37 protein-coding genes and 1 pseudogene are annotated in these 46,180 nt (G+C 45.2%); 16 read left to right on the top strand and 22 right to left on the bottom strand.

Features of this window, described 5'->3' with window-relative positions:
- Positions 1–114: 114 nt before the first annotated feature.
- Together cysK and QUA57_RS19995 are read right to left on the bottom strand one after the other, a co-directional pair.
- The gene (gene cysK / locus QUA57_RS20000; protein WP_333063193.1) at positions 115–1,095 is read right to left on the bottom strand and encodes a cysteine synthase A; all 981 of its coding nucleotides are present in this window, start codon (positions 1,093–1,095) and stop codon (positions 115–117) included.
- A gap of 18 nt (positions 1,096–1,113) precedes the next feature.
- Entirely contained in the window at positions 1,114–1,551 is a 438-nt protein-coding gene (locus QUA57_RS19995) for an Rrf2 family transcriptional regulator (RefSeq protein WP_333063195.1), read from the bottom strand.
- A 107-nt stretch (positions 1,552–1,658) separates the two neighbouring features.
- On the opposite strand from QUA57_RS19995, the gene QUA57_RS19990 reads away from it, so the two are divergent.
- Complete coding sequence (locus QUA57_RS19990) at positions 1,659–1,892, top strand: hypothetical protein (protein WP_333063196.1); 234 nt, start codon at positions 1,659–1,661, stop codon at positions 1,890–1,892.
- Positions 1,893–2,233: 341 nt separating this feature from the next.
- On the opposite strand, the gene QUA57_RS19985 is transcribed toward QUA57_RS19990, so the two are convergent.
- The 4 genes from QUA57_RS19985 to QUA57_RS19970 form a co-directional block, all read right to left on the bottom strand.
- Positions 2,234–2,818 (bottom strand): Crp/Fnr family transcriptional regulator, encoded by a 585-nt coding sequence (locus QUA57_RS19985; protein ID WP_333063198.1) that lies wholly within the window; start codon positions 2,816–2,818, stop codon positions 2,234–2,236.
- An 87-nt stretch (positions 2,819–2,905) separates the two neighbouring features.
- A complete protein-coding gene (gene cysE, locus QUA57_RS19980; RefSeq protein ID WP_333063199.1) occupies positions 2,906–3,637 on the bottom strand; it encodes a serine O-acetyltransferase in 732 nt (243 codons plus the stop codon).
- 155 nt (positions 3,638–3,792) lie between these two features.
- Entirely contained in the window at positions 3,793–5,739 is a 1,947-nt protein-coding gene (locus QUA57_RS19975) for an ATP-binding protein (RefSeq protein ID WP_333063200.1), read from the bottom strand.
- A 216-nt stretch (positions 5,740–5,955) separates the two neighbouring features.
- Positions 5,956–6,987, bottom strand: coding sequence for a sulfate/molybdate ABC transporter ATP-binding protein (locus QUA57_RS19970; protein WP_333063201.1), 1,032 nt, complete (start codon positions 6,985–6,987; stop codon positions 5,956–5,958).
- Between the two features lie 517 nt (positions 6,988–7,504).
- Here QUA57_RS19970 and gltD point away from each other — a divergent pair.
- Positions 7,505–8,989 (top strand): glutamate synthase small subunit, encoded by a 1,485-nt coding sequence (gene gltD, locus QUA57_RS19965; RefSeq protein ID WP_333063202.1) that lies wholly within the window; start codon positions 7,505–7,507, stop codon positions 8,987–8,989.
- 291 nt (positions 8,990–9,280) lie between these two features.
- Here the strand turns inward: gltD and QUA57_RS19960 are convergent, their stop codons facing one another.
- The 3 genes from QUA57_RS19960 to QUA57_RS19950 form a co-directional block, all read right to left on the bottom strand.
- Complete coding sequence (locus tag QUA57_RS19960; RefSeq protein ID WP_333063203.1) at positions 9,281–9,889, bottom strand: transposase; 609 nt, start codon at positions 9,887–9,889, stop codon at positions 9,281–9,283.
- Between the two features lie 189 nt (positions 9,890–10,078).
- Positions 10,079–12,640 (bottom strand): primosomal protein N', encoded by a 2,562-nt coding sequence (priA, locus tag QUA57_RS19955; RefSeq protein WP_333063204.1) that lies wholly within the window; start codon positions 12,638–12,640, stop codon positions 10,079–10,081.
- A gap of 79 nt (positions 12,641–12,719) precedes the next feature.
- Entirely contained in the window at positions 12,720–13,790 is a 1,071-nt protein-coding gene (locus QUA57_RS19950; RefSeq protein ID WP_333063206.1) for an ATP-binding protein, read from the bottom strand.
- Between the two features lie 355 nt (positions 13,791–14,145).
- On the opposite strand from QUA57_RS19950, the gene QUA57_RS19945 reads away from it, so the two are divergent.
- From QUA57_RS19945 to QUA57_RS19935, 3 genes are read left to right on the top strand one after another with little or no spacing between them, the layout of a single operon-like run.
- Entirely contained in the window at positions 14,146–14,415 is a 270-nt protein-coding gene (locus tag QUA57_RS19945) for a hypothetical protein (RefSeq protein WP_333063207.1), read from the top strand.
- Positions 14,405–15,349: a fused MFS/spermidine synthase gene (locus tag QUA57_RS19940; protein ID WP_333063208.1), complete on the top strand. Its 945-nt coding sequence runs from the start codon at positions 14,405–14,407 to the stop codon at positions 15,347–15,349. The genes QUA57_RS19945 and QUA57_RS19940 overlap by 11 nt, the downstream gene beginning before the upstream one ends.
- Before the next feature lie 39 nt (positions 15,350–15,388).
- Positions 15,389–15,559, top strand: coding sequence for a YqaE/Pmp3 family membrane protein (locus tag QUA57_RS19935; protein WP_333063209.1), 171 nt, complete (start codon positions 15,389–15,391; stop codon positions 15,557–15,559).
- A gap of 142 nt (positions 15,560–15,701) precedes the next feature.
- On the opposite strand, the gene QUA57_RS19930 is transcribed toward QUA57_RS19935, so the two are convergent.
- Positions 15,702–16,982 (bottom strand): lipid-A-disaccharide synthase, encoded by a 1,281-nt coding sequence (locus QUA57_RS19930; protein ID WP_333063210.1) that lies wholly within the window; start codon positions 16,980–16,982, stop codon positions 15,702–15,704.
- Between the two features lie 36 nt (positions 16,983–17,018).
- Here QUA57_RS19930 and QUA57_RS19925 point away from each other — a divergent pair, with 36 nt between their 5' ends.
- A complete protein-coding gene (locus QUA57_RS19925; RefSeq protein ID WP_333063211.1) occupies positions 17,019–17,495 on the top strand; it encodes an ankyrin repeat domain-containing protein in 477 nt (158 codons plus the stop codon).
- 101 nt (positions 17,496–17,596) lie between these two features.
- Here QUA57_RS19925 and QUA57_RS19920 read toward each other — a convergent pair whose 3' ends face one another.
- The 6 genes from QUA57_RS19920 to QUA57_RS19895 all read right to left on the bottom strand — a co-directional run bounded on the left by QUA57_RS19920 (position 17,597) and on the right by QUA57_RS19895 (position 25,204).
- On the bottom strand, positions 17,597–19,162 hold the full coding sequence (locus QUA57_RS19920; protein ID WP_333063212.1) for a hypothetical protein: 1,566 nt from the start codon (positions 19,160–19,162) through the stop codon (positions 17,597–17,599).
- A gap of 208 nt (positions 19,163–19,370) precedes the next feature.
- Complete coding sequence (locus tag QUA57_RS19915) at positions 19,371–20,444, bottom strand: calcium-binding protein (RefSeq protein WP_333063213.1); 1,074 nt, start codon at positions 20,442–20,444, stop codon at positions 19,371–19,373.
- 155 nt (positions 20,445–20,599) lie between these two features.
- Positions 20,600–21,589 carry a calcium-binding protein gene (locus QUA57_RS19910; RefSeq protein ID WP_333063214.1) on the bottom strand — a complete coding sequence of 330 codons (990 nt, stop codon included), beginning with the start codon at positions 21,587–21,589 and terminating at the stop codon, positions 20,600–20,602.
- 119 nt (positions 21,590–21,708) lie between these two features.
- A complete protein-coding gene (locus tag QUA57_RS19905; RefSeq protein ID WP_333063215.1) occupies positions 21,709–22,761 on the bottom strand; it encodes a calcium-binding protein in 1,053 nt (350 codons plus the stop codon).
- Between the two features lie 289 nt (positions 22,762–23,050).
- Entirely contained in the window at positions 23,051–24,076 is a 1,026-nt protein-coding gene (locus QUA57_RS19900; RefSeq protein ID WP_333063217.1) for a calcium-binding protein, read from the bottom strand.
- 144 nt (positions 24,077–24,220) lie between these two features.
- Positions 24,221–25,204: a calcium-binding protein gene (locus tag QUA57_RS19895; protein ID WP_333063218.1), complete on the bottom strand. Its 984-nt coding sequence runs from the start codon at positions 25,202–25,204 to the stop codon at positions 24,221–24,223.
- A 535-nt stretch (positions 25,205–25,739) separates the two neighbouring features.
- Between QUA57_RS19895 and QUA57_RS19890 the strand changes: the two genes are divergently transcribed.
- From QUA57_RS19890 to QUA57_RS19880, 3 genes are all read left to right on the top strand, one after another.
- Positions 25,740–29,735, top strand: a complete 3,996-nt coding sequence (locus tag QUA57_RS19890) for a magnesium chelatase subunit H (protein WP_333063219.1) — start codon at positions 25,740–25,742, stop codon at positions 29,733–29,735.
- A gap of 248 nt (positions 29,736–29,983) precedes the next feature.
- On the top strand, positions 29,984–30,259 hold the full coding sequence (locus QUA57_RS19885; RefSeq protein WP_333041489.1) for a type II toxin-antitoxin system HicA family toxin: 276 nt from the start codon (positions 29,984–29,986) through the stop codon (positions 30,257–30,259).
- On the top strand, positions 30,249–30,455 hold the full coding sequence (locus tag QUA57_RS19880; protein ID WP_333063221.1) for a type II toxin-antitoxin system HicB family antitoxin: 207 nt from the start codon (positions 30,249–30,251) through the stop codon (positions 30,453–30,455). The genes QUA57_RS19885 and QUA57_RS19880 overlap by 11 nt, the downstream gene beginning before the upstream one ends.
- A gap of 103 nt (positions 30,456–30,558) precedes the next feature.
- On the opposite strand, the gene QUA57_RS19875 is transcribed toward QUA57_RS19880, so the two are convergent.
- The 3 genes from QUA57_RS19875 to QUA57_RS19865 form a co-directional block, all read right to left on the bottom strand.
- Complete coding sequence (locus QUA57_RS19875; RefSeq protein WP_333063222.1) at positions 30,559–30,924, bottom strand: type II toxin-antitoxin system VapC family toxin; 366 nt, start codon at positions 30,922–30,924, stop codon at positions 30,559–30,561.
- A 3-nt stretch (positions 30,925–30,927) separates the two neighbouring features.
- Positions 30,928–31,191 carry a hypothetical protein gene (locus QUA57_RS19870; protein ID WP_333063223.1) on the bottom strand — a complete coding sequence of 88 codons (264 nt, stop codon included), beginning with the start codon at positions 31,189–31,191 and terminating at the stop codon, positions 30,928–30,930.
- A 510-nt stretch (positions 31,192–31,701) separates the two neighbouring features.
- Complete coding sequence (locus tag QUA57_RS19865) at positions 31,702–32,913, bottom strand: glycosyltransferase family 2 protein (protein ID WP_333251280.1); 1,212 nt, start codon at positions 32,911–32,913, stop codon at positions 31,702–31,704.
- 123 nt (positions 32,914–33,036) lie between these two features.
- Here QUA57_RS19865 and QUA57_RS19860 point away from each other — a divergent pair, with 123 nt between their 5' ends.
- From QUA57_RS19860 to glcD, 4 genes are all read left to right on the top strand, one after another.
- Entirely contained in the window at positions 33,037–33,429 is a 393-nt protein-coding gene (locus QUA57_RS19860) for a transporter (protein ID WP_333041483.1), read from the top strand.
- 99 nt (positions 33,430–33,528) lie between these two features.
- Positions 33,529–35,466 (top strand): hypothetical protein, encoded by a 1,938-nt coding sequence (locus QUA57_RS19855; RefSeq protein ID WP_333063226.1) that lies wholly within the window; start codon positions 33,529–33,531, stop codon positions 35,464–35,466.
- Positions 35,467–35,499: 33 nt separating this feature from the next.
- On the top strand, positions 35,500–36,363 hold the full coding sequence (locus tag QUA57_RS19850; RefSeq protein ID WP_333063227.1) for a DUF6671 family protein: 864 nt from the start codon (positions 35,500–35,502) through the stop codon (positions 36,361–36,363).
- Positions 36,364–36,436: 73 nt separating this feature from the next.
- A complete protein-coding gene (glcD, locus tag QUA57_RS19845) occupies positions 36,437–37,912 on the top strand; it encodes a glycolate oxidase subunit GlcD (RefSeq protein WP_333063229.1) in 1,476 nt (491 codons plus the stop codon).
- Positions 37,913–38,116: 204 nt separating this feature from the next.
- Here the strand turns inward: glcD and QUA57_RS19840 are convergent, their stop codons facing one another.
- The gene (locus QUA57_RS19840; RefSeq protein ID WP_333063231.1) at positions 38,117–39,907 is read right to left on the bottom strand and encodes a PAS domain S-box protein; all 1,791 of its coding nucleotides are present in this window, start codon (positions 39,905–39,907) and stop codon (positions 38,117–38,119) included.
- Between the two features lie 577 nt (positions 39,908–40,484).
- On the opposite strand from QUA57_RS19840, the gene purH reads away from it, so the two are divergent.
- Positions 40,485–42,032 carry a bifunctional phosphoribosylaminoimidazolecarboxamide formyltransferase/IMP cyclohydrolase gene (gene purH / locus QUA57_RS19835; RefSeq protein ID WP_333063232.1) on the top strand — a complete coding sequence of 516 codons (1,548 nt, stop codon included), beginning with the start codon at positions 40,485–40,487 and terminating at the stop codon, positions 42,030–42,032.
- Positions 42,033–42,264: 232 nt separating this feature from the next.
- A complete protein-coding gene (locus QUA57_RS19830; RefSeq protein ID WP_333063234.1) occupies positions 42,265–43,200 on the top strand; it encodes a 2OG-Fe(II) oxygenase in 936 nt (311 codons plus the stop codon).
- A 176-nt stretch (positions 43,201–43,376) separates the two neighbouring features.
- On the opposite strand, the gene QUA57_RS19825 is transcribed toward QUA57_RS19830, so the two are convergent.
- Positions 43,377–44,858, bottom strand: coding sequence for an ankyrin repeat domain-containing protein (locus QUA57_RS19825; RefSeq protein ID WP_333063236.1), 1,482 nt, complete (start codon positions 44,856–44,858; stop codon positions 43,377–43,379).
- Between the two features lie 96 nt (positions 44,859–44,954).
- On the opposite strand from QUA57_RS19825, the gene QUA57_RS19820 reads away from it, so the two are divergent.
- Positions 44,955–45,425 (top strand): DUF4079 domain-containing protein, encoded by a 471-nt coding sequence (locus QUA57_RS19820; protein ID WP_333063238.1) that lies wholly within the window; start codon positions 44,955–44,957, stop codon positions 45,423–45,425.
- 154 nt (positions 45,426–45,579) lie between these two features.
- Here the strand turns inward: QUA57_RS19820 and QUA57_RS19815 are convergent.
- Positions 45,580–46,180 (bottom strand): annotated as a pseudogene (locus QUA57_RS19815) (hypothetical protein); the annotation flags it as partial.

Here is a 46,180-nt window from a genome sequence, read left to right as displayed (position 1 = left end):
TCATTAGTGCTCTTCAGAGGACTTTCGCTTTGAGCCAGGGAATTAATTCCCTGGCGGTCTTTCGGGTTAAGCTGATAGCAATGTCGCTGTAATGAAGCTCGCCCCGACTACAATTTAATAATTGCTGACTAATGATTCGAGTTCGCGGACTGAAGGCAATTCTAAATCTTTGAACAAGACTGTACTGAGGTAGCGTTCGCCATAAGAAGGCTGCACAAAAACTATCAATTTTCCAGCATTTTCCGGGCGCTTGCCGACTTGAATTGCGGCATACAAAGCGGCGCCTGCAGAAATTCCTGACAACAATCCTTCTTCTCTGGCAAGTCGGCGGCTGTAGGCGATCGCATCTGCGTCGCTAACTGCGATCACCTCATCAATTAACTCGGGTTTCAACACTTCCGGGATGAATCCTGCACCAATCCCTTGAATTTTGTGAGCACCAGATTTACCTCCAGAAAGCACGGGGCTGGTGGCTGGTTCAACTGCGATCGTCCTAAAACTCGATTTCCGCTGTTTAATTACCTCAGCAACTCCAGTAATCGTACCGCCGGTGCCAACTCCAGCAACTAAAAAATCTACTTTACCCTCTGTATCTTCCCAAATTTCCTCGGCCGTGGTTTCCCGGTGAATTTTTGGATTAGCGGGATTGCGAAACTGTTGCAGCATGAAAGCGTCGGGGGTTTCTTCTACAATTTCTTCCGCACGGGCGATCGCGCTTAACATCCCTTCATGTCCCGGAGTTAATTCCAACTGAGCTCCGTAAGCTTTCAGCATCGATCGGCGTTCCGTACTCATCGTATCCGGCATAGTTAAAATCAGACGGTAGCCTTTTGCCGCCGCGATCATTGCCAAAGCAATTCCGGTATTGCCTGAAGTCGGTTCAACTAAAATAGTTTTTCCGGGTTGAATTAACCCCGCCTCTTCTGCAGCCTGAATCATGCTCGCGGCAATCCGATCTTTCACCGAAGCAGCCGGATTCATCCCTTCCAATTTGGCCACAATCTGAGCAACTACTCCTTCGGCTTGGGGAATTTTATTGAGCTGAACTAAAGGAGTTCTGCCAATTATTCCTGTAACATCCTTAGCAATTCTCATGGCTTAATTTCTCTCCATTTAAATGTAGTACATGGGATGTGCTTGTTTGCGAAGATCCCGCTGTTCGCACAAATCTTGTAATGTGTATTTGCCCAAAACTGCCCAAGATGCCTGTTGAGCTTCCTGCCAAATTTCTAGCACCGCAGTTTTTTCTATTGTTACAGATTCCGAAACTTTTTGGGTCGGGCCGCTGCCGTCGCCTTCGAGAGTCGAAAACACCTCTAGCAAAGTAATCTGCCAAGGCTCTTTAGCTAGCAAATAACCGCCTTTAGCGCCCCGCAGACTCTGGACAATACTTGCACGCCGCAGCACGGCAAGAATTTGGTCTAAATAGCGTTCCGGTATCTCTTGAGAAGCAGTAATTTCGTTTACTGTTAGGGGCGAATCCTTCGGGTGGTGGCTCGCCAGTTCCAAGAGGGCTAACAGGGCGTATTCTACTCTAGAAGATAGTTCCACATTCCCCACTGGCGATCGAGTTTAAATTGTACATTATATCATAGTACACAATTCCGGTAGGTGTACAGGTGTTAGTATATTTTTACAAAAACGGTTGGAGAAATCCCGTGAGCAACGTAAATGTAGGTTTAAGCTGTCGGCACTGTCAGTATTACGAGCAGCACGGGCACAGGGGCGGAAACTGCCTGATGCTAAGCGTGGGGGTACAGGGTGGGTGGAAAGCTTGCTCCTTCTTGGTTCCACCCTTTGCACCGTCTTGGGAAGACCCAGAAGCGGGTAGAGCAGGAGAGTCTCAAATGTTGCAGGGAGCGAGTATATTAAAGGCAATACCGCCGCCTTAAAGTAACTATTAAGTAGGTAGGTGGATATATGCTGTCTCATCGTTAAGTTTATTCATACTCACCTACTTAAGGGTAGTCAACAGGTGCGAGATATCGCATCTGTCGGCAGTGAGAAGAAAGAAATCAACCCAAAGAAAAAAGCAAGTGCGATCGTCGCCTTTGCTTTTGAACTTATTGACGAGTCGATGAAAAATTTAATTAACGCACATTCGAGACAAATTATTTTTTGTTTAGAAAACTGTGAATTTGCTCGAATATCGCATTGTCACCGAAAAAAATATTTCGACCGCATTCCTATCACCTACATCGGCGCCAGTAAACAATTAACAGTTAATAACCTTTTATATTTCGTAGTGCCAAACCTCGGAAGGTTGTAGAATAATCCGGTGGAGCGGCAGACGATCGATCAAGCCTTGCTGCTCAAAATGACCCAGGGTGCGAGTGACAGTTACGCGACTTGTACCGATGATTTCTGCAATGTCCTGATGCGTTAAAATCATATCGATAAGATGTCCTCGCTCTACCTCAGAACCAAACCTCTTAGCCAGCCAAGTTAATAGTTGATAGAGCATAAAATCAACTCTTTTGTAACCTCGCATTACCATAAAGTCTTCAGCCTGCTGAATGTGGTTGAGCAAAATATCTCTATTTAGCCAGCGATCGCCCGATAGCAAAATTGCCTCGACTTTAGTGAGGCATTCAATTTGAAAAGGATCGCATTTTGATATCGCTTTGCCGATCGTATCACCAGGCCCCCACAATCCCAAGGTGATAATTGTGCCATCTTCAAGCCACGTTACAGTTCGCACTACTCCACTTTCAATTCGCCACAGAGCATTGCTTCTGTTGGGCAAGTGCGAGCGGCGAGAAAATATATGTCTGCTCGTTTCATCAAAAGTTTTAGTGGAAAGAGAAGCAATAGTCATAGCCAGTTAGTGAAAGAATAAAAGTTAGTTTGTCCAATGACAGCAAGATAGTGTGGCTGGCAAAAATCTATATAAATTAAAGCTTTACTAGATTCCTGCACCGTCTAAAAACTGTGTAATGAATAAATCAGAAGACAGAAATAATTCATGTTTTTCGACCTCTGCTTGCTCTGATTGAGTTGTTTTGAGCGAAGATTGTTGAGATTTCAAAAAAGCAACCTGCTCTTCTAAATCCTTAATTCTATCGAACAAAGCTCGAATCGCTTGAGCTTCCAAATCCGGTAGACCTTGAGAATTTTGACCATCTTCCGCCTGCTTTTTCCGAGAGATAATGCGACCGGGAATTCCCACAACAGTGCAATCGCTAGGGACATCCCGCAGCACTACCGAACCCGCACCAATCCGAGCATTATTGCCAATTTGAATATTGCCTAAAACTTTAGCACCCGCTCCCACAACTACATTTTCTCCCAGCGTCGGATGCCGTTTTCCTATTTCTTTACCCGTGCCGCCAATGGTCGCTCCTTGATAAATTACAGCATAATCTCCAACGATCGCAGTTTCGCCAATTACCACCCCCATGCCGTGGTCGATAAACACCCCCCTACCAATTTTTGCTCCTGGGTGGATCTCAATACCTGTTAAAAAGCGGCTCAGTTGCGAAATCAAGCGGGGTACAAACGGCAGGCCAGCGGAATAAAGCCAGTTTGCTGTCCGGTGCAAAAAAAGTGCTTGCAGTCCGGGATAGCAAAATAATACTTCCAGCCAGTTGCGCGCCGCCGGGTCGCGTTCGTAAATAATTTGCAAGTCAGTGAACATATTTAGTCTCGCCGTGTTTTGGTTATACAGCCTCGGCACTGCCGACAATTTAAGCTGCTTTATGCAGTAGTGGTTGTGGCATTATTACATATAATACTGTAACTCGACCGAATTACAGTAGTTTATGAGAAAAAAATTTTCCTTCCCCAGCCTTTCTAAGCTGCCTCGGATATTTTCCGCGAAACAAACGGTACAGCTTGTCTGACTTCTTGCCGCAGCGGAATCTCGATCGAGAATTCCGTCCCCAATCCCGGCGTCGAATCGCAGCGCAGCGCACCCTTGTGCTTTTCTACGACAATTTTATAGCTGATGGACAGTCCCAATCCTGTCCCTTTTCCGACCGGTTTCGTCGTAAAGAAGGGGTCGAACAGCCGTTTTTTGACATTTTCTGCCATACCGGGGCCGTTGTCAGATATCCGCACAATTATTTTGTCAGGGGTTGAATATTCTGTGGTTATGGCGATCGCGATCGGATTGGCTTTCGCTGCTTTGGACCCGCGATCGAGGTTGTAACTCTCAAGGGCGTCGATCGCATTAGCCAGAATATTCATAAACACCTGGTTTAATTGTCCGGCATAGCACTCTACTAAAGGTAAATTGCCGTAGTTTTTAACAATCTCGATCGGCGGGCGATCGCCTGTAGCTTTCAGGCGACTTTGCAGAATTAGCAGAGTGCTGTCAATGCCTTCATGGATGTTAACAGGTTTCATTTCGCTTTCATCTAAGCGAGAGAAATTCCGCAAAGATTGGACTATTTGAACAATGCGATCTGCTCCTATTTTCATTGAAGACAGCAGTTGCGGCAAATCTTTGCTGAGAAATTCAAAGTCAGCCTTTTCTAAATAATCTAAAATTTCCGCCGGAGGGTATAAATAGTATTTTTGGTAGAGTTTTACCAACTCCAACAAATCGCTAGTATATGCGCTGGCGTGGTGGATATTGCCGTAAATAAAACTAATAGGATTGTTCACTTCGTGGGCGACACCAGCGACTAATAAACCCAAACTAGACATTTTTTCCTGCTGAATCAGTTGGCTTTGAGTTTGCTGCAACTCTTGCAAAGTTTGTTCAAGCCTTTGAGATTTAGCTGTGCGTTCTGCTGCTATTTTTTCAATTAAAGCGGTATAATTCCACAAGCTCATTAGATAAAGTGTCGCCGCCAAAGTTAAGATTGTCCCAAAAATTAAAACAGTCAAAGAACGCCAAAATCTTAGAGGATTAATGTACTCTGGCGTTAGCCGCAGTTGCAGCAACCACCTGCGATTTTCAATATTGAGAATGCGGGTGCAACTGCTGCCATCCGGGCAGTAAGCTCTTTCCCCAATTTGAAGTTGGTTTTTAATGTTTTCGTCGGTGACGATCCTTTTAGTCTTTGCTTCGTAAAAAGCGAGAAATCTTTCTGCTTCAGGAGCCATAGCATCTTGAAGATACACATTAACAAAGTTGAGTTCAGTTTCCTGTAAAGCTGACTTAACAATAGCATCAACGAGCAAAATTCCCAAAGCAAAACCTTTCAAATTTTCTGGATTTCTAGGAGGTAATTTTTGTGACCATTCGCCGCCGATGTCGCCAGCAGAAATTTGACTAAAAATTGGCATAAAGACGAAGACGCTTGGTTGATTTTGTGAAGACAATTTTTGGCGGTCAGTCGCGATAATTTCTTGTCTTTTGACGGCTTTTTCTAACGCTAGCCGGTTGGCAGTCAAATCTAAACCTAAATCTATTTCATCAGTCAGGAATTGCGGAGAGTCAGAAACACTGGGCAGCCAAGCGATCGCCTTCAGGCTCGGATGGCGGTACAGGGCAGAACCCACAAATGTCTTCATTTCTGGTTTTTTAACGCCGTCAAATACGCTGTAAAATGCTCCAGCAGCACGAATTATTTCTAAATTGCCGCTAACATCTCTCTGAATGTCTGTAGCTATTTTGTCTAGCCTGTCTTGCAGTTCGGCTTGCATGGATTTGTATTCCCAATTGTACGCAACTGAAGAGGCGATCGCAGACAGTCCAAATCCTGCACAAAGTGTTAATCCTGCCTGGAGGTAACGGCGATAACTAAGTAAAGTGCTAGTTGCTAAATTCTTGAATTTGTTAGCAGTCATATTCTTCACCTATCTTTTTTCTAGTTCTTCCAGCCTCTGCCTGGGATTTCTCGTTTTTCTCGTTCTCAGGCTCTGCCTGGGAATGAATTTCAGGAGGCTCTGCCTCCGGTTTGGAGCCACGAGACAGCATTACCAGGCACAAGCCTGGTAACGATGTGGGAGCAGTGTTTTGTAGAAGCGCCCGGATAGTATTTTGAGTAAGATGCAGTCGCTGATTTAAATTGAATAAGCAGGAAAAGTCATCGCGTGTTTGGGCTTGACGTAAACTTGCTGATCTCGCGTTAACTGTAGAGAATCGAAGCGCTCGCGACTGACGTAAGCTGTTACTACCTGCTCGGATTCTAACACTAACTCGGTTTGTATTTCCCGGCCTAAATGAATGATGCGGCTGACTTTTGCTAATGAAAAACCCGACTCCGGTTTAGTTTTAATTTCCACGTCGTGGGGGCGCAAAAACACTAATTCTGAATGAGCGGCGCCATTATGGCGAGGCGTTGGGGCGTGGCTGGCGAACAAACCCGCAGCATTCGAGAGTACATTGACAGGCCCAATAAAACTCATCACAAAAGCTGACGCCGGTTTGTCGTAAATTTCAGCAGGAGTGCCAACTTGTTCGACTCTACCTTTGTTCATCACCACAATTTCATCGGCTACTTCCATAGCTTCTTCTTGGTCGTGAGTCACAAAAACTGTGGTTATGTTAACTTCTTTGTGAAGGTTGTGCAGCCACGATCGCAATTCTTTGCGGACTTTAGCATCTAATGCTCCAAAAGGTTCGTCTAGCAGCAGCACTTTTGGTTGAACTGCGAGAGCTCTGGCCAAAGCAACCCGCTGCCGCTGGCCGCCGGAAAGTTGCGAAGGATAGCGATCGCCCAAACCTGTCAACTGCACTAACTCCAAAAGTTCATCAACCCGCCTGCTAATAGAACCTTTAGCAACTTTGCGAATTTCCATCGCAAAAGCAATATTTTTCCGAATAGTCATGTGTTTGAATAAAGCGTAGTGCTGAAACACAAAACCGATATGGCGTTCCTGCACCGACTGATGAGTAGCATTTTCACCCGTCAGGTAAATCTCACCGCTGTCCGGCGGTTCTAACCCCGCGATCATCCTCAGCAGAGTCGATTTCCCGGAACCGGAAGGCCCCAACAGCGCGACTAAAGATCCCCTTTTAATTTCCAAATTCACGTTGTCAATTGCGTGGAAGGAGCCGAAGTGTTTCGATACGTTCCGAATTGTAATGCTCATGAGTTTGTTTACCTATTTTTGGAGTTCCAAAAGTAAACTCCGCTTATCTGACAGATTTACAGTAGTATATCCTGAAAATAATATTTTGCAAGGTCTGTAACTTTTTGTATAGGATCTCGATGCCCTCCTGATGGGGACTGCGTTTCAAAGTTGAGGCTGGCGGGCCGTCCGAGTTAAGCCGTCAGCGTTTCGAGATGTGGCTGTAGCGGTAAATGCGATCGTCCCAGAATAAGCAATGCTGAAATTACGCAGAAACCGGGTTTGATGGACGAAAATACTGCATCAAAACCTTTAAAACCTTTAATCCGCGTAAAAAACCCGGTTTCTTTGCTGTCGCTCTATATTTTACGTCTGCCGACAATTCCCCGACTCCCGGCGATATTGAAGATTTCAGGTAGGAATTGCTCAATCTGAGGTGCGATCGCCCACAATTTATATGACAATAGTTAGTTCATAAGCATACAGGCTTCAGCTTTGACAAACTACCACAATAGTAAATTCTAACCAGAACACCACTATGGGAAAACCAACAGGCTTTATCGAATTCTTGCGCGAATTGCCCTCCGAACTCTCACCAGTCGAGAGAGTCCACAACTGGGACGAATTTCACCTACCGATGGAGGAGGACAAACTCCGCACCCAAGGCGCGCGCTGCATGGATTGCGGCATTCCGTTTTGCCACACGGGCACAATTATCAGCGGCATGGCAAGCGGCTGCCCGATTAACAACCTCATCCCCGAATGGAACGACCTCGTATATCGCGGACTCTGGAAAGAAGCCCTAGACAGACTCCATAAAACCAACAATTTCCCCGAATTCACCGGCCGCGTCTGTCCCGCACCCTGCGAAGGCGCTTGCGTGCTCGGCATCAACAACCCGCCGGTGACGATTAAAAACATCGAAGCCGCAATTATCGATAAAGGCTGGGATGAAGGCTGGGTTACTGCCGAACCGCCAGCCAAACGCACCGGCAAAAAAATCGCCGTCATCGGTTCTGGCCCTGCCGGTTTGTCCGCCGCCGCGCAACTCAACAAAGCCGGTCATTGGGTAACAGTATACGAAAGAGCCGATCGACCAGGCGGCCTGCTAATGTATGGCATCCCCAACATGAAGCTAGACAAAGAACAAGTCGTGATGCGCCGCCTCAAAGTCCTCGAAGACGAAGGCGTGACATTCGTCTGCAACACCGAAGTCGGCAAAGACTTACCAGCAGAACAACTGCTAAAAGAATACGACTCCGTTGTGCTCTGTACCGGCGCCACCAAACCTCGCGACTTGGACATCCCGGGCCGGGAATTAAAAGGCATCCATTTCGCAATGGACTTCCTGACAGCCAACACCAAAGCACTTTTAGACAAGAGCACCAACGATAACTTCATCTCCGCCGAAGGCAAAGATATCGTGATTATCGGCGGCGGCGACACCGGCACCGACTGCGTGGGCACCTCCATCCGCCACGGCTGCAAAAGCCTGGTACAGCTAGAAATCCTGCCGAAACCGCCCTCAGAACGGGCGGCCAACAATCCCTGGCCCGAATGGCCGAAAGTCTACCGCCTCGACTACGGCCAAGAAGAAGCAGCAGCCAAATTCGGCGACGACCCGCGCGGCTATCTCACCACGGCGACCAAGTTCGAGGGCGACGAAAACGGCAATGTCAAAGCCGTGCACACCGTTGAGGTGGAGTGGACGAAAAACGAGAAAGGCCAGTTTATTCCGAAACACATCCCGGGCACGGAAAAAGTGTTGCCGGCACAGCTTGTCTTGCTAGCGATGGGCTTCCTCGGCCCGGAACAGCCTTTGCTGGATGCGCTGGGATTGGAACGGGACGCGCGCAGCAACGTGAAAGCCGAGCACGAAAAATATACAACCAGCATTCCGGGAGTTTTCGCGGCTGGTGACTGTCGCCGGGGACAAAGTTTGGTGGTTTGGGCGATTAACGAAGGGCGCGGCGTGGCCCGGGAGTGCGACCTTTATCTGATGGGGAGCACTGATTTGCCTTAGTTGCCCGAGCGGGAGCGGGTTTATTAGATTGTTGGTTTCTAACATAAATGGTTGGTAAAACCCGCCCCTACGATCCGCTGTAGGGGCGGGTTTTACCAACAATATTTGATGAATACAAACAATCTATAAAAACCCGCCCCCACCCAACCAATAACCCAGATTAACCTGATGTTCGATCGCATAAAAAAATGTAGATTCGGATTTACCGTTGGGCGGGGCGGGTTTATTATATTGTTTTTTTAGGCATAGAGGGTTGGTGAAACCCGCCCCTACAAATCCATCGACATAATATTACATGACGATCGACTGTATATAAGATTTACCATTCCATTCGATCGCCAATGGACTAGATTCATTAATTTTGACTAAATTATGAGGATACAATTCATCTTTTCCCCACACCAAAGGATTATTAATTATATATTCGCGAATGGCAAATAATGATTCTTCATTGCGGATGATATGTTCGTAATAACCGCGCTGCCATACCGATACGCCACTCACATATCGCATTTGGTTAATTCGCCGTGCTGAAGATGTTTTCAAACCCCGCACAATTTCCGACAAAGGATGGATTTTTGATTTTATCAGCCCCAATTTATGTGATTCTGTATAATTTGTTTCTGGGCTGCCTTTCAAAACAATAATTCCATGAAGGTGATTTGGCATCACAATAAAATTGTCTAATGCTACGTTTTGGTAACGTTTGGGAAGAATACTCCAATTGAATAAAACAGTTTTACCATAGGGACTCAATTGCATTTTATCATTAATAACTTCGCCGAATAAACATTCGCGCTGCCAACTGCAAATAGTGATAAAATAAGCGCCGGGAGTCCTATAATCATATCCTGGTAGGCGAATTGAGCGGCGGTGGTGTTTGTTGCGATCGTATTTCATAATTTTGTCCCCATAAAACATTTGTTCGTTGGGCGGGGGCGGGTTTATTAGATTGTTGGTTTCCGCCATAGATGGTTGGTGAAACCGTGAAACCCGCCCCTACGATAACTGGTAGGGGCGGGTTTTACCAACCATATTTGAGGCTGACTAACAATCTATATAAACCCGCCCCCACCCCACCAATAAGCCTCAACCAAAATTCAACGGATCGACATCAATAGTTAAACTAACAGAACGCGGCGTGCGATCGCGCAATCCGATCAAATCCGACAAATCCACCGACTCATCCAAAGGCAACTTCAACAAAATCTGCCACCGATACCGATTTGCCACCCGCATAATCGCCGCAGGTGCAGGCCCCAACAACTCACACCCCGGTACAGACAATCGCTCAATATACTCCTGACAAACCGACGCCAATTGTACCGCCGTCACCGCCACTTCTGCCGCATCTACACTGCTCAATCGCAACAATACCAGCCGCCCCGAAGGTGGATAATTCAGCGCTGCTCTTTCTGCTAATTCGGTTTCCACAAAATCTGCATATTCGTGCCGCCTAACTGCTTGAATTACCCGGTGTTCGGGAGTGTAAGTTTGAATAATTACCCGCCCCGGATCGTCGCCTCTGCCCGCACGGCCCGCGACTTGAGTTAATGTTTGAAAAGCTCGTTCGCTGGCCCGATAATCCGATAAGTTCAGCAACCCATCAGCAGACACAACTCCCACCAATGTGACTCCAGCTAAATCTAACCCTTTCGTCAGCATTTGCGTACCCAACAAAATGTCAGCTTCCCCATTGGCAAATTGCGTTAACAATCGGCGGTGATCGCCCTTATTTCTAGTCGTATCGCTGTCAAACCGAATTGCCCGCAATTCTGGAAATAATCTCGTTAATTCCTGTTCGACTCGCTGAGTACCGCTGCCAAAGTTTTTGAAGTAAGGAGAACTGCATTCCGGACAGTTTTGGGGGTGTCGTTCCGTGTGGTTGCAGTAGTGACAGCGCAATATTTCTGCGGTTGCTTCGCCGACGTGGTGATAAGACAGGGAAACATCGCAGTTCGGGCATTCCATCACATACCCGCAACTCCGACAAGACACAAAGGTACTGTGTCCTCTTCTGTGAATAAATAGAATACCTTGCTGTTGTCTAGCTCGCAATTGTTCGAGGGCGTTTTGCAGGGAAGCGCTGAAAATTGAGCGGTTCCCTTGCCGCAATTCTTGGCGCATATCGACTATTTCCACAGGCGGCATCGGGCGCGAATAAATGCGATCGGGCAATGATAAATAATGGATATTTGGTAAGGAATAATAATCTCTTCGCGTCCCGACAAAAGTCTCTAAAGCTGGCGTTGCGGAACCTAAAATTAAGGGACAATTTTCTAATTCGGCGCGCCATTTGGCAATGGTGCGGGCGTGGTAGCAGGGGGCTCGTTCGTCTTGTTTGAAGCTGCTGTCGTGTTCTTCATCGAGGATAATTAAGCCGAGGTGAGGTAAAGGCGCAAAAATCGCCGATCGCGTGCCGATGACAATTTGCAATGTTCCAGTCAGCATCTGACGCCATGTATCGTAACGTTCGCCCTCGGATAGAGCGCTGTGGTACACGCAAATTTGCTCGCCAAAACGGGCTCGGAATCGATCGGTAAGTTGTGGTGTGAGACCGATTTCGGGAACGAGTACGAGGGCGGATTTGCCGCTGGCTAAGATGGGGGCGATCGCCTGCAAATACACTTCGGTTTTCCCGGAACCTGTAACGCCGTGCAGCAGCACTTGACGGAATCCCGAAAAAGAGTTAATAAACGCTAAAGCTTCAGCTTGAGAATGAGTTAAAGTCTTCGGTGAATCCGGCAATTGAGCAATTCCGCGATCGCCCCTGAGCACTTCCCTTTGATCGATAACAACACAGCCTTTTTCTTCTATTTTTTTGACTACCGAAGGACTCGCGCTGCAAATTCTCAGCAAATCGTTCAGCCACATTTCACCGCCACCCCGGCGCAAAACTTCCAATACTTCTTGTTGCCGCTTGGTTAAATCTGTGACAAATGCACTAGCAATTAATGTCACTGCAGGTTTGAGTTGTGGTTTGGGAGTATGGGGAGGTTCTACATAACTTTCTACCCAACCGCGTTTCAATAAATCTTGCAATCCCCGATAGCTTCCCTTGACTTGCCCCTGGAGATATTTCCAAGCGTAATCGCCGTTTTTTTGAGCTTGCAGCAACTGTAAAATTTGACTCGCGGCGGGATTGAGAAATGTTTCGGCATTCGGAGAAATTGCGTCCTTAATTAAGCGAATTCGGCGCACGGAACGGCTTAACAAACCGGGCGGCAGGGAGGCTCTAATTACTTGAATTAATGGTGTGCAATAATAAGTGGCAGTGCGTTCGAGTAATTCCCAGTAAGTCGGTGGGAAAAATCCCGTACTGACAACATCTTCGACATCTTTAACTCGCGCCGGATCTAAGTCTGGCTGCAGTTGAGAAATGAACCGAATCGCGATCGCGCCTACCTGTTGACTGCCAAAGGGTACACTCAAAATATCCCCTGGTTGCACGGTAAGTTCCGCAGGTAAACGATAGGTAAATAACTTATTTTCCTCCCCAGCGGAGTCCCCCGCAACCCTGAAAGGAGAGTCCACCAATACCTCGATCCACTCTGCCCGCACGGTGGGGCGCTGTGGCGGTTCGCTGCTGCCGTAGGATGCCCCGGCCTCTGCCGCTATAGGGGTTGACAAACCAAAAGTGACAGTAGACATAGGGTTGCACATCAAACTAGGAGGAGCCGCGGTCAAAGGGAGTTTTCATTATCCCTCAGTTTAGCTCGATCGATCGATCTTAGCTGCGGGAATTGGCGATCGGAATCTCGATCACCAATTCAGTCCCTTCTCCAATTGCGGAGATGCACTCCAACCTCCCGCCGTGTTTGTCCACAACAATCTGATAGCTAATTGACAATCCCAAACCCGTCCCGTGACCAACTGTTTTGGTGGTAAAAAACGGATCGAAAATTTTCGCTTTTACAGCTTCATTCATTCCCAGACCATTATCTTTGATACTAATTCTTGCCAAATTTTCGGAAATAATAGAAGTAGTAATGCTCATCTGGATAGGGTTGGCTTCTATCTCGTCCAGTGAAGAGTTTTGCTCTCGCTCCCGCAGGGCATCCACAGCATTATTAATGATGTTCATAAACACCTGATTTAATTGCCCAGCATAACACTCTACCTTGGGCAAAGATCCATAACTTTTAATAACTTTTATAGCCGACTGACCTGGTTTTTCTTTAGTTAAATGCTGCAAAATTAACAAGGTGCTGTCAATTCCTTCGTGAATGTTAACTGGTTTCTTTTCACCTTCATCTACCCGCGCAAAGTTGCGTAAAGTCAACACAATTTCGCGGATGCGCTCGGAGCCAACTTTCATTGACGAAAGAGTTTTCAACAAATCTTCGCGCAGAAAGTCGAGGTCAATTTTTTCCAGAAAAGCTTCAATCTCTGCATCTATTTCGGGATAGCGATCCTGGTACATGGCGAGCAATGTTAAAATCTCGCCTGCGTAGTCATTGACATAGGTAATATTGCCGTAGATGAAGTTAACGGGATTGTTGATTTCGTGGGCAATACCAGCTACCAAAATGCCCAAAGCCGACATTTTTTCGGCTTCGATCAATTTGAGCTGCGTTGTTTGCTGATTTTCCAGAGCTTTTTCTAGTGTAGACATTTTTGCTTTTAAAATATTTTCGGAATATCTAAATTCCTCTGTGAGCTTTTTTAGCAAAGATTCTTTTTTTTGATTAAGGGCTTGTAATTTGCTGCGTTCGGTTTCCGAATTTTCGAGTTTTTCCCGCAGAAGTCGATTTTCCTTTTCCAGCTCTTTGATTCTTTTTTCCCAGTCTCTTGGTTCCATCGGCTATTATTTTGAAACTCTAAATAGTGTCAGAACAGTTTTATTAGAAAATTTAGTTGCACCCTTTACCTAGTTACAATTTTGGAACAAATCGCCTCGCCAATTGTGTCCGAAAATTTCAACAGTTCCTTTATTTTGGTCGATCTAAAAATCTTATCTAAGATACCTTCATAATGTCAACATATTAATAACAAATCTGGTTAAAACCGATCGCTACTTTTATTCAGAGTTCTCGCATTTGCAGGGTTTTCATCCGATTATTGGTAAATAAGCAGGGCGATCGCAAACTTATAAAGGCGGGCCCAGCGCGAAAAATTGCCCGATTCAGACAACCTTTGTACAAAACCCGTCGGCAATGCAAAGCGAAAATATTAAATGTGAGTGCGATCGACCGGGGGCGACGGGAAAAGTGCGATCGGCTGGGCGCGCGATCGCCCACAAGCAATCTCAAGTAACAAGCTCGTTGCTCTCTCCCAGAACGCAATCACACTATAGCATTGCTGAGAAATCTCGCTTTAATGTGTCGATCGTACTCACACACCCGCACCATTTTGTGCTAATAACTACTACTTGTGACAACATCGACACAGCCGTTTATATTTGGAGAGTAATTGATGTCAGGTAGCGAAGTTCGTGCCGATTTTTGGATGAGCGAGTACATTACCCCTTGGGATATTTACGTTCACGGCGTCATCGCGGTGCTCGCTTACAAGAAAACAGCCTATCAAGAAATGTATGTCGTTCAGACCGGTACTTACGGCAAAGGCTTAGTTTTAGACGGTAAGTGGCAATCTTGTACAGGCGACGAGTTTCTGTACCACGAACCCCTAGTGCACCCAGCCATGATTTGTCACGGTTCACCCAAAAAAGTCCTCGTTCTCGGCGGCGGAGAAGGAGCTACAATTAGAGAAGTGCTGCGCTGGAAAACAGTTGAAAAAGTCGTGATGATCGACATTGACGGCGAAGTAGTAGAAGCTTGCCGCGAACACCTGCCCGAAATGCACCAAAATGCCTTTGATGACCCCCGCTGCGAAGTAGTAATCGGCGATGCTTTGGACTATTTAGATAAAACTGACAATGATTGGGATATTGTCATTTCTGACTTGTCCGATCCCATTGAAGAAGGCCCATCTTTCCAGTTGTTTACCAAAGAGTATTTTGAGAAAGTTCGCAAGGTAATGTCGCCTAACGGATATTTCGTAGTGCAAGCGGGTCCAGTTTCTCCGGCAGAAATGAAAATGCACGCTCGCATTGTAAATACCCTGAAATCTGTTTTCCCCAACGTTCAATCCTGCACCAGCTTTATTTCTACTTACGGAGCTCCTTGGGGTTTTGCCGTAGCTTCAACTCAAGAAATAAATACGCGGCCCGAACCCGAAGTTACTGACAAATTACTCGCCGAGAAAACAACAGGCGGTTTGCGGATGTTGGATGGGATTACGCTGTTGGGATTGATGCAAGTTCCCGGTCACTTGCGGCAGGTAATCGCCTCGGAAACAGAAGTTTACACTATGGCTGCACCGCCTAAGTTTTTCGGGAAAGGCTCTGTCAGTCAGTGAAGTTAAATTGAAAGAGAAAACTTGTTGGGAGTAACTGAGATGAACAATTTAATTCGCATAGTCGCTGCCATTTTTCTTCCCCCCCTGGGCGTATTTTTGACTGTCGGCATCGGTACTGATTTTTGGATCAACCTGGTTCTCACGTTTTTGGGCTTTATTCCCGGCATCATTCACGCTGTTTGGGTGATTGCTAAGCACGATCGACCTTAACTTGAGATCAAATCCAGTTTTGGGATAATAAATAGGCAAGAGAAAATAAGTTTTCTTTTGCCTGTTTCCACCAATTAATCTGTATTAAATCTGCGTTCATCCGCGTTTATCTGCCGACATCTGCGGTTAAAAATAAAAAAATCTAATTCTTATGACAATTAGATTGCACCTCAATTTCTTCACAAACCAACTCAGCAATTTTTTTCGCGGCCCCCGATTCTCCTCGAACCGCACGCAAGCGATCGCCTATTTGTGCTAATTTTTCAGGATGGCTCAAATAGTCGATCGCCAATTGAGCTATTACCTTCGGTTCCAACTTTCCAATTAACTCCGGCACAATCTCCTCCTGTGCCCAAATATTCGGCCAAGCATAAAGCTTTCCCTTTCCCAATTGCCAGATTAGCCAATTAATCGCAGTCGCAAAAGCTGAACCGACTAACGGCAAATTTGCCAGCAATCCCGGCAAACCATCCCAAGCTTTCATCGCATCCAATTGCTGCGTCGGAATCAAAACAATCATCGGTACGGCTAACGAACCCAATTCGGCAGTATTCGCTCCCACAGTAGTTAAACACAGGCTGCATTCTGATAGCAAATCGTAGGCTGGCGTCTGCGTCCAAAGTTCTACTTGCAAGTTATTTGCTGTCTGCAAAAACGGTCGTTCTGTTAAATGAAGTTCGGCGCTGGCGTTTTCAAATAAATGCAGGCAGGGATTTTGTTCAGGGTCTGCAAAACCTGCTAGAGTTTGCACATCTATGGTAGGAGCAACGGGAATTACAAAGCGAGTATCAGGGCGGATGCGGTGGATGGATTGGGCGATCGACAAACATAACGGTACACCTAAAGCTAATTTTGCCGCTTTAGAACCGGGCAACAATCCAATTAATTCTATTTTCCGTAGGGGCGGTGCCCCCGTACCCGCCCTGCCCGATTTCCCGTTCCCTACTTCGGCGATCAAATCTCCGACAACTGTAAATTTCTTAGCATATTTTTCGGGAATTTTAGCAAAAACTTCCGGTTTCATCGCCGCAAATTTGTCAATCCAGCGATACCACCGCGCGTCCCATTCAGCATAAATAACAGTGCGATATTTTAGCCTTTTGCCAATAACAACCGTAAAAAATTGATCGCCGCCTAAAAATAAAACAACTCCTGTTTCGTGCCAATCCCAATTTTCAGCAGTTTTGCCAGATAATAGGAATGGAAAAAAATGCTCCGGCGCCTGCACTCTGTCCACTTCTGGGTAGGAACAGGCTATTTCTGCTTCTTTCCCGGTGGCGTGCGGACAGGGGGACAGCACTACGGAGATTCGCGCTTGAGTGCCCGCGTTTCGCAATTGCTCGCGCAAAGCTTGCACGGCGGGACGCACCCAAGTTGCCAATTCTCCGGGGCCGTTGGAGAGGATTAAAATATCGACTGTCATAGGATTTAATATTTGAGAGGATACAAGGGAGAATTTATGACAGATTTAATTAATGCCGTCAAGACGGGTGATGTTGCGGCTGTAGAAAGTGCGATCGAACAGCGTGCAGATATCAATGTCAAGGATGAGGAAGGCGCGACGGCTTTGACGACGGCGGCTGAGGCTGGCAATTCGGCGATCGTCAAAAAATTGCTGGCTGCAGGTGCGGATGTCAACAGTCACGATAATGACGGGTGGACGCCGTTAATGAGTGCCGCTGCTGCCGGACATACCGAGATTGTACAGCTTTTGCTGGAGGCGGGGGCGGATGTGAATGCTAAAACTAATTTTGGTTTGACGGCTTTGATGAGTGCAGCAGGTAGCGGGCGCACTCAAGTTGTGGAATTTTTAATCGATAAAGGAGCTGATATCAAAGCTAAGGATAATAATACTTGGACTGCGTTAATTTGGGCGTCTTCGGAGGGTCACAAAGATACTGTTGAGGTTTTGAAGCTAGCGCGCGATCGGGCTTAAATATTTAGAAACCCGGTTTTTTGGAGAAACTGGGTTTCTGATTAAACCCAGTTTCTGAGAGTCTGTGCGTAAGTCCTGTTAAAATTCAATCAACCTGGTTTCTAGCCCAGCAAGAAAGGACTCTGGGCAAGTTCGGTGCTAGGAAATGTCAGTTGTTTCAAATTTAAGTTCGCACCTCCCTCAAGAATTGCAATTCTATCTCCTGCTGTTGAGATTACTAAATCTGCACCCACAGGAGATATTTGATAGTTACTGAGTTGGCCTGATAGCTGGAGTACATCTCCCTGACTGGGGTTGAAGTCGCGAATCCGAGCCTCCCCCGGGCCTAAATACAATTCTACAGTGCTGATGAGGGAGCTAGTACTCGATCGCGGACGTTCGTAAGCAAAAATAAAAGTATCAGCACCTTCGCTGCCAATCAAGGTATCAAATTCGTTGCTACCGTAGCTCAAATAACGGCCATCAAAGTCAACTCCAATAATTGTCGATTTTCCCTTGCCAAAAGCAGTCACAACATCATTCCCCGAAGTCCCGACAAAAGTTGCAGAGCGATTTGTTTCAAATTGCCCAACTTTTGTATACTGATCGAGACCTGAAGCAAAACTTCCTGCTTGAACAGCCGCATCAACATCGGGATTGTTTGCTAAATATCCAGCTTCCCAAAAGTTATCCAATACAGAAACTCGATCGAAAATCAAGAAATCAGGTTCCTGATTTTCTAGAAACGGCATATTCGCAACACCCTCGACTTCAGCAATCACTGGGACAATCCTAGAGCTTGGTAGTCCCTCAATCTGAAAATTTCCAGAAGCGTTAAACCGATAATTGTAGCCGCTTCGCGTTCCCGCTACGCGGATCTTATCGGCTTGCGGGTCAAAGTTTTTAATCGTAGCTGCGCCACTGGCGACGATATACGAGAGGTAGAATTGATTATCCTTCACACCGAGAACGAAAGTATCACTACCTTGACCGCCAATGAGCGTATCGCGATCGTTACGAGGGGGTCTGTTTTCATAAACTCTATTTCCCGCTGCATCTAAAGATACTTCAACGCCAGTGATTTCAACTTTTCCTACACCAAATCCCGTTACAATGTCAGTGTCTTTAGTCCCGACAAATGTAGCCGATCGCGCTGGCTCAAATTGTCCAAATTTTCGGTAGTGTTCCCCACCTGTTTTGAAAACTCCCGCCTTGACTGCTGCTGCTACATCGGGGTTTTTCAGCAAGTATTCGGGTTCAAAAAAGGTGTTCGCATAAAGACCTTCTTTGGCTCCGAATTTGATAAAGTGTTCCAAACCAGATTTGAAAGTGCCGTTCTGTACAAAGGGCACAAGTACAGGGTATCGTTTTAAATAAAATGCTTCGTCGTAGTCAGGTGATACTTGGGTGCGGCCTTCATCGTAACCAAACTGGATAAAGTGGTCTAAACCAGAGGCAAAAGGCGCGTTTGGATTGTTGGCGCTACGAACCAAGCGAGCAATATCTGGATTTTGAGATAGATAGGTTTCTTCGTCAAAGTACCGCGATACTTGGGTCAGGCCGCCGGCTTGACCGGACTTTTCAAAGTGTTCTCTGCCGGATTTTATAATTCCTGCATCAATAGCTGGTTTCACCCAAGGATATTGCGAAAGGTAGTATTTTTCGTCAAAAATGTCATAGTTAGTCATAAGTTTTTCTCCAAGCTTAGTCTGCTTACTTGTCGGTTAAACTTGATCCACTATAACTAACTCTACTAATTCAGTATGTCAAGTTAATTATTATTAAGCCTGTTTTATTATTTTTAAGGCAAACACAAAAGTACGATCGCCCTTTTTGCGAATGTGCGATCGTACTCCCCAGCAGCAATCAGGCAAATCCCCACTAGCTTAGAGATTTCTAGCCAAGTAGAGATAGAGAAACTCTAGATTCTGGTAATAGATTCAACTTGAGATTTCCGCCGCCTTCAATAACAGCGATCGTGTCAAAGCTACTAATTCCCGAACTTCCATCTGGAAAGTAGACGAACAAGCCGTTCGTTTGGATAGCTAAATCTCGATTGTTGTTGATGGGAAATATCAAAAATTTATCTAAAGAAGGTTGGATATCGCTTGTTGCTAGCTGAATGGTATCCTGACCTTGGGTAAAGTTCCGAATTGTAGCAAAACCCGGCCCGATATATAACTTTGTTGGGGAACTGTATAGCTTACCACCACCGCCTACTAAAAGGTCTCCGAGCATGAATTTATCGCGGCCGCTACCGCCAGTGAGAGTATCGAATTCATTACTGCCCTCACTTTCATAATTTCGGCCGGGGATGGAAAAGCCATCACTGTTTGCAACATAACCTACTTCAACTCCAATTAATTCGGTATTTCCCACCCCAGCACCGGTAATGATGTCATTTCCAGAAGTTCCGATAAAAGTCGCAGAGCGGTTGGGATCGGAAGTTCCGAAATTGAAGTAGTGTTCGCGACCTGTTTTCAAGGCTCCAGAGTTAACAAACGGCACAATATCGGGGTTTTTCAGTAAGTATTCCGTTTCAAAAAATGAAGTCCCAAACTGACCGTCTTTGATGCCGAATTCAATGAAATGCTGGTAGCCGTTTTTAAAAGTTCCATTCTCAATAAACGGCTGCAACTGTAGGTTATTTGCGAGATAAAACGCTTCGTCATACTCAGGCGATACGCGAGTGCGACCTTCTTCGTAACCGTATTGGATAAAGTGGTCTAGGCCCGTCGCAAAAGGTGCATTTGGGTTGTTGGGGGTGCGGACTAAGGCAGCGAGATCTGGGTTGCCAGCGAGGTAAGTAGCTTCGTCTAAATACCGCGATACTTTAGTTAAGCCGCCGGCTTGACCGAATTTTTCAAAGTGTTCTAATCCCGATTTGATGACTCCTGCATCAATGGCTGGTTTGACCCAAGGATATTGAGCAAGATAGTATTTTTCGTCAAAAATTGCGTAACTAGCCATGTTTTTCGACTGCGGCTTTAATGAGCTGTTTATGCAATTTATCAATCATCAAGAACTGACACAATACCCGATAGGGTGATTTTTCCCAAGTTCAGTAGGGTGCGTTATTAACGCACCTACCATGTTAATTGAGAAAGAGATAACCGAGGTTCCGGTTATTTAAGGAATAAGTAGAAAGTGTCGTTCCCGTTTTGCTGAATTGTAGACACGACTAAATCTCCTCCCCCCTCAATCCTACCAATAGTCTCAGATCCTGGGCTTAGGATTAACAACTCGTTACCACCACCACTTATTCTGTAGGTAGCGGGTGAGCCTGCCAACTGGATCTTGTCATTGTCTTTATCAAAGTTGCGAATTGTAACTATACCGGGGATACCCGCATAGAGGCTACGGGATGTGGGAGTACCGGAGGTAGGAGGAACTCCGAGTACGAATGTATCTTTCCCAGGGCCGCCGATCAGGACATCAGATTCATCACTTCCAAAGCTTTCATACTGCCGATTGCCTTGGGGATCGATACCTACTTCAACTCCAATCAGTTCGGTATTCCCCACACCAACGCCTGTGAGGATGTCATTTCCGGAAGTTCCGACAAAAGTAGCGGATCGGTTTGGCTCGTTTTTTCCGAAATTGAAGTAGTGTTCCCGACCGGTTTTCAAGGCTCCAGAGTTGACCAACGGCACAATGTCGGGGTTGTTCCTTAAGTATTCCGGTTCAAAAAATGAAGTCCCAAAACGACCGTCTTTGATTCCGAATTGAATGAAATGCTGGTAGCCTGATTTGAAAGTTCCGTTCTGAACGAAAGATCGCAGTTCTGAGTTGTTTGCTAAATAAAAAGTTTCGTCATACTCAGGCGAGACGCGAGTGCGACCCTCTTCGTAACCGTATTGGATAAAGTGGTCTAGCCCTGTAGTAAAAGGGGCGTTTGGGTTGTTGGGGGTGCGGACTAACGCAGCGATGTCTGGGTTGCCAGCGAGGTAAGTAGCTTCGTCAAAATAGCGCGATACTTTGGTTAAGCCCCCTGCTTCACCGAATTTTTGAAAGTGTTCTAGTCCCGATTTGATAACTCCTGCATCAATGGCTGGTTTGACCCAAGGATATTGAGCAAGGTAGTATTTTTCGTCAAAAATTGCGTAACTAGCCATGTTTTTATCTGGCGGTATTAATGAGCTTTTTACGCACTGTATCACTTATCTGGGACTGACACAATATTCGATCGGCTGATTTTTGCCAACAGTCAAATCTCACTTAATCTCTATGCTTTCTAGCCCAGGAAAGTGAGACCGACTGGAGGACTAAATGGATTTATCATCTCAATCGGTTGCAGAGTTAGATTTGAGCCGCCCTGAATTCTGGCAAGTGTATCTCCCGATTTTTGAATTAATAAGTCCGCCCCTGATGGAAATATATTCAGTTCATTAAAGCTTTCCACCAACTGAATAAAATCTTTTCCTTTTTCAAAATTGACAATCCTGGCCTCCCCACTGCCGGTATAGAAATCTACCCGGCTGATCAAACTACGTCGGTTGTTGGGAACAGCATCTCCGAGCACGAAGTAATCAATGCCAGAAGTGCCAATCAATGTATCGAATTCAGTGGTAGTCAGAAAAGGCTCTCTCGTGATGTCATCCAATTTCAAAGCGTCATACTTATTCTTATTAATGCCAAAAGGTGGATTAGGGCCGGCGAAAGCTACTTGCAGTCCGATAATTTGATTTTTTCCCGCTGTAAATCCCGTGACTATATCATTACCGTTGGTTCCTGTAAAAAATCCGTATCGATTTGACTCAAATTGCCCAAATTTTAGATAGTGTTCTCGACCAGTTTTTAAACTTCCAGCCTCCACAACTGCAGCCACATCTGGGTTATCTCCCAAGTAACGTGGTTCAAAGAAACTTGTCCCGTACCTACCTTCTGTTTTTCCGAATTGGATAAAGTGTTGAAAGCCGGATTTAAAAATTCCGTTCTGGACGAAGGGAGTTATTTCCGGGTGGCGCTTTAAATAAAAAACTTCGTCGTAGTCAGGCGATACTCGCGTGCGGCCTTCTTCGTAACCAAACTGGATAAAGTGGTCTAAACCTGAAACAAAGGGTCGGTTTTGGTTGTTGGCTGTGCGAACAAAGGGTGCAATATCTTGATTTTGAGCTAGATATGTATCTTCGTCAAAATATCGCGATATTTTTGTGAGGCCGGCGGCTTGACCAAATTTTTCAAAGTGTTCTCTTCCAGATTTGATGATTCCTATATCAATCGCTGGTTTCAGCCACGGATATGAAGCAAGGTAGTATTGTTCGTCAAAAATTGCGTAACTAGCCATGTTTTCCTCCTGCGGCTTTAATGAGGTATTTATGCAATTTCTCAATAATCCTGAACTGAGACAATACCCGATCGGGTGATTTTACCCAAAAGTCAAATCTCACTTAAGCTCTATGCTTTCTACCCGAGGAAAGTGAGACCGACTGGAGCGCTAAATGGATTTGTCATCCAAATCTGTGGCACATTTAGAGTTGCTCGGCCCTGACTTGTGGCAATTGTATTTACCGATTGTTGAATTCATAAATCTCCACATGATGGACTAACGCAAACCATACCTAGCTGCGATATTTCTACCCAAGGAAAGATCTGATAACACCCGATTCTGGTAATAGATTTAAATTGAGATTGCCGCCACCTTCAACAACAGCGATTGTGTCAAAGCGACTGGCTATGAAAACTCCATTTTCAACTGCGGGAAAGCCATTCGTTTGGATAGCTAAGTCTCGATTATTGTTGATTGGAAATACCAATAATTGATCTAAGGGAATCCCTATCTGGATGATATCCTGGCCTTGAGTAAAGTTCCGAACTGTAGCAAAACCTGCGCCAATGTAGAACTGTCTGGATGAGAGGGTTCCTCCCCTGAAGCCAACAATGTCACCAAGCACGAATTTATCGCGGCCGCTACCGCCAGTGAGAGTATCGAATTCATTGCTGCCGTCACTTTCATATCGTCGGAGACCGTTAGGGGCTTCTACGTCAACTCCAATTAATTCCACATTCCCCGCCCCGGAACCGGTGAGGATGTCATTGCCAGAAGTTCCCACAAAAGTCGCAGAGCGGCTTGGCTCAAATTGTCCAAACTTGAAGTAGTGTTCCCGACCAGTTTTCAAGGTTCCAGATTCGACAAACTGCCCAATGTCGGGGTTGTTCCCTAAGTATCCCTGTTCCAAGAAAGAAGTAGGCAACCGACCGTCTTTGGCACCGAATTGAATGAAATGCTGGTAGCCATTTTTAAAGGTTCCATTCTGAATAAACGGCTGCAAATCTTGGTTAGTTCCTACATAAAAACCTTCGTCATACTCAGGCGATACGCGAGTGCGACCCTCTTCGTAACCGTATTGGATAAAGTGGTCTAGTCCGGTCGCAAAAGGCGCGTTTGGATTGTTGGGAGTGCGGACAAATGGTTTAAGGTCTGGATTTCCCTCAAGGTAAGTATCTTCATCAAAATACCGGGATATTTTCGTGAGGCCGGCGGCTTGACCAAATTTTTCAAAGTGTTCTCTTCCAGATTTGATGATGCCTGCATCAATGGCTGGTTTCAGCCACGGATATTGCGAAAGGTAGTATTGTTCGTCGAAGATATCGTAATTCATAGTTTGCTGTTTAAAGTAAAGTGCTATCGTACTTTTTTATAGAACCATCGCCCACCGCCAATAAAAAATCATTAATCATCAGCATTAGCTAATGACCAATGACTAATGACTAATGACCAATCAGCAATGACCAATGACCAATGACTATCCAATCAAGAAAGTACCATTACCGTTAGATTCTTGGAAAGTTAAACCCAAGCTTGCTCCTCCTTCAATCACGCCGAGCACATCTCCAAAACGCTGGATTGACAAATTGCTGCCAATGGGAATCAGATTGTAGCCGTTTAAAGAAGTTCCTTGTAGTTGGATAAAATCGCTTTCTATGTCGAAGTTGCGAATCGTAGCTTGACCGTTACCTAAATACAGCGGTGTCGGGGTGACATTCCCGGCTGTAGCAGGAACTCCGAGTACGAATGTATTGGTTCCCGGAGCACCAATCAAGACATCGAATTCATTGGTGCCAAAGCTTTCATACTGGCGGTTGCCTTGGGGATCTATACCTACTTCCACTCCCACAAGTTCGACATCGCCCACGCCAACACCAGTTAAAACATCGTTGGTACGGGTGCCGACAAAAGTCGCGTCGCGGGCCGGCTCAAATTGCCCGAAATTGAAAAAGTGTTCGCGGCCTGTTTTCAAGTTTCCAGAGTTGACAAACGGCACGATGTCGGGGTTTTCTTTTAAGTATTCCGGTTCAAAAAATGAAGTTCCGAAACGACCTTCTTTGGCCCCGAATTGAACGAAATGCTGGTACCCTGATTTGAAAGTTCCGTTCTGAATGAACGGTTGGAGTTCAGAGTTGTTTGCTAAATAAAAGGTTTCGTTGTATTCGGGTGATACTTGGGTGCGGCGCTGTCCTTCATCGTAACCGAACTGGATAAAGTGATCGAGGCCGGTCGCAAAAGGCGCGTTTGGGTTGACTGTGCGGACGAAAGGTGCGAGATCTGGATTCCCAGCAAGGTAAGCATTTTCGTCAAAATAACGCGATACATTAGTTAGACCGCCTTCTCGCCCGAATTTTTCAAAGTGTTCTCTTCCAGATGAAATGACTCTTGCGTCAATAGCTGGTTTGATCCAAGGATATGAGGCGAGGTAGAATTGTTCGTCGAAAATTGCGTAGTTAGCCATGTTTTTTCCTTCAAGTTTGGATGAGTTTGAGATTCTATAGCAATTAGTTTTCCTTGAACTCGATCGCCGATCAGGAATTTACACAAAACAGACGTTACGAAATGGTTTTAAATTCCTGGTGAAATGTCAATCTTGATGACGCAGCAATTATCGCAAGGCTACATTCTGCTTTCAGAAATTATGCCTTTTTCCCCTCAGTTAATTGCTCGATCGTCAGTTTGATCAATTCTACAAAACTTGGAACTTTTTTCAGGATTTTTTTCTCAATTGTTGGGTAATTTTTAATTATTTTTATCCAACTTATTAATCCTATACATATAATAAACAATATGTCAAGTGAATTATTGTAAATAAAAACTGGAGTATTTGCTCAAGGAATTTATAAAAAAATGTAACGAAAATCTGACCTAAATTTGTCGAATTGTGTCATGTGCAGGCTCAAATCGCCTAATGGCAAGCGTTTTCTGGTAAAAATGCTTATGGGATAAAAAAATTCCCGATTCCCGAAAACAGCATCTTAAAGGAGCCTAACCGGATGTTCACTCACGTCAAGCCCACCATTCGCCACGTTGTGCCGGAAAACTTGCAGGGGCGATCGCTCATGAAGGTGGTCTATGTCGTACTGGAACCGCAGTATCAAAGCGCCCTGTCGGCAGCGGTTCGATCGATAAACCAGAAAAATCCGAATCTGGCAATAGAAATCAGTGGCTACCTAATCGAGGAACTCCGCAGCCCGGAAAATTACGAGGCCTTCAAGCGGGATGTGGCAGATGCCAATGTATTTATTGCTTCTCTAATTTTCATCGAAGATTTAGCCGAAAAAGTGGTAGCGGCAGTTGAACCGCTGCGCGACAGCTTGGATGTCGCGGTCGTCTTCCCATCGATGCCTGGGGTGATGCGACTCAATAAAATGGGCAGTTTCTCGATGGCACAGTTGGGACAAAGCAAAAGTGCGATCGGCGAATTCATGAAAAAACGGAAGGAAAAATCCGGGAGTTCCTTCCAAGACGGAATGCTGAAACTGCTGCAAACTTTGCCGAAAGTGCTGAAATATTTGCCCATTGACAAAGCCCAAGATGCGCGCAACTTCATGCTGAGTTTCCAGTATTGGCTGGGAGGTTCCCAAGAAAACTTGGAAAACTTCTTGCTGATGCTGTCACATAAATATGTATTCAAAGGCCAGGAACAGCTAACTTTTCAAGAGCCCGTTGTCTACCCGGATATGGGAATTTGGCATCCTTTGGCACCGTCGATGTTTGAGGATGTAAAAGGATATCTAACCTGGTACAACGCCCGCAAAGATATTTCGGCAGACCTCAAAGACCCCCTCGCACCTTGCATCGGCTTGGTGTTGCAGCGGACTCACTTAGTCACCGGAGATGACGCGCACTACGTAGCAATGGTGCAGGAATTGGAGGCAATGGGGGCGCGGGTGGTGCCGATTTTTGCCGGCGGTTTGGACTTCTCGAAACCAGTGGAAACTTTTTTCTTGGAAGTTGGGACCAAAGGAGTTGCACCGCTGCCGATAGTTGATGCGGTGGTTTCTCTGACTGGTTTTGCGCTGGTAGGCGGCCCGGCGAAACAAGATCACCCGAAGGCGATCGAGACTTTGAAAAAATTAAATTGCCCTTACATGGTGGCTTTGCCGCTGGTTTTCCAAACGACGGAAGAGTGGGAAAATAGCGATTTAGGCTTGCACCCGATTCAAGTTGCTTTGCAAATTGCCATTCCCGAGTTGGATGGCGCGATCGAACCGATTATTTTGTCGGGAAGAGATGGCGCAACTGGCAAGGCGATCGCCCTACAAGACCGGATCGAAGCAATTTCCCAGCGCGCCATGAAGTGGGCAATGCTGCGCCGCAAACCAAAATTAGATAAAAAAGTTGCGATCACAGTTTTCAGTTTCCCGCCTGACAAAGGCAATGTCGGAACGGCCGCTTATTTGGACGTTTTCGGCTCGATTTACCAAGTATTGAAAGCCTTAAAAGGCAACGGTTACGACTTGCCAGAATTGCCGGAGTCCGCCGAAAAACTGATGCAAGAAGTCATCCACGACGCAACAGCCCAATACCAAAGCCCGGAATTAAATGTTGCTTACCGGATGTCTGTAGCTGAATACGAAGAATTCACTCCTTACTCGGAACGCTTGCAAGAAAATTGGGGCCCGCCTCCGGGACATTTGAACAGCGACGGACAAAATTTGCTGATTTTCGGCAAACATTTCGGCAATGTGTTTATCGGAGTGCAACCTACTTTTGGATACGAAGGCGATCCGATGCGGTTGCTATTCTCTCGTTCTGCCAGCCCGCACCACGGTTTTGCTGCTTACTATACATATTTGGAGCGCATTTGGGGTGCGGATGCGGTGCTGCACTTTGGCACTCACGGTTCGCTAGAATTCATGCCCGGTAAGCAGATGGGAATGTCTGGGGATTGTTATCCCGACAGTTTGATCGGCAAAATTCCTAACCTCTATTATTACGCCGCCAACAATCCCAGCGAGGCAACAATTGCCAAGCGCCGCAGTTATGCTGAAACAATCAGCTATCTGACTCCTCCGGCTGAAAATGCTGGTTTGTACAAAGGTTTGCAGGAACTCAGCGAGTTAATTGCTTCTTATCAAACTTTGAAAGAGACTGGGCGCGGTGTGCCGATTGTTGATGCGATCGTCGAAAAATGCCGTTTGGTGAATTTGGACAAGGATATCGCCCTACCTCCGGAACAAGAAAGAGGGGTTGCTGCGGGAATGACTTCGGAGGAACGCGACAATTTAGTTGGCTTGGTTTACCGCAAGTTGATGGAAATTGAGTCGCGATTGTTACCTTGCGGTTTGCACGTTATCGGTAAGCCGCCGACTGCGGAAGAGGCGATCGCAACTTTGGTAAATATCGCCAATTTAGACCGCGAAGAAGACGGACTGATAAGCTTGCCGCGGATTATTGCTAACAGTCTCGGACGCGATATTGGCGAAATTTACACCAACAGCGACAAAGGCATTTTAACTGATGTCGAATTGCTGCAAAACATCACCTTGGCCTGTCGGGATGCCGTTGGCGCTTTGGTGAAGGAACAAACCGACGCTGAGGGTAGAGTTTCCCTTGTTTCTAAGTTGAATTTCTTCAACATGGGCAAGAAAACACCTTGGATTGAAGCTTTGCACGCCGCCGGTTACAAAAAAATCGATCCAGAACCGATTAAACCGCTGTTTGAGTATCTGGAATTCTGCTTGCAGCAAGTTTGTGCTGACAACGAATTAGGCGCTTTGTTGCGCGCGTTAGAAGGCGAGTATGTTCTGCCTGGCCCCGGTGGCGATCCGATTCGCAACCCAGATGTTTTGCCGACGGGCAAGAATATGCACGCTTTAGACCCGCAGTCAATCCCTACAACAGGGGCGGTTAAGTCTGCTAAGCTTGTAGTCGATCGGCTGTTAGAAAGACAGCGCGTTGATAACGGGGGAAATTACCCAGAAACGATCGCCGTTGTGTTGTGGGGAACCGACAACATCAAGACTTACGGCGAATCCCTCGCGCAAGTAATGTGGATGGTGGGAGTGAAGCCAGTTCCCGACGCTTTGGGCCGGGTAAACAAACTCGAATTGCTTTCTTTAGAAGAGTTGGGACGCCCTCGGATCGACGTAGTAATTAACTGTTCGGGCGTATTTCGCGACTTGTTCATCAACCAAATGAATTTGTTAGATAAAGCCGTGAAAATGGCAGCGGAAGCCGACGAACCGTTAGAGATGAACTTCGTCCGCAAACACGCCTTGAAGCAAGCGGAAGAAATGGGAATCAACCTGCGGCAAGCAGCAACCCGGGTATTTTCTAATGCCTCTGGTTCCTATTCATCTAACGTCAACTTGGCGGTGGAAAACAGCACTTGGGAAAGCGAAGCCGAGTTGCAGGAAATGTACTTAACTCGCAAATCCTTCGCCTTTTCTTCCGACAATCCAGGCACAATGGAACAAGATCGGAAGATTTTTGAATCCTCCTTGAAAACTGCGGAAGTCACCTTCCAAAACTTGGATTCTGCGGAGATTTCCCTAACCGACGTGTCGCACTATTTCGACTCCGACCCGACTAAATTGATCGGCAGTTTGCGGGGCGACGGGAAGCAACCAGCATCCTTTGTTGCTGATACAACCACAGCCAACGCGCAGGTGCGGACGCTATCAGAAACCGTGCGTTTAGATTCGCGGACTAAGCTGCTGAATCCGAAGTGGTACGAAGGAATGTTGTCGCACGGCTATGAAGGTGTGCGGGAGATTTCTAAGCGTCTGGTGAATACAACTGGATGGAGTGCGACGGCGGGCGCTGTGGATAATTGGGTGTATGAGGATGTCAACACTACGTTTATCCAAGATGAGGAGATGCAGAAGCGTTTGCTTAACTTAAATCCTCATTCTTTCCGCAAGATTGTCAGCACTTTGCTTGAGGTGAATGGCCGGGGTTATTGGGAGACTTCGGAGAACAATTTGGATCGTCTGCGTGAGTTGTATCAGGAGGTGGAAGACCGGATTGAGGGGGTCGAGTAAGGTTCCCAAATTAGTCTAGAATTGTGTAGGGGTAGCGGATACCCCTGCACTGTTTTGAAAAGGTCAAGTTTATGTAAATAAATTTAATAGAATTGGTATAGCTTAAGAGTAGGGATTACCGTACTCCTACCACCTTCATCAGTAGGGAAAACTTTACACAAACTCTCGGTGAAAATCTCTAGTTAGTGTGTTATCATATATTTATATATAAAATTTTTAGTAAACAATCAATATATTAAAGTAAATTAATGACTCAAATAAACAAACTCCTAGGCAAGCTGATGCTTGGTGCATCTGATGCTAATTTTTCCTTTAGCGATTTATGTCAAATACTCCAGATTTTAGGATTTGAGGTAACCATTAAGGGGAGTCACCATATTTTCACGAAGGAGGGAGTCGCAGAAATTATCAACCTCCAACCCCAGAAAGCAGATAAATCAAAAGCTAAAGCTTATCAAGTAAAGCAAGTTCGGGCAGTAATTCTGAAATATAAATTGGTTAACCAAGATGATAATGAAGTATGAAGTAATCATTTACTGGAGTGAGGAAGACCAGGTATTTATTGCGGAAGTACCTGAATTACCGGGATGTGCTGCGGATGGTGAAACTTATCAGGAGTCATTGGAGAATCTAGAAATTATTATGCAGGAGTGGATAGAAACGGCTAACGCACTGGGTCGTCCTATTCCACAACCGAAAGGTCGCTTGATGTTTGCGTAGTTCAAATAGAATCACAGGCGCTCGCCCTTTTTTTTCCAAGTCCGCGCGACCAAAGCTATCTTCGCGTAGGGGTTCCAGAAGGGTAGGGAATCGCCCATCTTTCTTAAGCCTCAAACGGGTTAATCAGTGTGAGTTCAGCAATCCAGAGAAAATCCCCTATATTTCTTGTTACTAAAGTTCTGTCATATACCAAAGCTGTTGCCGCAATAATAGCATCCCCAAGTGTCATTTCCCTTATCTCTCGCAACAGCACTGCGCGATCGAGTACAGCGTTAGAAATTGGTACAACCTCCACCACACCAAAGAATTCCTCAAAGTACAATCTATACTCTTCAGTTAGCCGATGATAACCCAAGACTTCAAGGTAACTTATTGCCGATACAACTATGTCATTTTCGCCAATAAAATGCCTAATCTGCGAGTTTTCTGGCTGGGAAGCGTAGATAATAATATTACTGTCTAGCAGCATTCATTATTCACCCCTACCTGGAAGTGGACGGTCTTGACGCAAATCTCGCTGCCATTCCACGGGATCGCTAATCTCAGCAAAGACATTATTAGCTGCAATTTTTTCCAATATTTCAACTATTCTCTGACGGCGAAACTCAGCGCTTAAAGTCGATCGCTCTTCTTGTAAAATAACATAAACTCTGACAGGGCGATCGCCCTCTGTTGGAACCTCATTAGCCCATTCTAAAACGTTTCCCTTTAATATAGCCTCAAATATTCGCTGCATAGCTAATATCAACTATTCTTTATTTTTACTATTAAAACAATTTTGATCATCAAAGCTAAGAACGACTGAATAAAACTTTAGACTTTCATCAGTATTTTCGTTTGAGTTGCTCAACAGAAGTCACCTTACCTGCGGCTACATCTTTTTTGGCTTTATTAAATACTTCAATAAAACCGGGAATTTTTAATCATCCCACCGTAGCTTCATTGCTTTCATGTTCTGCTAATAAATAAGCTAAGAAATCATCCACAACGAGCAGCCGTTCAGGAGATAAGCGATCTATGGATTACTTAAGCTTCTGGCGAAGTTCTTGAGTTTTCATAGTTCATAGCTATTGAAAATTATTAGATCGGGCTGTTTGATTATACCAGATAGTCTGAAATTTGGCTCCAGCGGCCCTAATTTTCCCTGCATTGCGATCGCCCCGATATTGCCTGCATTGCGATCGCCCTGAACTTCCTCTGCATGGAAATTTAGTTTTGAGGAATGTTGCCAGTACCTTGAATATTATCACCTACGCTTCAAGCTCAGCACGCTGAGAAAAAAGCTCGACAAAACCATCTGCAAACCAACAGTCAGGCAAGTGAGCGAGGGAATAACCAAACGCAGAGTTTTAGAAGGGTCGAGAGAACCGAAAGCCGTTTCGCTCCAGATAGTTAATGACAAGAACGAGCCAACTATTCCGATTAAAATCAGCGTGACTCCGACAATCAATCCTGTCTCTAGGGTGACATAGCGAAATATTTTGTTGAGTTTGGGGTCTTCGGGCAGGAATTTCTCGCTGATGGCAAAAATCTTGGTGAAAAAAGCGAAAGTGACTGCTTGAAAACCGATGATAATTGCGATCGCACCATACAGCAGCGTGTGTACATCAAAGCTGATACCCCCGATTTTTTGAGTACCGGGCAACAGCCAAATGCTAACAATTAGACCCCAAATCATCAGCGCAGTACCCGGATACAAAAACAGCCAGCGAGGACTGTAAAGCAGCAAAAATCGGAGGTGCCGCCAGCCATCTCGCCAAGTTCGCAAGTGCGGCGGGCGCGATCGACCGTCGGGAGAAAGTACGGTTGGGATTTCAGTTATCCGCAGCTTGTATACAGAGGCCTTGACCACCATTTCGCTAGCAAATTCCATCCCCGTTGTTTGCAAGTCGAGTTTCAAAATTGAGTCTCTCCTAAAACCCCTGAGTCCGCAGTGAAAATCACCGACGGGACTGGCAAAGAATAGCCGCCCAACCCATGTCAGCACCGGATTTCCTAAATATTTGTGCAGCGGCGGCATTGCACCCGGTTTGATGCCCCCTTGAAAGCGGTTTCCCATTACTAAGTCGAAACCTTCTCGCAATTTGTTGACAAAAGCACCGAGGTTGGAAAAATTGTAGCTATCGTCAGCATCGCCCATGATAATATAAACTCCGCGCGCTGCGATGATGCCTCCCATGAGGGCGCTGCCGTAGCCTTTGGCTGCTACGGGGACGACTCTCGCTCCCATTCTGGTAGCGATAGCTTGAGAACCGTCAGTGCTGCCGTTGTCTGCTATGATGACCTCGCCGGCAATATCAAGTTCGCGCAGGGACTTCTGGGCCTTATCGATGCAGATTTCTAAAGTTTCTGCTTCGTTCAGGCAAGGCATGAGTATCGATAGTTCTAGAGTGTATTCTCCGCTTGGATTGGTCTGTTCTGCCATATATTTATTCCACTCTCGATCGTGATCGACCATACTTGATTTTCCCGTATCTCTGCTTAAAATATTAGTGGTGAATAAAACCTAACAAAAATTAATTAAAGTTTTTCAGGTTTTTGGGAACGGCAATTTTTGATTGTACTATAGGTTAGTAAATTTATGAATAGAAGCGTTTTTATGTTATTGCTTGCTGCAATATTGTGCGGCGTAGCAGGTCAATTTAGTCTCAAGGCAGGAGCTAAAATATTAGGGCCAATTGGCGCTGCTAATTTAATAGAAAAAATTATAGCAATGGCTACTCAGCCGTTGATAGTAGGTGGTCTTTCTTTGTATGCAATTTCTTCTATCGGCTTTATTGTAGTTTTGTCGCGGGCCAACCTTAGCATAGTCTCGCCTTTACTGTCAATTAGTTACCTATTTACTGTTTTAGGTGGCAAACTGATATTTCACGAGCCTTTGCCGCCGCTGCGGTTAGTAGGCGTGGCGCTAATTATGACGGGAGTAATTTTTGTACTCAGAGGTCAAGCAGGGGGAGTGACTGGAGGCAACTAGCGGTCGCTTTTGATATTGATCTTTGAGTCCTGAGTTGATAAATTAAGCTAAAGGGTGCGTCCAAGTATTACCTTATGAATCGATACCGAACTCACAATTATGAATTATTATTTTCTTTCTTTTGCATGGGGAATTTGCATTCTTGTATCCCTGATTGGCTGGGGTGGAGCGGTCAACCGCATCCTTTTTCCCGATTACACAGTTGACTGGGGGCAAAGAGCGGCTTGGGGGATAGCTTGGAGTGTTATATTTGGGGGTTTATTAAATGTGACATGGACTATTTCACAAGCAACTCTTTTAATATATATATGCTTGGGCGCACTTTACGGAATAATAGAGGCCTGGGCCAATAAAACTGCGATCGCCGACGATCTGAATCGATTAATTAATGCTTTCAAAGAAAATATTTTTTTTGCGATCGGGACTGTTATCGCTTGCCTTATGACTGCTGTGCAATACAGTGGTTCGGTTTCTTGGCATAAATTTAATCTTCACGATGACTACCACGCCTATTTTGTATTTCCCCATAAAATGCTTCAAATAGGTTCTCTTGGTTCCGATCCTTTCAGCGAAAGAAGACTGGTATCTGCACTGGGAGGACAATCATTCTTGCATACGTTCAGTCTCAGCGTGTTGGATGAAAGAAGTTTATATCTTATCGATCCCGGCTGCGCCTTAGTCATAATGATAGGGCTAATTATCGGATACTGTCAGCAAAAAAAGATTTCAAAAAACTCGACACTAATGATTGTGTTCGGCTTTTTATCGATTAGCCGCGTTCCTCATATAAATATAGCGGGTATATTAATTCCGGTATGTCTTTTCTTGAGCTTATTTAGAGTTTTTGAGTGGGATCACCTCAAAGGAACAAATATCGAAAGTAATGCTGCGATTATAGGATTGCTTGCAGCCGCCATCTGCGCTTTAAAAAGCACATTTATTCCCCCGTGTATTATTTTCTTCACTTGTAGTTATTTTTTTTATATCCTTGGAGGAAGCCACATAAAGCATAAAGCAATTTACGAATTTTGTTTGGCTAGTATTTTATTGGCTATGTTTATTTTACCCTGGTCAATCTCACTATATCAGTCATCAGGGACTTTACTATATCCCATATTTGGTAGAGGTTTTCATGGTTCTGTATACGGAGGCTCGGTCAAGCTTCCTAACAGTGAAATTCCCCCAAACCTAGCAATTCAACTCACGCTGTATGCAATTTTAACAATTATTTCTATACCGACTGTATTGGCAATTAGATTTGGGATAATTGGTCTCGGTAAAAAGCCAATTGTTCGGGAAGCAACCCTGTCTATTTTTATTGGTGCAGTCACGGGAAATGCGGTGATATTATTTTCTACAGGAGGGTCAGATATCTACCGCTATTCATATCCGCTATTAGTAGTGATGTTCGTCATATTCATCTCAGTTTTGGGGGAAAATATCCAGCCAAATAACTTAAATATAATAAAAATTAAAAAAAATGCCTTTAGCGGAGCACTAATTTTGTCTTTATTAGTAGCACTCGGTTTTCAGAGTTACAAGAATTTGGGAAAAGTTCCTAACCCCCTAGATAGAATATCCAGGCGGTTAAATAATCTACCTTTAGTGATACCACAAGAGCGCGATAAATATGCAAGAATGCTAGATTCGGTTCCGGAAAAAGAAATAGTTTTAACAAGACTTGACAAACCTTTTTTAATGAATTTTAGGAAACATACAATCTGGATTGCCGACTACCCAGGCGGGGCTAGCCTTCCGCCCGGTATGCCTTCATTTAAAGGAGAAGAAAAGCTAGCAGATTATCTAATTTCACAATCGATTAAATATGTTGCATATTCTTACGCTAATGAAGCGAACTTTCCTAGGAAATCTTTACAAGTTAGACTCAGCGCAAAATGGCCTTTCTGGCTACGAAATCAGGCGTTGAACACTTTTGAATTTCAAGATAGCTTACAAAAGCTTGGCGCAAGCCGAAAGCGGATTTATGATGATGGAGAAAATTTTGTAATTGATTTGTCAAGCAATAAAAGCCCGTAGTGACATCAGTTTGATTTTTAGCAATTAAAATAGATGAGCAAACATCAATTATTGAACGATCGCACCGCAGTTCTTGCTACCATGCACCAAAAAGAACGGGTGATGGCTCCCGTTTTGGAACGAGAATTGGGTGTAAATATCCTAGTACCGGCGGCGCTTGACACAGACAGTTTCGGCACCTTCACCAGAGAAGTTAAACGCTTAGGAACACAAATAGAAGCGGCTCGCCATAAAGCACAAAAAGCCCTAGAAATTGCCGGCGAAACTCTTGCCTTTGCCAGCGAAGGTACTTTCGGCCCTCACCCAATGATGCCGTATCTGCCAGCTAACAGAGAAATCGTAATTTTATTAGATCGAGCCAACAATCTAGAACTCATCGGCGACTCTTTCTCCGTTGAAACTAACTACAGTCACGAGTTAGTTTCCAGTATAGAAGAAGCAGATGATTTTGCTAAAAAAGCTGGATTTCCAGAACACGCACTGGTGGTTATAGTTGGCGACACTGCACTCGGTAACGGCGAAATTGTCAAGGGCATTAGGACAGAAAAACAACTTTTTGACGCTGTGACAGCAGGCTTAAAAAAATCGTCAACCGGCCGAGTTCACATCGAAACAGATATGCGGGCGATGTACAATCCAACTCGGATGAAAAACATCGAAAATGCAACTCTCGATTTAGTTAAAAAATTCAAGCAATTCTGCCCGGAGTGCGGTTGGCCGGGATTCGATATTGCTGAGATGAAAATCGGATTGCCCTGCGGACTGTGCTATTTTCCGACTCAGCTAGCGCGATCGGCAATCTATAAATGCAAAAAGTGCGGTTATACTAAAGAAAAACTATTTCCCGACGGTCGAGAGACTGCCGATCCTTCCCTTTGTCAATATTGCAACCCTTAGAAAAATAATTAATTGCACAAAAATAGTAAAGTTTGTCACAATATTATTGATAGTTCCCTAATTAAATTCACTAATGATAGCCCTAGAAACAGAACGCAACTGGAAACCCGTTATTAAAGAATTCGAGGCTGTAGTTGGCAAAAATGGCGTCGTACAGCGCCGCGAAGAATTGATTGTCTATGAGTGCGACGGACTCGCCAGCTACCGCCAGCGCCCCGCCGTGGCGGTATTGCCTCGAACTACGGAGGAAGTGGCGCAAGTGGTCAAAATATGCGATCGCAACTCAATTCCCTGGGTGGCTAGAGGCGCAGGAACAGGCCTTTCCGGCGGCGCTTTGCCTGTAGAAAACTGCGTGCTGATTGTCACTGCCTTGATGCGAAAAATCCTGAAAGTAGACTTAGAAAATCAGCAAGTAGTCGTGCAACCGGGAGTAATTAATAACTGGGTAACGCAAGCAGTTAGCGGCGCAGGTTTCTACTACGCGCCCGATCCTTCCAGCCAAATTGTTTGTTCAATTGGTGGCAACGTTGCCGAAAATTCTGGCGGCGTTCACTGCCTCAAATACGGAGTCACAACTAATCACGTTTTAGGATTAAAATTGGTAGTTGCGGACGGTTCAATTGTCGATGTCGGTGGCGAAATTTCCGAAATGCCCGGTTACGATTTAACTGGTGTATTTGTCGGTTCCGAAGGCACTTTAGGAATTGCCACAGAAGTTACTCTGCGAATTCTCAAAGCGCCGGAATCGATTTGCGTTCTCCTAGCGGATTTTTCCAGTATAGAAGCAGCCGGCGAATCGGTTTCCGATATTATCAGCGCTGGCATTATTCCCGGCGGCATGGAAATCATGGACAACATCAGCATCAATGCTGTGGAAGATGTGGTGGCAACTGGATGTTATCCCCGCGATGCGGCGGCAATTCTACTTGTAGAAATCGACGGTTTAGAAGTGGAAGTTGCCACAAACAAACAGCGGATTGCCGATATTTGCAAGCACAACGGAGCGCGAAATATCACCACGGCAAGCGACCCGGAAACGCGCCTAAAAATTTGGAAAGGGCGGAAAGCGGCTTTTGCGGCTGCGGGTCATCTCAGCCCGGATTATTACGTGCAAGACGGCGTAATTCCGCGAACGCAAATGGCTTATGTTTTGAAAGAAATTGAGGGTTTGAGCGAGAAATACGGTTATCGGATTGCTAATGTATTTCACGCGGGAGACGGGAATTTGCACCCGCTGATTCTGTACGATAACTCGGTAAAAGGTGCGCTGGAAAAGGTGGAAGAATTGGGCGGAGAAATTCTCAGGCTTTGCGTGAAAGTTGGGGGAAGTCTTTCGGGAGAACACGGCATCGGTGCTGATAAGAAGTGTTTTATGCCGGATATGTTTTCAGAGGTAGATTTGGAGACGATGCAGTGGGTACGTCAGGTGTTTAATCCGAAAGGTTTGGCGAATCCTGGGAAGATGTTTCCGACGCCGAAGACTTGCGGGGAAGCGGCGAGGGCTAAGGTTGAAACTTTTAAGAAGTTGGAGGGTGCAGAGGTTTTTTAATTAGTTATTTATGGGGGTAAGGTGAGCAGAAAAGCACCTGACAATTCTCTCTACAATGGGGAGGCAAAGCCTCTAAGTATGCGTTCCCAGCCAGAGTCGGGTAACGAGAAAAAACGATTTTTCTCGTTTTTTAGGAGTGCGAGCGTCCCGCTCGCTTGTTTGCCTGTATATCAAGTTGGTAAGGTGCAGATTGCACATTCCGCGCTACGGTGCGATCGGAATTTTGATAGTAAATTCCGTGCCCTTGCCCAATTCCGAAGTACAATATAATTCGCCTTTGTGTCTTTCTACAATAATTTGATAGCTAATTGACAAGCCCATTCCCGTGCCTTTGCCAATGGGCTTGGTAGTAAAAAATGTATCGAATATCTGCTGTTTGACTTGCTCAGTTATTCCCGGGCCGTTGTCGGCAATTTTAATTTCTACAAGATTGCCGACAACTTCAGTACCAATCCTAATTTGGCTGGGATTTTTTAGCATTTCTTGACAATTTTGCCTACTGTTCGCATCTTCTAAAGCATCGATCGCATTGCTGAGAATATTCATAAAAACTTGATTTATCGGCCCAGCAAAACACTCAACAGTCGGCAATTCTCCGTATTGTTTGACAATTTGAATTGGCGGCTTTTCTCCGTTCCCTTTCAAACGGTGATTTAAAATTAACAGCGTGCTGTCAATACCTTCGTGGAGGTTAACAGGTTTCATCTGTGAATCGTCGTGCCGCGAAAAGTTCCGCAGCGACTGCACAATCTGGCAAATCCGCTCGACACCAACGCTCATTGAAGACAGTATTTTAGGTAAATCTTCAGCTAAAAAATCTAGATCATTTTTTTCTCTTTGCTCTTGAATTTCTGCGACTGGATTAGGATAGTGCTGTTGATAAAGTTCGAGGTGATCAAACAAGTCTTGAGTATAATTTGTCAGATGAGCGAGATTGCCGTAAATGAAGCTGACGGGGTTGTTAATTTCGTGAGCGACACCGGCAAGTAGCAATCCCAAACTAGACATTTTTTCGCTTTGAACTAATTGGGAATTAGTGGCTTTGAGTTCGTTAAGTGTGGCTGCTAGTTGAGCGGCTTGTTCTCTGCTTTGTGCTTCAGAATTATGCAAGGCTTCTTCGGCTTGTTTGCGCTCAGTGATGTCTCTCTGTACACCAATAAAATGAGTTAATTTGCCCAGTCGATCGCGCACAGGAGATATTGAGAAACAATTCCAGAACGCGGTTCCATCTTTGCGGTAATTCTTTAATATTACCTTGCACTCGCTTTCTGTTTGCAAGGCTTGGCGAATTATTTCTACTGCCGCCGGATCAGTATCGCTTCCGTGCAAAAATCGGCCGTTTTTCCCGATAATTTCCTGCCGCCGATAACCTGTCATACTTTCAAATGCGGGATTGCAATAAATAATTGGATTTTCGGGGTCAGTGGCGTCAGAAATCGTAACTCCGGTACTCGTAGCTGCTATCGCTCGATCGTACAACCAAAGCATTTCTTCTGCGCGCTTGCGATCGGTAATGTCCCGCAGCGTAGCTAAATAAGCCATTTCTCCATCCCATTCCGTTTCCACCACCCGCATTTCTACTACAGCATTTGCTTTTTGCTTGCGAATAGCTTCAACTTCTGTTTGCACGACGCGAGTTCCTGGTGCTTCTGTTTTTCCAACTTGGGGAATAATATCCGTCGCCATCTCAAGGTCGCAAGCTGAAACTTCTACTACTAAATTGCCAAAAAATGCTTGCCCTAGAAGTTCCTCAGCAGTGCAGTTAAACAGCGCTTCTGCTGACGGGTTGGCAAAACAAATAAGTCCTAGCTTGTTGACGATTGCGATGCCGTCGGCATTTTTTTCGATCACATTCCGAAACCGAGATTCGCTAGCTTTCAAATCCTGCTTTAGCTGTTCCATTGCTCGCTCCATCTGCTGCAATTCGCACAGGCTAAGACTATAAGCTTCGGAAATATTTGCCTCGGTCGAAGTCTCGGCTCTTTTTTTTGTCATCTGTTGGTAGCCTGTTCTATTGGTCAGATTTGGAGCTGTTTTTTTGTTGTTCCTGCTAATATTACTGAGCTTATTTTCTGGATCGGCTTCTTGAAAAAACATATTTCTACCCTACCCGATTATTTTTGACATTAACCTATTGCGATCGCCCTATTTTCCGGGAAATTTAGGGAGGGAGCAATTTACACCCGATGCTAGCACATTACTTTTCTAATTCATCCTAAAACTTCGTTAAAATTCCTGAGTAATCGCACTATAATTATCTATTACGTTTTATTAAGTAATTTCCACAACATTGACACTTACGTAGCGATACGAACGGTGCAAGCTGGAGATGGCTTCAATCCCTCTCCCACTCACAAAATAATCAGTTCCACGCAAAAGTCTTAAATATTTAAAAGCCACGGGTCAGTATAAATTAATATATAATTTTGACAAAAAATATACTTAAAAATTAGCGGACTCATCTTTAAATCCTCAAAAATAATCATAATTAGCCATTACCAAATCATCTCCCTGCAGGCAGATGTGATATAGAATATAACCTATCTATTTTTGCGATCGCAATTTCAAACCAATGGCACGTCTAGCACTTCTGAGTACATCCAATAAAACCGGGCTAATCGACTTAGCGCGCAGTCTAGTAGAAGAATTTGAATTTGACATAATTAGTAGTGGCGGGACAGCAACAGCCCTCAAAGAAGCAGGCATCCCAGTGACCAAAGTTGCGGAATATACTGGTTCTCCCGAAATTTTGGGAGGGCGAGTCAAAACACTTCACCCGCGAATCCACGGTGGCATTTTAGCACGCCGCGATGTACCGGAAGACCTCGCAGACTTAACAGCAAATCAAATTCGGGCGATCGATCTAGTTGTAGTCAATTTGTATCCATTTGAAGAGACAATTTCTAAACCAGGAGTTACTCTAGCAGACGCAATTGAGCAGATAGATATCGGCGGGCCGGCAATGTTGAGAGCTTCCGCCAAAAACCACGCTCATTTGACAGTGTTGTGCGATCCAGAACAGTACAATACTTATTTAAAAGAACTGCGGGAAAATGGCGGCGAAGCCTCCTTAGAGTTTCGGCAAAGATGTGCGCTAGAAACCTTCAAACATACAGCAAACTACGATCGCGCGATCGCAACTTATCTCAGCAGCAGCCAATCCGCTGAAGAATCTTCGCTACCCGACGAGTTTAATTTATCAGGAAAAGAGTTGCAAACTCTGCGCTACGGCGAAAATCCACATCAAGCCGCCACCTGGTATCAAAGCGGAAATACACCGACAGGCTGGACGACTAGCACCATCCTGCAAGGCAAAGAATTAAGCTACAATAATTTAGTAGATTTAGAAGCAGCAAGGCGGCTGATCGTAGAATTCCCCGACACACCCGCTGCCGCTATTCTGAAGCATACAAATCCTTGCGGCACAGCCTTGGGAACAACTATTTCTGAAGCGTATCAAAAAGCCTTCGACACCGATTCAGTCTCAGCTTTCGGTGGAATTGTCGCCCTCAATCGCCCGATTGATGCTGCTACTGCAACGGCATTAACTCAAACATTTTTAGAATGTATTGTCGCGCCGGGGTGCGAACCAGAAGCAGAACAAATTATCAAGAAAAAGGCGAAAGTTCGAGTATTAATTTTGCCAGATTTGACTCAAGGGCCGCCACAAACTGTTAAAGTTATTGCAGGCGGTTTGCTGGTGCAAGACTCAGATAATATAGTAGAAGAAACTAGCAAATGGCGGGTTGTTACTGAGAAACAGCCGACGGCCCAAGAGTTGGAAGAATTGCTGTTTGCTTGGAAAGTAGCGAAACACGTCAAATCAAATGCGATCGTTGTGACGCGCGATCGCACTACAATCGGTGTCGGCGCCGGACAAATGAATCGCGTGGGTTCGGTTAAACTAGCATTAGAACAAGCAGGAGACAAGAGCAAAGGAGCGATTTTGGCCAGTGACGGTTTCTTCCCCTTCGACGATTCCGTCAAAACGGCGGCTGAGGCGGGGATAATTGCGATCGTCCAACCAGGAGGAAGTATGCGCGATCGAGATTCCATTGAAGCAGCCAACCAACTCGGAATCACAATGGTTTTCACTGATATCCGCCACTTCTTGCATTAATTAAGTTCGTAGTCTAGTAATGACATCTTAGGTATCTGTCACGAATAGGGAAGATGCCTATTCCACAAAGAGTCAATTCTATTGTGGGGTGGGCTTCTAGCCCGCCCTCAAGCAATGATTGAATTTTTGTTCTTCCATCTTCCATCTTCCTTCTTTCTTGTCCCATCCATCCATCCGTTACATCCGTCGAGCGAATCCGTTGCCGAACTTCCTTTTTCTATAACTAACGGCTATGAATACCACAATTCAACAGCAAATTAAACCTGAAGACGTAAAAGTCAAAATCCTGCTCACTGGCGGACATCAATGCACCGTCACGCTCAAATCTGATACACCATTATTCCACAGCCTGATCAAAACATTAGTCGATCGCACCCAACAAACACTCAGTTTTTCACCCTTATTTCAAATTCCCATAGACGACGGGCGTTCCACCCTTTTTTTTCCCGGCGAACACCTAGTGGGATTAGTCACAGAACCCCCAATTTACTTGCAGGAACTGCAACCGCAGCAGCTTGCAACTCCCGTAGAAATTCCCGTCACAGAAATTCCCGCCCCTGCGCCGCCTGTAAATGACGACTTAATATCTCGCTACGCCCAAATAGACAACTTTTTGACCCCCGCCGAAAAGAACAAACTCATTAAATATGTCTTAGCAAAAGAATCAGAATTTGTGAGTACCAGCACCTCAACTAATGCCGAAGATTACCGGCGTTCGATGGTACTCCACTCGTTCCCCGAATTTTCGGAACTGATGGTTAATCGCATCAAAGCAATTCTCCCCGACGTGCTGAAAAGTTTAAATATTCCGTCATTTCCCCTGGGTGAGATAGAAGCTCAGCTAACCATGCACAATGACAACAACTTTTATAAACTTCACAACGACAGTGGCTCGCCAGATACCGCCAGCCGATTTTTTACTTACGTTTACTATTTCTATCGAGAACCCAAGGGTTTTTCAGGTGGCGAGTTGCAGATTTATGACAGCAAAATCGAGAACAATTTTTATGTTGCGGACAAGACATTCAGAACCGTTGAGCCTCGCAATAACAGCATCGTATTTTTTCTAAGTCGCTATATGCACGAAGTTTTGCGAGTTAGCTGTCCCTCAAAAGCTTTTGCTGATAGCCGCTTTACTATTAACGGCTGGGTACGCAAAGCAAACTGAGGTTAATTCATAGTCTTGGACGCACTAATCACCTAATTTTGTCATTCTGAGTAAAGCGAAGAATCTCAATTATTGCCACACCCTTACAGTGCGTAAGTTCCGATATGTGAGCTTCTTCACTTCCCAAAGCCTACCCTCAGAATGACAGAATTACCTTACTCAAAACTATTTAATTCTTACTCCAGTGCTCCAGCACTTTTAAGCAATTTCACCACACTGGAATAACCCTTATACTCAGCCAGCATTAAAGCTGTATAATTTCCCGGATTTTTGTGGTTTAGTTCTGCACCAGATTCAATTAAAATCTTTACTGCCTCAGTATAACCCCGATGTGCAGCCCACATTAAAGCAGTTGCGCCCGAATCATCCAGCAAGTTGACATCGGCACCTTTTTCGACTAATAATTGGACGATCGCAATATAACCGCGATCGCACGCCTTCATTAAAGCCGTTTTCCCCAAATCCGCCGGGACATTCGGATCGGCACCGCCGTCAAGCAAAGCTTTCACAGTCTCGGTATGTCCGTGAAACGCAGCCAGCGTCAAAGCCGTCTCCCCAAAGTTTTTAGCATTCAGAAAATCAGCCCGATTTGAATTTACTTTTTGCAGTAAAGCCGATACGATCGCACTATGGCCGTGAACAGCCGCCACCAGTAAAGGCGTATCGCCCAACCGATTTCTGGAACCGACACTAGCACCTCGGTTTAAGAGCAATTCCACGACATCTTCGCAGCCTTCAACCACGGCAAAATTTAAAGCAGTTTCATCATCTTTATCCTTAGCGTTGATATCGGCGCCAGCATCGAGTAAGATATGGGCGATCGCCGCATTTCCCCCAGCAGCAGCGGCCATCAAAGCCGTACCCCCATCTCCGTTTTTCACATTCGCATTAGCACCCGCACCAAGCAAAGTTTGCACTACATCAGTATTGCCGGCATCCGCAGCCAAAGTTAAAGCAGTTTCTCCGTTTTTGTCGGGAATTTCGACATCAGCACCAGCAGCCAACAGCGCCTCGACAACTGCCAAATTTCCCGCCGTCGCAGCCAGCATCAAAGCAGTTTTGCTCTCTAGATTTTTAACATTAGCATCCGCCCCACAATTGAGCAAAATTCGCACAATTTCAGCGCTTCCTTGACGGACAGCTAAAAACAGCATAGAATTGTCAGCAACAGCACCCGCATCCACCAAAGCTTTTACAACAGCTTGATGACCGGATAAAGCAGCTATTTTCAGAGCTGAATCTCCATCTTTATCTTGGACATTTACATCAGCATTAGCATCAAGTAACATCCGCACAACATTGATATCGCCCTTCAGAGAAGCCGCCATCAAAGCCGTACTTCCATCATCATTTTTAGCATTAACATCAGCACCTGCAGCTAGCAACAGCCGCACAGAGTCAGCTTGTTTGTGAGCCGCCGCCAGCATCAAAGCCGTTAGCCCAAAACGCCTGCTCACCTGGTTGACATTAGCGTCATTGTTTAGTAGAGTACGCACGATTTCTGTATAGCCCTTTTGGGCAGCAAACATCAAAGCCGTCGTCCCCTCAGAGTCTTTGGCGTTAGCGTTAACATTCTTAGCGAGTAAAGCTTGGACGTGAATAATGTTGCCAGTCTTGGCGGCTTGAATCAATACAGCGTCTTGTTTAGTGGCAGGCATAATAGTCTCTCATACCGTATATTTTTACCGTCGCACGAGACGGCCTGACTGGTATGCTAAGTTTTATGAAGTATGTTTGCTAATCCTCAGAACACTATGAATCTCGAAATTCCTCAGTCAGTGAAAGTTTGGAGCCAATTCATCCACCCAATTTTAATGTGGGTACTGCTGGCCATCTCATTTTATGCTTTGTATCTCGGCATTCAAATCCGACGTACCAGAAGTGCCGAAGGCGAACTCAAAAAAGAGTTAATTAAGGGCAAATTTAACGTCAAGCACCACCAGATGGGTTCTTTGCTGTTAGCCTTGATGGTTACGGTTGCGATCGTCGGGATGGCCGTCACCTACATCAACAACGGCAAGCTATTTGTCGGCCCGCACTTGCTAGCAGGGTTGGGAATGATGGCAATAATTGCGATCGCAGCCTCGCTGACTCCTTTGATGCAAAAAGGCAGTGATTGGGCGAGAAACACTCACATCTTTCTGAATATTGTGCTTTTGGGGCTGTTTGGCTGGCAAGCGGTATCAGGCGTGGAAATCCTGCAAAGAATTATCAGCAAAATGTGATCGTTTGGGTAAGATTGCTAATCACTAATTGTTTTGGGGCGATTAGTGATTAGCAATTAAGTTGTCCTATTCGTTAAGTTGGAGTGCCGAGCGCTCGACCTTAAACATTACTTTTTCTCAAACACACATCTTGGTTATGCCGATCATTGGAAGCTTACATATTAATAGCCACAGTTTGCTTAATTTTGTTGGAAATAGAAATAGGAGTGTAAATATCAACTTCAACTTCCTCTACAACTCGGAGCGAAACAATTAGAGCATATCTAGCAGTTTTATTCCATCCTTCGCATCTTGAATTATATCTCCACCAACCACCAACAGGATATATACCAATAGAATCTTTCTGAGCCAATTCAGCCGCCGTACCTTCCCAAATATCAGAATGAATTGAGCCGCGATTCCATGTTTTTGGGCCTAGAAACCACCCACTGTCACCTGTTACCGTAGATGTTACTTTTTCTTCAGTTTCTATGGCTTCCTTATTAATCCGTTGTCTAAAATCCTCCAAAGTCTCTGTGGAACGCTTAATAGCAAGCCTCAAACCATAAGAGGCGTAAGAATGTTTATTTTGCCATCCTCGTTCTCCTGGGTTGGGTTCGATAAAATATGAAAGTGTTACCCGCATTTTTACTTCGGCCTCACGTAACTTTTCTAGTTCTTGTGTTGGCCAGGGAAATATGTGAAGGTTCATTTCTTTTGTTTTTACTTGACCATCCTTTTTGTGAAAAGGCTGCAACTGATCTTCACAAATCATT

The sequence above is a fragment of the Microcoleus sp. Pol7_B2 genome, assembly GCF_036701035.1.
Lineage (GTDB): Bacteria > Cyanobacteriota > Cyanobacteriia > Cyanobacteriales > Microcoleaceae > Microcoleus.
Note: the sequence above shows the minus strand (reverse complement) of the source record. Positions and strands in the feature narration are given on the sequence as shown.

Excerpts from the sequence above, each read along its gene's own strand:
- cysK (WP_333063193.1), bottom strand. The coding sequence starts at position 1,095 with ATGAGAATTGCTAAGGATGTTACAGGAATAATTGGCAGAACTCCTTTA.
- QUA57_RS19985 (WP_333063198.1), bottom strand. The coding sequence starts at position 2,818 with ATGACTATTGCTTCTCTTTCCACTAAAACTTTTGATGAAACGAGCAGA.
- cysE (WP_333063199.1), bottom strand. The coding sequence starts at position 3,637 with ATGTTCACTGACTTGCAAATTATTTACGAACGCGACCCGGCGGCGCGC.
- QUA57_RS19975 (WP_333063200.1), bottom strand. The coding sequence starts at position 5,739 with ATGACTGCTAACAAATTCAAGAATTTAGCAACTAGCACTTTACTTAGT.
- QUA57_RS19970 (WP_333063201.1), bottom strand. The coding sequence starts at position 6,987 with ATGAGCATTACAATTCGGAACGTATCGAAACACTTCGGCTCCTTCCAC.
- gltD (WP_333063202.1), top strand. The coding sequence starts at position 7,505 with ATGGGAAAACCAACAGGCTTTATCGAATTCTTGCGCGAATTGCCCTCC.
- QUA57_RS19960 (WP_333063203.1), bottom strand. The coding sequence starts at position 9,889 with ATGAAATACGATCGCAACAAACACCACCGCCGCTCAATTCGCCTACCA.
- priA (WP_333063204.1), bottom strand. The coding sequence starts at position 12,640 with ATGTCTACTGTCACTTTTGGTTTGTCAACCCCTATAGCGGCAGAGGCC.
- QUA57_RS19950 (WP_333063206.1), bottom strand. The coding sequence starts at position 13,790 with ATGGAACCAAGAGACTGGGAAAAAAGAATCAAAGAGCTGGAAAAGGAA.
- QUA57_RS19945 (WP_333063207.1), top strand. The coding sequence starts at position 14,146 with ATGCAAAGCGAAAATATTAAATGTGAGTGCGATCGACCGGGGGCGACG.
- QUA57_RS19940 (WP_333063208.1), top strand. The coding sequence starts at position 14,405 with ATGTCAGGTAGCGAAGTTCGTGCCGATTTTTGGATGAGCGAGTACATT.
- QUA57_RS19935 (WP_333063209.1), top strand. The coding sequence starts at position 15,389 with ATGAACAATTTAATTCGCATAGTCGCTGCCATTTTTCTTCCCCCCCTG.
- QUA57_RS19930 (WP_333063210.1), bottom strand. The coding sequence starts at position 16,982 with ATGACAGTCGATATTTTAATCCTCTCCAACGGCCCCGGAGAATTGGCA.
- QUA57_RS19925 (WP_333063211.1), top strand. The coding sequence starts at position 17,019 with ATGACAGATTTAATTAATGCCGTCAAGACGGGTGATGTTGCGGCTGTA.
- QUA57_RS19920 (WP_333063212.1), bottom strand. The coding sequence starts at position 19,162 with ATGACTAACTATGACATTTTTGACGAAAAATACTACCTTTCGCAATAT.
- QUA57_RS19915 (WP_333063213.1), bottom strand. The coding sequence starts at position 20,444 with ATGGCTAGTTACGCAATTTTTGACGAAAAATACTATCTTGCTCAATAT.
- QUA57_RS19910 (WP_333063214.1), bottom strand. The coding sequence starts at position 21,589 with ATGGCTAGTTACGCAATTTTTGACGAAAAATACTACCTTGCTCAATAT.
- QUA57_RS19905 (WP_333063215.1), bottom strand. The coding sequence starts at position 22,761 with ATGGCTAGTTACGCAATTTTTGACGAACAATACTACCTTGCTTCATAT.
- QUA57_RS19900 (WP_333063217.1), bottom strand. The coding sequence starts at position 24,076 with ATGAATTACGATATCTTCGACGAACAATACTACCTTTCGCAATATCCG.
- QUA57_RS19895 (WP_333063218.1), bottom strand. The coding sequence starts at position 25,204 with ATGGCTAACTACGCAATTTTCGACGAACAATTCTACCTCGCCTCATAT.
- QUA57_RS19890 (WP_333063219.1), top strand. The coding sequence starts at position 25,740 with ATGTTCACTCACGTCAAGCCCACCATTCGCCACGTTGTGCCGGAAAAC.
- QUA57_RS19885 (WP_333041489.1), top strand. The coding sequence starts at position 29,984 with ATGACTCAAATAAACAAACTCCTAGGCAAGCTGATGCTTGGTGCATCT.
- QUA57_RS19880 (WP_333063221.1), top strand. The coding sequence starts at position 30,249 with ATGAAGTATGAAGTAATCATTTACTGGAGTGAGGAAGACCAGGTATTT.
- QUA57_RS19875 (WP_333063222.1), bottom strand. The coding sequence starts at position 30,924 with ATGCTGCTAGACAGTAATATTATTATCTACGCTTCCCAGCCAGAAAAC.
- QUA57_RS19870 (WP_333063223.1), bottom strand. The coding sequence starts at position 31,191 with ATGCAGCGAATATTTGAGGCTATATTAAAGGGAAACGTTTTAGAATGG.
- QUA57_RS19865 (WP_333251280.1), bottom strand. The coding sequence starts at position 32,913 with ATGGTCGATCACGATCGAGAGTGGAATAAATATATGGCAGAACAGACC.
- QUA57_RS19860 (WP_333041483.1), top strand. The coding sequence starts at position 33,037 with ATGAATAGAAGCGTTTTTATGTTATTGCTTGCTGCAATATTGTGCGGC.
- QUA57_RS19855 (WP_333063226.1), top strand. The coding sequence starts at position 33,529 with ATGAATTATTATTTTCTTTCTTTTGCATGGGGAATTTGCATTCTTGTA.
- QUA57_RS19850 (WP_333063227.1), top strand. The coding sequence starts at position 35,500 with ATGAGCAAACATCAATTATTGAACGATCGCACCGCAGTTCTTGCTACC.
- glcD (WP_333063229.1), top strand. The coding sequence starts at position 36,437 with ATGATAGCCCTAGAAACAGAACGCAACTGGAAACCCGTTATTAAAGAA.
- QUA57_RS19840 (WP_333063231.1), bottom strand. The coding sequence starts at position 39,907 with ATGACAAAAAAAAGAGCCGAGACTTCGACCGAGGCAAATATTTCCGAA.
- purH (WP_333063232.1), top strand. The coding sequence starts at position 40,485 with ATGGCACGTCTAGCACTTCTGAGTACATCCAATAAAACCGGGCTAATC.
- QUA57_RS19830 (WP_333063234.1), top strand. The coding sequence starts at position 42,265 with ATGAATACCACAATTCAACAGCAAATTAAACCTGAAGACGTAAAAGTC.
- QUA57_RS19825 (WP_333063236.1), bottom strand. The coding sequence starts at position 44,858 with ATGCCTGCCACTAAACAAGACGCTGTATTGATTCAAGCCGCCAAGACT.
- QUA57_RS19820 (WP_333063238.1), top strand. The coding sequence starts at position 44,955 with ATGAATCTCGAAATTCCTCAGTCAGTGAAAGTTTGGAGCCAATTCATC.